Raw genomic sequence first — 49112 nt, forward strand, 5'->3', positions numbered from 1 at the left:
TCTTCCATTTGCGCCATGAGGCGCCGGGTGAGCGGCTTCAGGTTATCATAATCGATTCCGTCTTCAGGGGCGACGATGAAGCGGAACTGATGACGGTCACCGTTCGAGCGATCGAGAAAGGCCCTGCCGTCCGCGTCGTCATTGTCGGCAGCGTAGAGCTCGCCACGCTCGCCTTCCCGGGTGACGCCGTCGCGCTGGAGGTAGCGGAGGTGCGCACGAGCGCCGTCGACTCCCTTGCCGGCCAGCTTGACGATGCGTGCCTTGACGACTGCGCGCCGCTGCCGAAACGCCGCGTGGCGGTCGCGCGGTATAAGAACTGCGGCAGCAGCCCCGCCGCGCCCCACCCGGCTTCCGATGAAGCGGCTGCCGCGTCCGCTCCTGCCGCCTGCTCGGTTGACCGCGGCCTGCACCTGGCCAGCGTAGCGTTTGCCCGCCTTCGAGCCGCGCGAGCCAATTTTGCCGAGCTTCGGCGTGAATTCGTCATCCTGCATGCGGCCTCCGATGAACGAGCAGCAATTTCAGAGGCTTGCGCGCCAGACCCTCCTGGACCCGGAGGCAACCTCCTGGGAAAACGATGTGCAGACAAACACTTGGCCGCCTCCAGGAGGCGCTGCCTTTATCTTGCCTTCCGCGCACCTGCCCCCCTGGCCCCCGCCCGGACCACGGTAGCCGCTGCCCTCACCTGCGATCCGGCCGGCCTGATCTTGCTCGCTCCGATCCGAGCGGCACCAGGAGTTGGCCATTCGGGCCGGTCACGGAAACACCGTTTCGGAGAAAAAACAGCGACTGCCCGGACGGGATTCCCGGCGCGCTTTTGGAACGGGATTTGCCGGTGAGCGCGTCCATATCGGCGGCCGAAATGCCCGCCGCCTTGATCTCTTCCAGATACGAAACCGTCTCGCTGGGCAGCGGTCGCCCGCGCTGCAAATGCTGCTCGTAGCGCTCCGGCCCGGCGTTATAGGCTGCAAACAGGCCTGGAAATCCGAAGCGGTCATACATGGCGCGCAGATAGGCAGTGCCTGCCAGAATGTTGTCGCGAGGGTCGTGCGGGACGGCTCCCAGGCCAAGCTCTGCGCGCAACTCCTCGTAGGTGGCTGGCATCACCTGCATGAGGCCAATGGCGCCGGCGCTCGACGTGACCGGCCGCCCATTGAGCGTCGTCTGCCCCCGGCTTTCGGCATCCATGACGGCATAAATCCAGGTCTGTGGAATGCTGAAACGCCGGCTTGCTTCGGCTACGAAGGGCTGCCATCTTGCAAGCTGCGGACTATAGGAGATGACGACCGGCTTCGTGTTGGTCGCGGCGGAACAGGAGCATGGTGCGAGACACGCCATGCTCAGCATAAGGAGGGTCACTCGGTCCATAGCGGCACGAGCCTCCCGAGGATGTTTTCGGCCGGCACCGGCCCGAAATAGCGGCTGTCGAACGAGCGATCTTTATCGCTGCCGAGCAGGAAAACCTCGTCGGCGGCGAGTTTTCGGCATGCATTCCACCAAGGCAGCGGACGGTGCTGCGTGTCGGTTGCAAGCCGGCGCGCGGCTATCTCGCCGCCGATGATGATGGCGTCGCCGAAGGTGCAGACATGCTCGCCGGGCAGCGCCGCAAGGCGCTTGACCAGCGGCACGTTGCTGGGCAGATAGAAGCGTTCGGCGGCGAGATCGGCGACCGGTCTTGGTGGGCGGACGAGTACGAGATCACCACGAGCGGGCGATCTGGATGCGACGCGATAGAGGCCGACCGGCGCACTCGCCGAGGCGTTCCAGACCAGCCAGGGCGATGGTTTGCCGAAGGCGGCGAAGCCGATCAGGCCAAGGCCGATTGTGGCAACGACGATCGTCTTGCGGGCTCGAATGCGCCGCAGATGGCTGCCGATCAGACGGATGGTGGGACGCCGGCTCATGAGCGGCCTCCCTCACCGGCCGAGCCGGATTCGTGCGCGCCATCCTCGGGCGCGGTCTCCGGCGCGTGCCCCTTCGACCAGTCGTCGAGTTCGTCGATGTGATAGCGGACATAACGGCCGTGCTTGCGGAATTGTGGGCCACCGCCTTTGAGGCGCATCTTCTCCAGCGTGCGCTGGGACAGCCCGATATAGAAGGCCGCCTGCGCGGTGTTGAGAAACGGACTGCCCTTCTTGGCGCGGGCTGCGCGTTCGTTTTCGTCGTCCATGATGATCCTCGGTTCGTTACGGGCAAGCGAGGCGAGGATCGGCGAGCGAGATCGTTTTGGGGACGGGCGAAGAGTGGGGGGCGAGTTTTCGCCGCCCCTTCGGCGGCCTCACGGGTCCTGAGAGAGGCCCTGCGCCGGTTGGCGGCGCAGGGCTTTGCGGGTCGGCCGGTCAGTCGACCGGGTTCCAGATGATGGCGTAAGTGTCGTCGTCATCCTGGCCGGCGGCGCGGCCCAGATTGGCGTAGAGCTTGCGCGGGCCAAACTCGGGGGCCGCAATCGACAGGCTCACATAGTCCTTGCCGGAGGTCTCGCCGGTGCGGATCCAGGCCGCACCCACTTCGACCCCTTGCGTCAGCACCCGGTAGTCCGGATGGGTGTCGGCGCTCTTTGCCTGATTGGGCACGATGTCGATGTCGGCGCGGACGCTGAGCGTCTTGAGCTGGCCCTTGTAGCCGCCGTTTTCCTGTTTGGTGACGTATCCGATTGCGGTCATTTTCAGTCTCCTCTTGGTGCTCGCAGGGGACCATTCCCCTGCGATGGCGGACCGTGATGGGCGCGTCCGGACCGCCGGAACCGGCACGGCCGCAGCGATAGCGGAGGACCCGAGCGGGGAGTTTTTTTGAAGCGAAGCGGCGCGAGGAAGCCGCCGCAGGCGGCGGGGAAAAAAGCTGCCGGCGAGGGTTTCGGGCGGGCCGGATCCGCCCATAGGTCGTCAAGCCAGGCGCAGGGGAATGGTCCCTGAGACACAATGGAGACAGGTTGCGCGATCGGGGGCACAATAAGCAGGCGGCACTATGCAGGGGGCCGGCGGCGCAGGCTCTCTCGGCAACCGGATGTACAATTGGCCCCATGCGCCTGGCGCCTCAGCAAGCAATGCGGGCCGGTGCGGGCTGCCGAAATGGGGGCGAATTGGCGTTGGAATTTATCGCACGCGGCACTGGCTCGGCAAGACGATCAATCGGAGCCGGCGCGGCCCGGAGCGGCGCGCGCGTCCTCAGCGGCAGTACTCGAGAAAACGCCGCTCGGGCCGTGATCGACTATTCGCGCACGAACAGCGACTGCTTCCTTGCGCACAGATCGGCGATTAGGAAGGCCTCGCGGCTGGTGTAGCTTTCGGCCGGGAATTTCACCCAGCGCGGCAGCCAGGCCTCAAGCTGAGGCGGCTTCTCGATGTTCTTGCCGCCGATCTCGGTGAGCATCGAATCGGCGATTTCCTCGTCGCGCAAGCGATCGAAAGGCATCGTCCGGTTGCCACCATATGCCCACGACGCGCACGAGATTATCGTCGCCGAGCGCCCACCTTGCGCGCGAACATGCCGGCGGCAGCAAGGGGTCGCGATTGCCGCTGGCCACCACCGGGCAGGCCAACAGCTTGTGCCGCATTTGCCGAATGCGGCGTCAGCCTTGCAGCCGGCAAGGATGGCAGTCACCGTCTCGTTGGCTGCGCGCTGCGGCTCGGGGCGCACCTTGGCGATGCAGATCGGCATAGTTCTGCATCGGGGCGGGTGAGTCCCGGGCGCCGTCGGGAATGGGCATCTCCTCGCTATCCGGCGTCGGCTCGGTCGTGGCCAGTTGAGCATCGGGCATCGTCATGCCGCAGTCCCTTCTTGCGCCTCGCCTTCCGCATCGGCCTGAAGGCCAAGCAGGAAATCGGCGGCCCTCGAGGCGAGGCTGGCGGCACGGAAAATGGCGCGGTTGTCCCCGCGCAGCACCTTCAGCCATGAGCCGATGTAATTGGCGTGACGCACGGTCGGCTCGATGCCGAGATTGCTGCAGACGAAGGCGGCAGTGATTTCGGCGACCAATTCTTCACGCGCGTAAGCCTTGGAGCCGAACGAGCCGGAGAGGTCGCGAGCAAGCCGCGTCGGGTGGCCGGTCCAGTGGCCAAGCTCGTGAAAGCAGGTCCGGTAATAGTCGATCTGCTGATGGAACGCCGGCTGCGGCGGCACCTGAATGTGGTCGCTGCCCGGCATGTAGAAAGCGCGATCGCCGCCGACCCTGAAATCCGCACCACTGGCGCGAATCAGCGTTTCGGCCTGCGGCACGATCTCGCACTGAGGCAGCGGCTCGGCGGGGGCATGGAGGTGTTCCGGAAGATTGTCGCACTGCGCGACATTGAAGACGGTAAAGCGCTTCAGAAAAGGCACGGCCTGTGGTGCATCGCCCTCGTGGCGTGCGCGCTCCTTCTCGTCCTTGGGGACAAAGCGGTCGGCATGCACGATGGTCGTGCCGCGCTCGCCTTTCCTGACATTGCCACCCAGGGCAAGCGCCTGCCGGAAGGTCAGCCAATTCTGGCTGGGATAGCTGCGCTCGATGACGGCGCCCCACAGGATGAGGATATTGATGCCGGAATAGCTGCGCCCCGTGGACGCATTCCTCGGCAGGCCGAGGCCTGCTTTTGCGCTGCCCCATGGCTTGACCCATGGCACGGTACCGCGCTCCAGCTCGGCAATGATGCGGTCGGTGATCTCCTGATAGAGGCTGGCGCCCGGGCGCCTGCCCTTGCCTGCGCCAGCCTCTCCGCTGGTGGTACGCTTGCTGTTTGCACGCATGTGTTATCCTCCGCTCACCAATCGCCGCGCCTTTCCCCGGAAGCGGGGTGGGCGGCGAGTCGCGACCGGAAGGGCCCGCCCAGTAGGCGGACCGCATCCGAAGGACCGGAACGAAGAGGAGGACCCTGAGCGGCACGCGGAGGGTTGCGGGCTGCCGCAGCGGGTCTAGAAGGGAGTGCCGCCCGCCCCGCGCCACCGGGAAAGGCCAACAGACAAACCGCGCCGCCCGCAAGGGCGGCGGCCGTCACAGCCCGAAGGGCTGCCCACGCCAAGGGGCGAAGCCGAATGGCCGAGACCGCCTGAGCTTGCCGAAGAAAAGCGGGCTCGGTTCACGAGCACCTGGTGCGCGTCGTCAGGCGCGCGGGCGCGCGACAAGTTTTTTCGCACATGGTCAGGCGGCGCAGTTACGTCGAGAACCCAAAGGCACCGCACGTGCGCGCGGCTTCCTCCGAAAACCAGCGCTCGCCTTTCAACAAATTGAGGCATTGTCCTAGACAATATTCCTGTCCGGATCATGATAGATGCGGCGCGCCCGCTAGGACCGGAGGCTGGACAGAATCTCGCACGGATCAGCGTCAATGGCCGCAGTTATGTCGAGAAACTCGATGACGTCGAGACGCCGCTCTGCGCCCTCGTACTTGGCCACGAAGGATTGGGGACGACCGAGCTTGTCAGCCAGCTGCTCCTGGGTCAGGCCTTTGGCCTTGCGCAGCGAAACCAGCTGGGCCAAAAACCGCTGGTGGCGGGGCGATCGAAGGGATTTGGGCATGGAGGCGAACCGGTCGGGTAAAGACCGGATCAGCGACTAATCCCGGTTTCGGATTATCCCATTTTGGGATATACTGCGTGCGCTCACAGGCGAGGTTCGCAGGCATGAATGGACCAATGGGAACAGATGAGACTCGAAGCTCAACTTTGAGCGATGAAGTCCCCTGGTCGGAGAACCTCACGAGCTACGACAGGGAGCATTTCACGATCTACCTGCGGATCCTGGATGCCTGCGCCGACAATGCCAGCGAAAAGGAGATGGCCGAGCGCATTCTCGGCATCGACCCGTCCATTGACCCGGTCCGCGCCCGCAAAGCTCTTCGCAGCCATATCGACCGTGCGAACTGGATGGTGACGATCGGCTACAAGGAACTGTTCGCCGGCTGATGCACAACGCCCACTGCCACGTGTTTCGAGCAGGCAAGTCTCTGTAGCCAAATTCGGCAGCGCACGGCCGCGACAGCCGGCGCGGCGGGAGCGGTCACAACTGGTTCGCGTGCTGTTTGACTGCCATTTCCAGTGCTTGCATCAAAGGCACAGCCTTGGAGAAGAGGAAGCCCTGAGCGGTTCGGCAGCCAAGCTTGTGCAGGGTTTGCCGATCCGCCTCTGTTTCGACGCCCTCGGCCATGACCTCGATCCCGAGCATGTCACCGAGTTCGATGACCGATTTGACAAGCAGTCGGTCCTCTCGGGACTTGGCCAAGCCGCGAATGAAGCCCTGGTCTATTTTCACCTTGCGTATCCGACGGTCCTTGAGAGATGCCAAGGTAGAAAAGCCGGTGCCGAAGTCATCGAGCGCGATGGAAACACCGGCATGTGAAAGCCGTCCGAGCTTTTCATCCACTCTGTCCGGGTCCACCGGCGATTCTTCGGTAATCTCGATTTCGAACATCGTCGCAGGCAGGCCTCTTGCCGCCAGACCCTCCAGAACCATGTCGTCGATATCGCCGGCTTCCAGTTCGCGAGGGGAAACATTCATCGCCACACGAATGTCACGACAGTCAGCTTTCACCAAGCCGTCGATAAAAGCACAACAGTCGGCGAATACGGTTTGCGTCAGCAGCTGAAGCATTCCGGTTTCGCGTGCGGCCGTGATGATTTCGGGTGGAGAGATGGCACCATGCGTCGGATGGGACCATCTCAGCAAGGCTTCAAAACCGACCACGGTCTCGGTTTCGAGTTTCACGATCGGCTGGAACCAAGGTTGCAATCTTCCCGTCTTTATCGCCGAATGAAGATCCCGTTCGATCGACTGGCGACGTTGCAGTTCCCTGTCGAGTTCGGCATCGAAAAGGCAAAATTCGTTCCTGCCATGGCGCTTGGCCGTATACAGGGCGATATCCGCCCGCAACAACATTTCAGTCAGGCTCGGCGTCTGCGCCAAGTATATCCCTATCGATGCCCCGACCCGAACGGACGCGACCTCGATATAGGGGCGAGCAATTTTGGCTATGATATTGGAGGCGAGATCACTGGCAGAAAGCGAAGCTCTCGTTGAGGGAAAAACCAGCACGAATTCATCGCCGCCGATACGAGCGAGCGTTGAGCCTTCGGGTGCTTCCTGCTCTATGCGGCGGGCGATCATGACAAGCAGTTCATCACCGGTCCTGTGACCGTAGGTGTCGTTGACAGATTTGAAGCCGTCCAGATCAATCAGCATTGCCACGAAGGGGCCATCCGCGGTCTTGAACCGACCGATGGCGTGTTCAAGGCCCCGCCTGTTGAGAAGGGCGGTCAGATGGTCCTCCCTGGAGTTGCGCTCCATTTCCGACGCAAATCGCTCTGCCTCATGTCTCAGGCGGCTTGCTTCGCGGAAGCGCGCCTGCCCAACAAACGAAGCTCGGACCAAGCCGCCCATGAAGAGCAGAACGGTGAAAGCCAGAATGTAGCGTTCAAAATTGCCTTTCGCCAAAAGGCACGCCACCGTGATGAGGAGTGGAGGTGTGATGAAGCTGGTCGCCGCCGCGGCATACGAACTGCCATATGTAACCGCACCAGCTGAAATGCCCGCCAGTATGACCAGATGCATCGGTGCTTGTGGTGTTGTGTATCCAACAGTCAGCACGGCCGGGAAGGACCAGGCAAACCCTGCCAGAAGGGCAAGGACGCCAAACATGCGAAGGCGCGGCAAAACGCCAAGCAAATCCTGATGGCGCCCCGTTTCCTTTAGCTGAAAACGGGCGAGTGCAAGCCGGGCGGCATTTAGCGCATTGACGACCAGGAACCAGCTTGCAGCGGCAAACCCGCCGCCAGAAAGGGCCTGCACCGCGCAAATCAGGCCTGACAGGATCGCGCTTATCGGCATCGACACGAAGAGCCCGGCCCTCAGGTCAGCAAGCTGATCCTGACGGATTTTGGCCTCCAGCGATTCTTCTTCCTTTTGGGGTGCCATGAATGGACCAGCTTGCTTGCGTCGTTGTTCGCGAGGACCAAACCTATGCAAGCCCACTGAAGGACGGGTTAACTACCCAGCGAGGGTAACCAGTGCGCTCACCATGCTTCGGGTCACACCTTTGGCTTAGCATTGCCGAATCATCAAGGCTTCGCCCGCGCGCGTGCCTTGATCCGAATCATGCCATGATCGGCAACGTCACCAGGAGACAGCCTTGCCCCTCGACGACGCGCGCCAGCAAGACAAGGAAGCCTCGCCGAGACAGCGTTCCAGAGCGGCAGCGCTCTGTGCGATTCACCGCCTGAGCATGGCCGAAATGCCATGGCGGACAAAGGGAAGATGTTGGGCAAAGCGGAGCCCAGCATGTCTTGCAAGCCGTGCCGCCGAGTGCTCGCTTGAGTAGAGACCGACAAGCATGTTGGTGGCATGATAGAGCGGCCCCGCCGACAGCCGCAGCCGGCTTTCGTATCTGCCGAGCATGTCGGGATCGGCAATGTCGCGGCGGGCGCGACATGCTGTCAGTATTTTATGAGCGAGTTGCTTCTGGCCGCTGAGGCCGATGTTGAAGCCATGCGCGGTCACCGGGTGCATGCCGATGGCAGCATCGCCGATCAGTGCCGCACTCGGAGCCGAGAACTTGTGCGCCCAGGTCGTGACCAGCGGATAGGCATGGCGGGTGCTTGCCAGGGTCATCTGTCCGAGGCGTCCTCGACACCGGTTCATCAATTCCATGCGGAACAATTCGTCGTCGAGAGCAGACAGTCTGTCGGCCTCGCTTGAGCGCAAAGTCAGAAGCAGCGACGACACGCCTTCCATGAGCGGCAACATCGCTATGGTCTGATGGTGGTCGAACCATTCGACCGCGATCTGGTGATGGACGCGCTCGTGCCTCACTCGGCAAATCAGCATGGAGTGGCCAAGCGGATGGATGTTGGCGCCAATGCCGAGCAGGTCGCGCATCGCGGACAAACGCGAATCCGCTGCTACGAGCAGCCGAGCGGCCAATTGCCTGCCATCAGAAAGCGTTATGACCGCCTCGTCTTCGCTATTTGTTGCATTGACGACCGAGTTGCCGCACAGCAGCCGGGCATGATCCTGGAAGTGGACAATTTTGAACAGGGCATCGCGGATCCGACAATTTGGGACCAGAAATCCGAGTGGTTCCCCAGATCCGCTGGGAGCATCGAAGCTCAGGGCGAAAGGGCTGGATCCGTTGAGCACGCGCGCGCCATGAAGCGGTGATTTGTCCGATGCGGGGATGGCATCCCAGGCGCCGAGCTCGCGAAGGATTCTCACTGATGCGTGGGTCAGCGCGACCTCGCGACCGTCGAAAGCCGGATTCGCCAGGCTGTCGAGCGACTGCCGTTCAACCACTGCCACCTTGAGTCGGCTCCAGGCGAGCGATGCTGCGAAGGCAAGTCCGACCGGCCCAGCTCCGACGACAATGATGTCGAATGTGTCGACATAGCCGGCCATCAGCGTGCCGCCATAGCGGCTATCTTCGATACGAAGCGCTCTTGAAGCATCGCAATCACCCACGGTTTGTCGCTCATCTCCCCAACTCGATAGACATGCGTTCTCCGTTGGAAGCCTGGTCAATGAAACCATGCCGATGAAGAGATAACGCTGATCTGGATCAACCAGGCTCGACAAACCCGGCAGCGGCGGGTTCACGGTCGAGTGGTCGATTGCCGTGAAAACGTCTGCATGTCTGGGCATTCTGAATGGTCGGCTTCCCAATCGCGTGCCCCTCCTGGCCAAAGGCTCGGCAACGCATTGTGGCTGATCCGTTCTTCGCACGCGCGCCGATATCGTCATGACGCGGGCAATCGCCAGCAAAGATTCGGTCGACTGACGACCAGCATCCGCACAGTCGTTGGCGCCGCCAACCGGTTCAGCCTCGCGGCTCTTCCCGATCGATAAGGACCCGCTCGGCGGAGCCGGAGAGATCTTCGTATTGGCCGCTCTTCAAGATCCACAGGAAGCCCCGGTCCAAGCCCCACCAAAACAGGCAGCGGCCACCGCATTTCCGTCAGGACGGGCGTCTTGCTGCCGACAGCGTGCTCTCCGACCATAACGCGCTAGACGCCGAAGGAACTCGCCGACGGCCTCATGTCCAAGTGATGTGGGAAGGGAGCAGAACCAAAGGGACTCTGCTTGGCGTCCCCGCTTTTTTCGCAGCTATGAAACCATCACTGAGAACGGATCCGTACTGAGGAGGAGGCGGTCCTTGACTTGCCCGACGCGGCAACCTTCTCAGCCGCAACGATCGCTGCCTTCCGCTGACGCTCGTCGACAATCGCCCCCTTCAGTTCGACAAGGCCGTCGCTGACCCTCACATCGATCAAGTCACCACCGCTCCAGGTTTGTGGCTGCAGTTCGGCAAGGATAGCCTTGCGGATCAGTTCGTCATCGGGTGGCGTGGTTCCCTGTTTCGGCATGGCGGATCAGGACAAGCAGCAAATCAGTTCGCGTGATGATGCCGACGACCCTTTCCCGATCGACAATCGGGACATTGTTGATGCGGTGTTGCATCATGAGGTCGACAGGAGGCGCCGAGATGACGTGTGTGGTCATCACCTGATGGATGATCCGTCCATTCGAGCGCACACATAGTCATTGGCGGTTGTGCCCGGGCCAAGATCAAGCTCCAGCCAGCGCGGACGCACACGCTGGGTTCCGAGTTCCTCTCGGCGCAAGAAGTCGCTTTTGCTTACAATGCCAACCAAGGTGCCGTCGCTGGTCGTTACCGGCAGGCAGCTGACTTTGCTTGAAAGCATGACCGCTTCGGCGATCGTCGCGTTCGCATGCGTCGTGATGACTGGCTTTGTCATTAAGGATTCGGCTTGCATCCTCACCCTCCTGATCTTTCGTCGGACGACGATAGGACATCCCGACCCGCGGCGCGTTGATCTGAGTCACTTGGAACGAGTGGCATTCTCCGCGCCGTCGTCGCTGTCGATGAGAATGCGCTCCGCCGCGCCATCGAGATCCTCGTACTGGCCGCTTCTCAACGCCCAAAGGAAGCCGGACAGGCCGAGTGCGCCAAGGAATAGCGCTACGGGGATGAGGTAGACGAGCGTCGTCATGACGATTGAGCCAAGGCGCCGGCCCGCGCGGGCCTGTCTTGCCGCGCAAATACGGACGACGCACCCGTTGCGAAGCCTTGCAGACGCATGGCATTTCCAACCACGAGCAATGACGAGGCTGACATCGCGACCGCGGCGATAAGAGGCGTAACATCGCCCAGAATGGCGATCGGAACGGCAACAGCATTATAAACGATCGCAATTGTTATGTTCTGTCGGATCAGGCTTCCCGCCTTGCGCGAGACATCCAGCGCGAGAGGCACTGCCAGAAGGCTTTCGCGCAGGAATACGAAATCGGCCGCGTTGCGGCCAATGTCGGCGGCGGTGGCAGGAGCGATCGAGACATGCGCAGCGCTCAGCGCAGGCGTGTCGTTGAGACCGTCGCCAACCATCAGAACCCTGTGTCCGTCTTTCGCCGCCGTCTCAATGCGTTCGACCTTGCCGGACGGCAGCAGGCACGGAATAAAATTGTCGATACCCAGCATTTTTGCAACTTCGCCGCAGGCGCCCGCGGTATCGCCCGACAGCATTTCCACCGACACCCCAGCATGGGTCAATTGCCCGATCGCCGCCCTGACGTCGGCGCGCAGCGCGTCCTCAAAATCGAAGGTCGCGACAATGAACCCGTCTTTTGTCAACACCGTTCCGCCATAGCCATGTTTGCCTTCGCCGCCGGTCCGGGCCTTCCATCCAGCCCATCCGCGCCGGCCCAGCCGCCAGGTGCTACCGGTCGCTGTGGCTTCGATCCCGAAACCCGGGTGCTCGGTGACGCCATCGAATTTGTGCTGCCCGCCAAGGCGGGCAAAACCGGCTATGGCCTTTGAAAACGGGTGACGCGAGTGCGCAGCCATGTCTCCCGCGATTGCCAGCATGGCCGGATCAATCGAGTCCGCATTGACCAGCCGGGGCTGGCCGAGGGTGAGCGTTCCGGTCTTGTCGAACACCGCTCTATCAATCGTCGCCAGGCGCTCCATGGCCGAACCGTCCTTGACCATGATGCCGCTCTCGAACAGGCGCCGCGCCGCGACCACCTGAACGATCGGTACGGCGAGGCCGAGCGCGCACGGGCATGTGATGATCAGAACGGCAATGGCGATGGTTATCGCCCGGTGCCAGTCACCGGTCGCCGCCATCCAGCCAAGGAACGTCGCGAAGGCGGTCAAATGAACCACCGGGGCATAGAGCGCCGAAACACGATCGGCGATCCGGCGATAATGCGCGCGGCCGCCCTCTGCGGACTCCATCAGCCGAACCATTTCCGCCAGAAACGAATCTTTCGCGGCGGCGGTCGCCTCAATCGTCAGCGGGCCGGTTAGGTTGAGGACACCGGCCTGCACGGCTTCGCCTGCCGCTACGTTTCGAGGGGTGCCCTCGCCGGAAACCAACGAGCAGTCCAGATCCGAGGCCCCTTGAATGATCTTGCCGTCGACGGGGATTCTCTCGCCGGCAGCGATCAACAGCAGCATGCCAAGTTCGATCTCGCCAACCGGCAGATAGTCGCGTGCACCATCGCCGCGCAGCACCATGGCACCACGTGCGGCCAGCTGCGACAGGCCTTTCACGGCGGTCCGGGCACGTTCGCGCATGACATGATCCAACGTGCGGCCGATCAACAGGAAGAACAGCAGTGACACCGATGCATCGAAATAAGCGTGGTCGCCATGGGTGATCGTCTCGTAAAGGCTCATGGCGTAGGCAAGCGACACGCCGACCGCGATCGGCACGTCCATGTTCATGCGACCGTGACGCAAGGCATTCCAGGCCGAGCGGAAGAAGATGCCGCCGGCGAAGGCGAGCGCGGGGATGGCGATCAGTGCCGAGACCCAGTGGAACAGGTCGCGTGTCGCGCCTTCGGCACCGGACCAGACCGAGACCGAAAGCAGCATGATGTTGCCCGCCGCAAAGCCCGCAACCGCGACGGCACGGATCAACTCCGAAAGCGTCTTGTCCTTGTCGTCGATCTCCGGGTCGAACAGATGCGCCTGGTAGCCCAGCTGCCCTAACGCGGCGACGAATGGTGGAACGTCGTCGCCTCGCCAGCGGACCGATACCCGCTTCGTTGACAGGTTGACGCGAACGGCCTCGACGTGATCGAGTTTTCCCAACGCCGTCTCGATGGTCTGGATGCAGGCACCGCAGCGAACGGCCGGTATCGAAAGGTCGGTCTGACGAAGATCATCGCCAAGCGATCGGCTCGCCAGCCTGATTTCCTGGCTGGATGGCAGGACCGAGGTGGCGCTGACCAAATCCAGCGCCATTTCGGCGCCCGGCGCGCAGCAGCTCACTTCAGCGCTCCATGGGAAATCATGATCCTGCGGACGTCGCGATACGGTTTGTCCAGACCGGCGTCGGCGTCGACTTCGACAATCCAGACGCCGTCCTTCGGCATGTGCTGGGCTGCGAATTCCTGGCCCGAGGCGGGTGCGAGGGTGACCGACTTGTCCTCCTTCTCGTATGCGGGATGGCGAAACAGCGCCTTCACGCCATGCAAGGGAACCGGTTTGCCGGCGGCGTCGATGAGGCCGTAGCGGACTTCACCCGATGCGATGGTCAGCTTGCCGGTCCAGCCGAGGGCTGCCTGCGCCCGCCCTTCCTCGGCCTTCCTGTTGAACTGCTGGCTCGCCACATAGGTGTTTTCGACGACCAGGCCGGTCCAGCTCGTGTTGGCAAGCGTCGCCATGGTCAGATTGACCGCGATGACCACACCGAAAAAGGCCAGGATGATGGCCAACATGTGCCTGCCGGTGAATTCGCGGGTTTTTTGTGTTCTGGCGCTCATCTGGCAGTCTCCGGCGCGTTGAAGGTGGCGGTGTACTCGTTCGACTCGAAGCTGGCTCTGTCCTCGACGCGGAACTTGAAGGTCTGTGCCGGAGCGCGGATCTGGTCCGCCGGCTGGCGAACGAAGACCCTCAGCATTTTCAGGCGATCGGGTTCGACCGGGATGGCGAAGGAGCGGCCTGCGGGGATGTCGTCGCCGACGACGACCATGTCAGCGCCTTCAAGGCCCTGCATGGTTACGACGATCGTCCTCGGCTCGGGGATCATGTTGAGCAGCTTGACGGTGTAGCCGTTGCGGATCGAGCCGTCGGAGAGCGTCACGAATTGTGGATTGCGGTCGTGCAGGACATTGATTTCGAGCCGGTCGCGCGTCAGCAGCGAGTAGAGGAGGCCCAGGCCGATCAGCGACCACATAGCCATGTAGACATAGGTGCGTGGCCGAAAGATCTTGCGGATGTGGAAATGCGCCACTCTGTCCGAAAACAGGCCGTCATCCGTCCTGACCAGCGCCGGATTGACTGAGCTGGACCCGCCTGCAGTCGCCAGCATCATGTTGGCGTTGTAGTCGGAGAGCGTCGCATAGGCGATCAGCCCACGCTCCTTGCCGAGCTTGTCCATGACGCCGTCACAGGCGTCGATGCAGAGCGCGCAAGTGATGCATTCGAGCTGCTGGCCATCGCGAATGTCGATCCCCACCGGGCAGACCGCGACACAGGCATTGCAGTCGACGCAGTCGCCCACGAGCTGGCCTGCGGCCAGCACCTTCTTGGCATGACGCGTGCGCGGTTCGCCGCGCCAGTCATTGTAGGTGACGGTGAGCGAACTTTCATCGAGCATGGCTGCCTGGATGCGCGGCCATGGGCACATATAGGTGCAGACCTGCTCGCGCATCAGCCCGCCGAACGTGTAGGTCGTCGCCGTCAGCACGGCGACGGTGATGTAGGCGACGGGGGCTGCGGTGCCGGTGAAGAGTTCGCCGAGCAGCGCTGGCGCGTCGGCGAAATAAAAGATCCAGGCGCCGCCCGTCAGCGCGCCTATGATCAGCCAGATGGCGTGTTTCGATACCCGCAGCACGAGTTTGCGGGGGGTCCAGAGACCGGCATCAAGCTTGATACGAGCGTTGCGGTCGCCCTCTATCGCGCGCTCGACGACCAGGAACAGGTCGACCCATACGGTCTGCGGGCATGTGTAGCCACACCAGGCACGGCCGACAGTCGACGTGATCAGGAAAAGACCGACGCCGGCCATGACCAGAAGGCCGGCGACATAGTAGAATTCCTGCGGCCATATCTCGATGAAGAAGAAATAGAAACGCCGGTTGGCGACATCGAGCAGCACGGCCTGGTCCGGGCTAAACGAGCCCCGATCGCAGCGCAGCCACGGCGTCAGATAGTAGATGCCGAGCGTGACCGCCATCACCAGCCATTTGAACTGGCGAAAGCTGCCCGAGGCCCGCTTCGGGAAGATCTTCTTGCGCGCAGCGTACATTGGCTGACGCACCTTGGCGGAGTTGACCGGCGTGGGTTCGATCCTTTCTATTTGCGTGTTATCAAGCACGAGAAGCTCCAGTCACCAGCGACGATTTCGCCGGAAACCGACTCATCGGTTCTGGATGATGCCGAGGCCCGGCTTGCGCCGGGCCTCGTCGCTTGGCGGGAGGGGGAGGACGAGAATAGGCTTCTGCTCCTATTCTCCGCCGCCAAGCGAATGGATGTAGACCGCCAGTTCCTTGACCTTGGTCTCGCCGAGGCGCGCGCCCCAGGCCGGCATCACGCCCTGTTTCGGCGCGGTGACCTGGGCGGCGATGGCCGCTTCGCCTGACCCGTAGAGCCAGATGGCGTCGGTCAGATCTGGAGCGCCGAGTTCCTTGTTGCCTTTTGCATTGTCGCCGTGACAGGCCACGCAATTTTCGGCGAAGACCTTGGCGCCGGGCGCGACCAACGATTGATCGCCGACAGTGCCGGACAGGCTGGCAACGTAGGTGCTGACCTGTTTGATCTGATCGGCGGTGATGATGTCGCCAAAGGCCGGCATTTCCGACAGGCGCGTAGCCGGGTCGGAGGCGAAGCGGATGCCATGAGCGATCGTCTGCTGGATCTGGTCCACCTCGCCGCCCCACAGCCAGTCGTCGTCATTTAGGTTCGGAAAGCCCTTGGACCCCTGGGCGCCGGAACCGTGGCACTGCACGCAATTGACCTTGAACGCGGCGGCGCCGGCAGCGACGGCGAATTCGCGCAGCGTGTCATCCGCAGCAATCTCCGAAACACTTTTCGACTCTATTGCGGCGACATATTTGCCCTTTGCCGCTTCGGCCGCGGACAACTCGTTCTTGACTTCGTTGCGGCTGGAATAGCCAAGTACGCCCTTTGTCGCGGAGTGCAACAGCGGCCATGCCGGGTAGGCAATTGTGTAACCGATCGCCCAGACTATGGTCATGTAGAAGGTGATGACCCACCAGCGCGGGAGCGGGTTGTTGAGCTCGCGAATGCCGTCCCACTCATGACCGGTCGTCGAGATGCCGGAAACCTCGTCAATGTGATCGCTGCTCATGATCAGTCCTCCTTCAGAGGAATTTGAGCTGCTTCGCCGGCTTGCCTGCGGCTGCCGGGGCGAAGTGCAAAGGCAACGGATCCGATGAAGAAAAGAGCGATGGCAAGCAGGCCCCAGCTGTCAGCAAACTCCCGCATGAAATTGTACGTCATCGCAATTGTCCTCAGCGGTAGCCGGCGGTCTCATCGTAGTTCTTGAAATCGACAAGCGTGCCGAGCATCTGGAGATAAGAAACCAGGGCGTCCATTTCGGTGACTTGCTGCGGATCACCGTCGAAATCGCCGATCCTGGCCTTGGGGTAGCGGGCCTCGAGGCCGGACGTGTCGGCATTGGGATCAGCCTGCGCCATCAAATCAGCATTGGCGTTAGCGACCATGTCGTCGGAGTAGGGAACGCCGACGCGCCTGTTGGCAACCAGATGCGTCGAGAAATCCTTCACCGCGATCGGCGTATCCTTCAGAAAGCCATAGCTCGGCATGATGGATTCCGGCACCACGGAACGAGGGTCCGTGAGGTGCTCGACATGCCAAAGATTTGAGTAGCGATCGCCAACCCGAGCGAGGTCCGGTCCGGTGCGCTTCGATCCCCACTGGAAGGGATGATCATACATCGACTCGGCCGCCAGGCTGTAATGCCCATAGCGCTCGACCTCGTCACGGAACGGGCGGATCATCTGGCTATGGCAGAGATAGCATCCCTCACGCACATAGATGTTGCGCCCGACGAGTTCGAGCGGCGAGTAGGGCCGCATGCCTTCGACCTTCTCGATCGTGTTGTCGAGATAGAAGAGCGGCGCGATCTCGACGATGCCGCCGATTGTCACGACCAGCAGCGACCCGAGGAGAAGAAGTGTAGCGTTCTTCTCGATGACCGCGTGTCTGTTCATCAACCTCATTTTCTGTCTCATCATCGCGCAAGCTGGAGGGCGGGAACGGAGCCGGGCATCGGATCCTCCTCGCGCCGGTAGCCAAGGATGGTCATGGCGATGTTCCACGCCATGATCAGGGCGCCGGAAAGGTACATGGCTCCGCCGATGGCGCGCATGATGTAGTAGGGGTGCATGGCGGCCACGGTTTCCGCGAAGGAGTAGACCAGGAAGCCCTGCTCGTCGTATTCGCGCCACATCAGGCCCTGCATGATGCCGGACACCCACATGACCGACGCGTAGACAACGATGCCAAGCGTCGCCAGCCAGAAGTGCCAGGTAACGAGGCGCAGCGAGTAGAGCCGTTCACGGTTCCACAGCTTCGGCACCATGTAATAAAGCGCGCCGAACGAGATCATGCCGACCCAGCCGAGTGCGCCCGAATGGACGTGTCCGATGGTCCAGTCGGTATAGTGCGACAGCGAGTTGACCGTCTTGATCGACATCATCGGGCCCTCGAAGGTGGACATGCCGTAGAAGGCGATGGCCATCACCATCATGCGGATGATCGGATCGGTGCGGAGCTTGTCCCAGGCGCCCGACAGCGTCATCAGGCCATTGATCATGCCGCCCCATGACGGCATCCACAGCATGATCGAGAACACCATGCCGAGCGTCTGCGCCCAATCGGGCAAGGCGGTGTAGTGCAAATGATGGGGTCCAGCCCAGATGTAGAGAAAGATGATTGCCCAGAAATGGACGATCGACAGCCGGTAGGAATAGACCGGCCGGTTCGCCTGCTTGGGCACGAAATAATACATCATGCCGAGAAAGCCGGCGGTCAGGAAGAAGCCGACGGCGTTGTGGCCATACCACCATTGCGTCAGAGCGTCCTGGACCCCGGAGAAAGCCGAATAGCTCTTCGAGCCCAGGAAGGAGGCGGGCATGGAGAGGTTGTTGACCACATGCAGCATCGCGATGGTGACGATGAAGGACAGGTAGAACCAGTTAGCGACGTAGATGTGGGGTTCCTTGCGCTTCAGGATCGTGCCGAGGAACAGGATGAGATAGGCGACCCAGACAATGGTCAGCCAGATGTCCACATACCATTCGGGCTCGGCGTATTCGCGGCTCTCGGTGATGCCGAGCAGGTAGCCAGTCGCTGCCATGACGATGAAGAGCTGGTAGCCCCAGAACACGAACCAGCCGAGATCGCCGCCGAACAGCCGGGCGCGGCAGGTGCGTTGCACGACATAGAGAGACGTGCAAAGCAGCGCGTTGCCGCCGAAGGCGAAGACGACTCCCGACGTATGCAGTGGCCGCAAACGGCCAAAGTTGAACCAGGGCTGGATGTTGAGATCGGGATAGGCAAGCTGCAGCGCGATGACCACGCCGACAAGCATGCCGATGACACCCCAGAACATGGTGGCGATGGCGCCATAGCGGATTGGCCCGTCCATGTAAGCGGACGGGTCGATCGGCGCGGCAGGCTTGAACTCAGTGTTGCGCAACAGGATCGCAGTGAAGCCAGCCAAGGCGAAGAACAAGACCCACATATGCTGGCGAAAGGGTTCATCCACCCCAGCGCCAGCGGCCACCAAAGCCGCGAATGCGAACAGGCTTAGAAGCACGATTTCTTTGCCGAATTTCATCGCAAGCCCCGATTTCCAATTCCGGCGGATGCCAAACCGCGGTGCCTTATTGCGCAGCCGTCGCCTGCTCGCCCTGATCCATGTCAGAGCCGCACCATTTTGCTTCGAGCAGCATCGAGTTCGGTGCGATCAGACTGTGTCGAATGTGGAAGTGCAGCACCGGCCGCCGGTTTATGGACAGGCCCGGCGTCCCCAGTCGGGGCCCGGGTAGGAGGCGACCGCGGGCGTGTGAGCGCACCTTCTGTTACGCTGGTAAGCAGGCCGATGCCTTACCGAACGTCGATCGTTTCAATGCCTTGGAACAGCCAGCGCCAGCGTTGCGCTGCCTTCGCGACATTTATAGTTTGGGGAGACGGCGATTTTCGCCTGCGTATGAGGCATATTGACTTCGGCCAAGTGTGGATGCTTCGCCGACGAGCCGAAACGCAACTGGCGTATACGATCGGAATTAGAACGGGCTGTCGCTACGCGATGTCTTCTGAGCCCAACGCGAGCATGCCCTGCCCCGAATGAAGTAAGTGGCGTGGGCCATGCAGCTCCGTGTCATTCAAACGGCTATTGCGCCTCGGCCGCCGCAGCGCCGTTCCAGCCGGCTCATGCTGTCCACGGTGACGCGGCGGTTGTTCTCGATCCGAATCACGCCGTCCATTCTCAGGCTGGTCAGCTGACGGCTCACGGTCTCGTTTGTGATGCCAAGGAAATCAGATATGTCGGCACGCGTCATCGGCAGCTCGAAGCATGCCGACCTAGCCGCCGGGTCAACATTGGAGTCGATGTTCCGGGCAATCATGAGGAGAAAGCTCGCCACCTTCTCTGGTGCGGTCTTGCGCCCCAGAGTCACCATCCATTCGCGGGCCTCGTCAAGTTCGTTCAGCGCCTGCTTGAGCAGGCGATGCACAAATTCGGGTGACTGCTTCATCATCCGTTCGATGGCCGCTCTCGGAAACGAGCACAGCGAGACAGCTGTTGCCGCTTCCGCATTGATCGCACTTTTCATCTTGAAGGGCCGTCCCAGAAAATCCGGCGCGAACTGGAGACCGACGATCTGCTGGCGGCCGTCCGAAAGGCTCTTCGTGAGCTTCACCACGCCTGAAAGCACGTTTGAATAACAGTCCACCGCCTCGGCGTCGCCGATCAGTTCGACCCCCGGCTCGATATTGTGCCGCGACGACGTTTTGGCGAGCTGAGCCAAATCGTCTGGCTCGAGCGCGCCACAGACACCGCGGCGCCGTGCCTCGCAAGGCAGGCAAAGAACGGGAATGCCGGAACTGTGAATATCCTGCCGTAATGTCATTCGATCGCTCTACCGGTCCAGTGCGGGCAGGATAGCAATCCACGGTAGAAAAATCCTTGCGGCAGTTTGTCCGTGCTGAAGGTTGATCGAAATCAGGGCTTAGGCTCATCCAAGCATCCACAGTTCGGGCGACGCAAACACGGTGGACCACGACATGCGACAAAAGCTAGCTGCCAGATTTGGCGAGAACGTCCCGCGCTATACCAGTTATCCGACTGCGCCCCATTTCCATGCGGGCGTCGATGCCGTCGTTTACCGAGGCTGGTTGGAGGCGCTCGAAGGTGGTGACGAGATATCGCTTTACCTGCATATTCCCTATTGCGACAGGCTCTGCTGGTTCTGCGCGTGCCATACCAAACAGACCCGCCACTACGAGCCGGTGGCCGCTTATCTGCGCTCGCTGTATGCGGAGATCGCCACGGTTGGCGGCCTTGTTACCGGCAAGGGCCGAGTTCGCGCGGTTCATTTCGGCGGCGGTTCCCCGACGATGCTGGAACCTGAGGATATTGTGGCGCTGGGAAGCGTCCTGCGCAACAGCTTCGCCTTTCTTCCCGGCGCCAAGATCAGCGTTGAAATCGAACCCAATGATATGGACGATGCCCGCCTCGATGCGCTTGCCGAAATCGGCACGACCCGTGCGAGCCTCGGCGTCCAGGACTTCGATCCGAAGGTTCAGAAGGCAATCAACCGCGAGCAGAGCTTTTTGCAGACCAAAGCGGTAGTCGACGGTGTTCGTTCGCGCGGCGTCGAATCGGTCAATCTAGACCTGCTCTACGGCTTGCCGCACCAGACGAGGGAGAGCGTCTCCTCCACCGTCGCGCAGGCGCTGACCTTGGAACCCGACAGGATAGTGCTTTTTGGCTACGCCCATGTGCCGTGGTTCAAGAAACATCAGACCATGATAGACGAGGCATGGCTGCCCGGTCCCGCGGAGAGATTTGCTCAATTGCAACTGGCGGCGCGGGCGATCGTGGACCAGGGGTACGAAGCAATCGGCCTCGACCATTTCGCCAAACCCGGCGATGCCCTGGCCCTTGCCGCCCGCGCCGGAACACTGCACCGGAACTTTCAGGGTTACACCGACGATTGCTGCGAAACCTTGATTGGGCTAGGCCCATCGTCCATCAGCCAGTTTCGGCAGGGCTATGCGCAGAACATGCCTTCGACCAGCGAATATCGATGCACGGTTGATGACGGCGGGCTGGCCGCTGTTCGGGGTATCGCACTTTCCAACGACGACCGCGTTCGCGGCTGGATCATCGAACGTTTGATGTGCGACTTCGCCTTCTCGGCCATCGATCTGGTGGAACGCTTCGGCGAGGCCGGCCAGAGGCTCCTCCTTCAGTCAAGTTCCATGGCCCTCCACGATCCGGTTCGATTGCTTGAACTTGATGGCGACAGATTCGTTGTGCCGGCTGAAAGTCGCCCTTTCGTCCGAAGCATCGCGGCCAGGTTCGACAAATATTTCGAAACTGGAACGGCCAGGCACTCGGCGGCAGTCTGAGCACCGCAGAGGAACGGTCATGGCTCTCACTCGATCGTGAACCGATTGCGATCGTTTTCCACTGTTGACCGGCGACCGTCGGCCGAGACGGTTCGAAGCGGACCAGACGCGTCTTGGCATGGCGACGATGTCGCCCGCTCATGCCCTGCCTGTGAGATCATGGTTGTCGGCGACAGCTCCCTTCGACCTTGCAAGGAGAATGCAAGGTGCCGTGCAAGCGGCTGACAACACTTGGGCCGGTGGCAGAAGTCCGCAAGCACCCCGGCAGCGCGGTCAACGTTGAACCACCCGTTCACCCGAATATGCCGGTGCAGTTCCGGTGGAAAGGGCTTGGCCTAGACGGCTCTCTTGTTACCCCAGAGCATAACGTGCAGCTGCGGTAGCACGCGGGCTTCGAACCATTTGTCGCGGGTCACGCTGTCAACCAGCCACTCCATGCGCTTCAATATTCCGTCAAGGTCGACGGGCGCGTCATCATTTGCCGGGTGTGGCGGCGTGTGATTGCCGGGTTGCAGATAGATCGGAAGTTGCGGAAATTGCGCAGCGGCGTCTTTCGCGTAGGCGTAGTCCCTTTCGTCGAAAACAATGAGCTTGAGCACGATTTGGGGCTTGCCTTGTGCCGCCTGGAGGCACGCCTCGACAGCGGCCCAATCTGTCGTCATTTGGCTTGACGGCGGCTTTGGGCTGAGGATCAGCACGTCAAGGTGCGCAAACCAGTCCCTGGCAAGCGAACCTTGGGTTTCCAGCGCAAAACGGTAACCGTCACCATGGCCTCGGTCGATGAGCGCGCCGAGCGGCTGGATGGCCGGATTGCCGCCTGACAGTGACACCATAAGCGGGCGGCCACCGGAAAGCGCAAGCACATTTTTCCACACCGCGCCGACGGACATCATCTCCCATTCATGGCGGAATTGATTGTCCACAGCATGCAGGCTGTCGCACCAGGAACAGCGAAAGTCACACCCGCCGGTTCTGACGAAGATCGTCGGCAAACCTATGAGCACGCCCTCGCCCTGGATCGTCGGCCCGAAAATCTCGCTAACGCGGATTGCGGGATGCGTATTGGTCATGGCCGGTATTCCGCCCAGGTTTTCGGCGTTTCGCTCACCCGCACGGCCGCGGTTTCGCTCAGGCGTGCCTTGCACCAGTCGTAGAAATGTCTGGCCAGATATTCCGCCGTGACTTGCTCGTGTCCCAGCACGTCGTTGAGATGTCGGTGGTCGAAGCTCTCGTCGATGTAGCGTTTGAATGGCGCCAAATCGTGGTAGTCGCGCACGAAGCCGTGATCGTCCAGTCCATCCGCTGAAAGCTCCACTTCGACGATGTAGTTATGTCCGTGCAGGCGCGCGCATTGGTGATCGGGTGGCAATGAGGTGAGCTGATGCGAGGCTGAGAAGTGGAATTCCTTGGTGATGCGGAACATTACGCGGTGGTCCTTCGCAGCGCTCCGAGCCAGAAGTCGGAGTCCTCGTACTCGGTTGGGTCCGGGTGCCCAGCGATGTGGAACGCCTCACGCCGCTCGACGCAGGTCCCGCACCTCCCGCAATGACGCTCGGCGCCCTTGTAACAGGACCAGGTCTGCGCAAAGGGCGTGCCGTATGTGGCTCCATCCCTAACAATGTCCGCCTTCGTCAGGTTCACATAGGGTGCATAAAGGCGAATCTGCGCGTAGCCGTCGAGCGCGTGGTCCTGCATCATCTGGAAAGCATCGATGAAGGCCGGACGGCAATCGGGATAGACAATATGATCCCCACCATGCACGGCCGTCGCCACCGCGTCAGCGTCTTGCGCTGCGGCGAGGCCGAAGGCAATGGCCAACATGATGGCGTTCCGGTTGGGCACCACCGTTACCTTCATCATATCTTCGGCATAGTGCCCATCGGGCACGTCCACATTGTCGGTCAGCGCGGAGCCGGAAAGGCCGCCGCCGATCTCGTGGATATCAATGATTCGCTGCGGGACGCCCAGGCGCTCCGCGCAAAGGGTGGCGAAGCCCAATTCCTTCCTATGCCGTTGGCCGTAATCGAACGATAGCAGGCCGGTAAGCTGGTGCTCCGCTGCCACCTTGTGAGCAAGAGTAACGGAATCCAATCCGCCGGAGCAGACGACGAGAGTCTTCATCGTTGGGTCCTTGTTTTAACCGGGTAGGCTGCGACCGGAGATTTCTCTGCGCTCCAGTACTTCAGGAAAACCATTTTGTGAAGTGAACGGAGACCAGTTTCGTGCGCTTGCGTGCGGTGCGCAAAACGCCCTCGCGGTGAGCTGGAAGGACACGGACTGGTGAGACGTCACGCTTCAGCGGAATGCTCAAGCGAACGCTGCTCGCGGACAAAGTTCTCGACGAGCAGAGCCTGGCGGTTCCGAGCGCCGAGGGACGCCACTGCAACGGTTGCAGGGTACAAGGAGCCCGGATGGCTTGCCGCAAAGATGACCGGCAAACCCTGAATAACCGGTGATGAGCCGACATCTGTGAACAAGCGGTGTGGTCGATTGCAATCACCCATGTCTTGCGCACAGGTACCTTATGTCAGTGGATGAACTGAACTTGATGGTTTTACAGATGGCAGTCGAAAGCGTCCGCTCGCTCTCGTTGAGCTTCGCTGAAAAAGCCGCCGAGATAGCCACCAGGAGCCGCGGCATCCTGCTTTTCGACGTGCGGATCGACGGTGACGCGCAGGTCCAGCGGGTCGCAGCCATCCGATATCACGGCGGCCAATTCGGCGTGCTGGCGTTGGATGTACACGGCCTAGTTACCCACTATTGCATCGTTAACGGTATGTTCTCACATTACATTGCGTCCTTGGAGAGCTGGCACAGGATGCCCCTGTCGATGCAGGCCAAGATGGATGCCAACGGCAATACCCGTCTCTTCGTAGCCGCGTTGCGGGATGCCGGACATATGCTGGGCACCTAGCATTGGGCGAGAATGCATCTGTGAATTTTGCATGTGCGTCACTGCGATGGCGCCGGCATGATCGTCATGCTCCAAAACGGCTGCGGCCCCCGCGAAGCGGTCGCCGCGATGATGGTGATCAACGGCGTTGCATCGATGCGAGCGTAGACAGAGGTCTCCTCCTGGCATCGAGCGCATGCAAGGAGCTACGCAAGCGCAGCTGCATCAAGTATTTTGAAGGGACGACCTCATGCATGGAGCTTGCGCTGCATACGGGCGGCGCGAGCCGCGTTGCCATCCAGCAGAGAGGGTGCTTGCGGTACTCTCAATGACCCGAGATCGCAAATGGACGTGGGTAAGCACCAGAACTGCAACACCCATGGTGGTCCGCTGGACTCGCTGGAGGAAGCACAAGGTGTCGGCGGGCAGAGCGCAGCGAGTGCCTACCTCGATCTTTCTAGAAGCGCGCCGGCAGCCTGGGCGGGGGGCTTGGGGTTAGACTGCCGGCGCACGCCACTCACGAAGAGCGGCCCCTTTTCGTGGTTCGAACACCCATAGTCAACCCGGAAACGTCAGGATGCCCGCCATGTTATTTTCAGAGCGGCGCGATGCCGGCCAGTTGGCCGATTCAGCCTAGGAGTAGCCACTCTCGTAGGCCGAGTTGATGCTCAAGCGCCAGCATCGCCTCGCCGAACTACCAAGAGTTCGCCGTTACAATCCTTCGTCGCGAGCCGATGCCCTCGTGCACGTTTCGTAGCACTCCGGGCGGCTATATCGCGTTGTTGTTCGCGAGCCCATGTGAAGGGTTCCTGCATCGGAAAGTTGACGAGATTCTCTTGGCGGTACTGCGCCAGAGGCATCCCAACGGAATCAGCGTCTACAATCAGCCGCAAGCTTCACATCACAAGAGCGGTAGTCCACCCATTGCGGATCATCCGACTGATCAGGCGGCGTCCGAAATGTGCGACTCTGCCTCAAGGATTCCCACAGGTATGGAAAGCGATCTCGCTATCCGATCCCGATATCCCTTGTTGTACCTCAGACCTCGCTCGATGTTTTGAATTTCCTCAGCGGCAAGCCCGCTCGCGACCGTCAGGTCCTCGATCGAATACCCAAGGTGCTCACGATAAGCGCGGACGATGTGGGTCCCCTGCGACATAGCCGTCAAGACTGGTTCGGGAATGCGCGAATCGTTCATAAACATCTCCAAGAACATGGGAGCTCCCTCGGGAGATACCCCCCGGCGGCGCAGACCAAGCAAATCAAAAAATGGACGTCCATTCAGCCGGACCGGCCTCATCCATGGAATGGGCCGCCTGAATTAGGAGCTGGGTCGGAATATGGCGGCTCACCTCCTTCTAATCAAGAAAGCCAACGGCGAGAATTATTCGCGAAGGATCGCAGGTCGGATGCGCTACAGCCGATCAGGCCATCTCAGGAGGGGGCCCTGGAACTCTGAACACCAACTCGAACTCCCGGTACGGACACTGCTTCCTTCGGCCAATCTCCACCGGCGGGGGAGCGAAAGACCCACTCTTGAAAGCCCCCGGCTGCGTGCTGACGTCGGCTCTAGGAAGCTCGATCGCCCTGTGCCCCGATCGACCGGCCGAAAAAAGGGATTCCAAATTCCAGCAAACACTGGTCATCTGGTTTTCATCCGGATCCAGACAAAGGGTAGCTTTCCATCGAGAGCTTCGCCATCTGTACAGGTTCACAATCATTCGACCGTGACCGATTTTGCGAGATTGCGCGGCTGGTCTACATCTGTCCCCATGAAGAGCGCCGTGTGGTAGGCAAGAAGCTGTATCGGCAGCGAGAAGATCATTGGCGCGATAATCTCGTCGACTACCGGCAGCACGAGCGTGTGCATGGTGTCGAGTTTCGATGCGGCTGCCCCATTTTTATCGGTGATGAGTATAATCCGCCCTCCACGGGCAGCCACTTCCTGCATGTTGGAGACGGTCTTGTCGAAAAAGCGGTCATGGGGCGCGATGACGATCACCGGCATGTTCTCATCTATCAATGCGATTGGCCCGTGCTTCAATTCACCCGCTGCATAGCCTTCGGCATGGATGTAGGAAATCTCCTTGAGCTTCAGCGCTCCTTCCATCGCTAGCGGGAAACTGGTGCCACGGCCGAGATACAGGACGTCACGACACTTTGACAGTTCGCGCGACAAGAACTCGATCTCCGGCTGGATGCTGTTGAGTACCTGGCCCATGACGCGCGGCAATTCGGCGAGGCTCCTGACGAGTGCCCGCAGCTCGCCTTCGGGGACGGTCCCGCGGGCTCTGGCGGCGCTGATGGCGAGTGCGGCTAGAACGGCAAGCTGGCAGGTAAAAGCCTTGGTAGAGGCGACGCCGATCTCCGGTCCGGCAAGGATCGGGAAGACCGTATCGGCCTCCCGAGCGATGGTCGATTCGCAGGCATTGACGATAGCGCCAATTTTCAGCCCACGCTCCTTGCAGTACCTCAACGATGCAAGCGTATCGGCGGTTTCGCCGGATTGCGAAATGAAAAGAGCCGCGGACTGCGGCGGCAAAGGGATCTCGCGGTAACGGAATTCAGACGCAACGTCGATTTCAACCGTCAGGCGCGCATAGCGCTCGAACCAGTATTTTCCGATCAGTCCGGCGAGATAGGCGGTCCCGCAGGCAGAGATCGCCAAGCTCGGAACCTTGGCGAAATCGATGCCAGGAACCATGTCGCGACCCTCTATGATTTTGATGTAATGACGAAGAGCATGGGCGATGACCTCGGGCTGCTCGTATATTTCCTTCTCCATGAAGTGGCGATGGCTGCCCTTGTTGGCCAGATCGGCCGCGGCCGTGGAGATATGGCACGGACGCTCGACGGGATGGCCGTCGATATCGAAGATATGGGCGCCCGAATTGCCGACAATGGCCCAGTCGCCGTCCATGAGATAGGTAATTTCATTGGTGAAGGGCGCAAGAGCGATCGCGTCGGAGCCCAGGAACATCTCGCCGTCGCCGTGACCGATCGCCAGCGGTGGTCCGTTGCGCGCCGCCGTGATGGTCGACGGTTCATCTTCGAAGAGGATGGCAAGCGCATAGGCGCCCCTGACGCGTTTCAGCATGGCACGCGTGGCCTCTTGCGGCCTCATGCCCTCGCGGCGGTATCTTGCCAAGAGATGCCCAACGACCTCGGTGTCAGTGTCGGTCTGGAACTCGGCGCCATCCGCCGCCAATTCCTCCTTCAGCTCGGTGAAATTCTCGATGATGCCGTTATGGACGACGGCGACACCGTCGGTAAAGTGCGGGTGCGCATTGCGTTCCGTCGAGGCCCCGTGGGTTGCCCAACGCGTGTGGCCGATGCCGACTTTGCCGCTCAGCGGCTCTTCCTTCAGTCGCCTCTCGAGATTGACGAGCTTGCCCTCGGCGCGCCGGCGGTGCAAGGCACCGTCGATGATCGTCGCAACGCCGGCGGAATCATAGCCGCGATATTCCAAACCCTTCAACGCGCCGATCAACCGATCCGACACCGGCTGTTGCCCAACGATGCCAACAATCCCGCACATGTTCGTCTCCGCATTTTTGCGGGCAGCATCCGCCCACGCGAGACGGATACCCATCCGGCCGCTTTAAGTGGCGGCCTTGTAGTAGTATTCCATGATATTGGTACAATTGATTGTAGTGATCACTACCATCCGCCCCATGGATAGGTCGGCTGCTGTGGGGACCTAAAGTTCTATTCGCGCCTGACGCTCTTATGACAATCGCAGACTCACCCGCGGCAGGATCACGGCCTCAGAAACGGCCAGCAGGCCTTGGACAGTGGACGGACGACCGGCCTGCGAGCCCTAGTCAGGCAGTCCGGCATGTAGAAGCATTGTGCCGCCGACTTCGGCATCGGCGATGGTCTGTCTCGGCGACAGCCTGAGTTCGCTTCGCGGGCCGCGCGGCTCGCCCAGGACCGTCGTCGTCTGCGCGGCGCCGGTGTCAGTTGACGATGGCATAATGCCCGCCGGGGGCGAGCGCCTCGCGCACGGCACGTGCCAGCCGCGGTCGGTCCGGGACGCCATGGAAAGCGTTGGCCATGAAGACGAGGTCGACGGGGCGTGACACCAGAGTAGCGAGTTCATAGGCGTCGCCGGCGACGAATTCGCAATTGGTCACGCCGGCGCCGGTAGCGGCGCTGCGTGGCCTCCAGCTGGTCGGCGTCGATGTCTATGGCGACGACATGGCGGGCGACCGTGGCGATCGGCACAGCCGTCGCCGCAGCAGAGGTCGACCACCTCCATGCCCGGCTTCAGCCCGGTTGCCGCCAGCGCCATCTTCGCTGCGGTCCGGTTTGTCAGTGCTCTTTCCTGGCCTTGGCAAGAACACGAACTTCGGCTTCGGTCCGGAATGGCAATGTACCCCGATGGCGAAGGGCGACCCGATCTGCGTCAAGCTCATCGCCAGGGAAGAGACGAAGTGATGGGCACCCCCCTACCGCTGATTACCACCGGCGGCCGCCTCGCGTTCCAAGGTGGGCATGTCGTGCTCCTCGCAGGCTAGCCGAGGCAGAAATAACCGATCAGCGTCCACTCGGGCGGCGTGTCGAGAATCTCGGCCATCTCGGTCACATCGAGGATCGACACCCAGCCCATGCCGATGCCTTCCGCCCGCGCCGCTAGCCACAGTGTGTGCACCGCCATGACGGCCGAATAGTCGATGGTCGCCGGCATGGTTATGCGACCGAGCCCAAGGCCTTGTCCGGTCGTGCGGTCGGCGAAAACCGCGAACTGACAGGGCGCCTCGTTGAGACCGGCAAGCTTCAGCCGGGCATAGAGTGCAGCGCGCTCTCCCGAAAAGCACGTGAGCGCCTCGGCATTGCAGCGTTCGAAGCAGTCTCTCACCGGCGGTGCGCCGCTCGAGGCTGTCGACCACTACGAAGCGCAAGGGCTGGCTGAGGCCAACGCAGGGCGCAATGCTGGCGAGCTCGAGCAGCCGTTCCAGCTTGCCCTCCGGCAGAGCCGTCGGCTCGAAGCGCCGCACATCCCTGCGCCAGCGCAGCAGCGTGATCAGCCCGGCCCGAAAATCGTCGGCGAAATCGGGAGGTGACGGCATGGCGGTCTCGTTCGGGGCTAGGGATTGCAGTAGGGAGTACGGTGTGGATTGCCAGCTGCCTATTGCCCAAGCTGGCTTGTTGCGTCCGACAAGCGCGCCATGCGGCCCTAACCGCAAACGATAGAAAAATGTTTCCTGGTGGGCGGCGCTATTACGATGCAATCCAGCAAACCAGTTTCGATCAGCTCGCACGGCGGTGAATCATGTGCCAGGGCCTTTGCTAAATGCGCCATTGACACTCAGGCGCACCCGTATCGCTCACCAGGCCTCGGAATGCGGAGAACGTCGGCCTAGAACGCGGCGACGGCGACAGGCGTCTCAGCTTGCATATACTCGTTCCTGCCGCACCGCCTGTAACTCATTTTGCTTCCGACCACGTCGGCCTCGACGTCCCCGAAGGTTCCCCAGGTCATTCGGCAGATACCATCGTCTGACGTCATAGCGCCGGACCAGCACCAGCTGCCCAATTTCATGGGCATTGCTGAGCTTCCAGTCGCCCGCAGTTTCGCCTTCCACCAGTGTCAGGCATCACCCAATGGGGACTCATCCCTCTCACAGTCAATTCGCGGTTGACTTATTTGTCTCCGGCGAAGTGCGACAGCTGCTCGTATCCAGCAGCGTGAGCGATAGTTGATCAAATGCTGCCAATGAGTTTTGATACTGCAATCTTTAGACAGCCGCCTACCATGAATGTGCCATCGCGTTTCGGCGATCGAAGGAGCGAAGCCGGTGTCCAGTCGTCACTACATATTCCCGGAGAACAGCGAACCTCTGCGGCTATCGCGGCGGCTTGTAGAGGGAATGATCTTCGGAAAGGACGCTCTCCCGCAATACGCCGGCACACGCCAGCGGGTCGTCTCGGTGATAGTTGAGAACGAAGGCACCGCGCCGAATCGGATTCTAGATGCCCAAGGAGCCTATTGGGTTTTCGATGCTGCGGGCGATATCCGAAAAGGCCTCACACGGTCGACTAGCGACATTATGAGCGCCACCTTCAATGATTCCGACAACAAGGGAACGGTGGTGGCACTTCAGCCAAAGCTCTCCAAGAAGAGGGCTGAGGAGGAGCACCGCTGGGTAGTGGGCAAGGCCGAACTCGACAGGATTGCCGCAGACATCTGGCCGAAGGTGAAGTCGGACAAGATGAGATCCGCGCAGGGGGTTTCGGTGAAGCGACCGCCGCTTACCTATGATGCTCGGCACGCACTCGACGAGGCTACCGCAAATCTGTGGAAGATTTCGCACGCAGTAGCTCAACTTAAGGAGCCTAGCCTGAAGGGCTTTGCCCATGAGGCTCGTTCGAGAGGTGCCGACCGCCCGGAGCACGAACTTCTCTACCAAGCCATCGCCCAGTTGGCAGATCAGCGACTCGAAATTCTGCGACGTCGCAGGACCGGGAAAGGCGTCTGGTATGCCATAGTGGGCGTAATAAAATGGAACGGCGACCACGTAGGCCAGAGCGTAGCCAGGTTCCACGAGAAGTGCGAAGGAAAGCGTTCAGCGGTCGTCGCGGCGAGAAAGCTTCTCGCCGAACATGCCGGTGAATTCGCGGAAAATATGACTGTGGAGGCCGAAGTGCTGACTGACCTTGAATGGCAGGGCAGGCTCCCTGAAGTGGAAGATTGAGGGTCGCGCCATGGCGGGCTACTTGATTTCGGTGTCGCAGATGCGTGGCCAAAGACCGACACATGCTGCCAGGCATATGCATCTGCGGACTGGTTTGACTTTTGATATTGGGATAGGCAGGAAGGCCGCTTGCTGTACAGACGAGCTTATCGGCGAGGTCGAGAATCCTAGTACCGGTCAATGGTGGTGCATCCACAGCAGTCTGATTTCGACAGCCGTCGTCGAGCCGGAGTGCGCACCGCCCTGTGCGGTGAGGCCTCCGTAAGGTCTGGGTATCTGAATGCCGTGTTAGCGCGGGCGCGCCAAACCTTGGCTCGCGCCGGTCAAGGCAGTTAATCAAAAAAATGGGACATCCGGGGTTCGCAGGCATACAGTGTGCCATCGACGGCAACTCTAAGGGCGTCCGTCGGCTGTGAGCGATCAACATGCTTCCGCCCCAATAGGGAGAGGGAGCTATGACAGACTCCAGTTCACAAACTCACACTGCCGCGCAACGCGACACCCGCCAAAATTCCATCTATCGCAATTCGCTGCTGCTTCGAATGTGCTCGGCAGATTTGGCATTGCTGCAACCTCACTTGGAAAGCGTCTCCCTTGGACTGAAGACGCATCTCGAAGTGGCGGGGTCACCAATCAGAACCGTGTACTTCTTCGAGAGCGGTCTCGGGTCAGTGGTGGGCGAACTGCGGCCTGGTATTGAAGCTGAGATCGGAATCATTGGTTGTGAGGGCATGACCGGCTCAGCGCTTATCATGGGCGATGACCGATCAACGCACGATTGTTACGTGCAATTAGAAGCCCGCGCCTTTGTTATCGACGCGGGCCTCTTCACCAAGGCGCTTTTGACAAGCCCAACCCTGCGAACTTTTCTGCTCCGCTACGTTCACTACTTTCACCTCCAGGCAAGCTTCACCGCGCTCAGCAATGCCCGGATGAACATCGTCGATAGGCTCTCAAGATGGCTGGTGATGTGTGATGATCGCGTCGACGGAAACCGCTTGGCGATTACGCACGAGTTCTTATCAGTCATGCTCGGTGTCAGGCGGCCCGGCGTCACCATAGCGCTGCAAATGTTAGAGGGGCAAGGTCTGATACGATCGATGCGAGGAGAGGTCGTTATCCTTGATCGCACGCGTCTGATTGCGCTGGCTGACGGGTCGTATGGCAGGGCTGAAGCCGAATACGCTCGGCTAATCAGCCAACTGCCTTGGCCGCAGGCGCCTGATCGCCAATGAATGTGCTCGAACAGGGAGATGGCCGATCTCCTGCATTGAGGCCATGTCCGGGTAAGCCGCCTAAACAGAGCCTTCACCGCCGACGTTGTCGAGCATCAGATCCAAGACGAAGCTGTCATGCCGGCACCGCTGCATGCGCCGCCCCAGGGAAACCGCCCCTCGCATCCATTCAGGATTCCGAAGCACGATACGGCTGTGCACCACCTTCCGGCCACTGCAAAGGGGACCCGAGATGACTCGGTCCGTAAAGGCGGTTTTCGAAGAGCATCTGAGGCGATATCGAGGAGGATCTTGGGGCGCACTGCCGTCTAACCTCGATTAAGCAGGCATTCATGCGCTGGTTGGAGCAATGGCGAGACTCATTGCACCAGCCCAGTTCAAGGCATGTGCGGACAACCGCTTTGGGCGCCGAACAGATCGATTGGCGGCATAGCCTTATCTTGCCTCACAAGACTTGTGGTCCGGGAAGGCTGTTTCGGGACTTTTCGAAATCAGCGGATCACAGGCTCGCCATGGAAGCGGCGGCGTGATGGAGGAGAAACCCCGAAGCCAACTTCCATCATCAGCCGTGGCCTGTGCGCCGGCACGGTGCCCATATGGAACCCGAACGGATCCTCGACGAAACCGAAACCGGCCTCGCCGGTCAGCGTGACCGGGCTCTGCTTGCCGTACACGTCCAGAATCTCTTGCGCGGGATGGCCGACGACAAGCGTAAGTTGGTGCTTGAGGGCGCGGCGATCATGGCTGCCGCGGACATAGACATGCGGGCCGGTCCCCTCGTCGACGGGCACCAGATAGAAAAAGAACTTCAGCATCCGCCAGTCGTCCAGATCGAAGTGGTATTTGCCGAGCGAAGCCAGGTTCTTGTCGGCGTCCGACGCCTGGCCGGTCGGGAAGCTCCACCAGACGCGCGTTGTGATCAGCGTCGCCTGGCCGCCGAGATAGTGCGCGGCAATATCCATGAGCAGCGGATCGTTTTGGATGGCAACGGCCAAGTTACAGCCCAGAATGCGCTCGAAATAATGAATGACCGCTGAGCAACGGACGGCCAAACCGCGCCTCAGCCTCCGCATGCTCCGCCGGCATGAATTCGTGCCGAAACAAGGTGTGCACCTGGCGAACGCGGCTACATCTTCAGCCACCATTGTTGGCAGGACGAGGCCGGGAAAAAGCCCATCCATCCGCAGCGCGTCGACAACGTCCTGGCAATTGATACCGGCAAACATCGTGTCCTGGGCTCTTTGCGACCTTCGGACCGGCTTTGCACCACGCCAGTGCATTCTCCGTGCCGGCATGGTGCGCGCCAACATGAACATGGGCAGCCACGCCGGGTTCTCGCGAATATCCGACAGGTAGGTCGGAATGCGTACGGCTATGCGACGCAGCATGCTGCCGTTTCGCGCGATCGTCTCAAGGCTTGCCGCGCCGGCTTTGTCGGGGTTCATAACGGTCATCGGGATCCTCAAGGCATGAATGCACTCATCGACGAAGGTTGGGTCCCAGTGCTTCGCCGCGGAAGAACTGGGCGCTTGCCACGTTTTGTGCAACGCACAATTGCACTCAGAAATGGAGGTTGCGCGTTCGAATAAGACAATCGCAACCGCCCCAATTACCTCAGGAACTGTCTGTAGCCGCCGCCCATCAGGTAGCGGCCACGTTGGATGGCGCGACGTACCTGATCGCGAAGATGGCCACCTGGATGACGCCAATCTTCTTCGACGCGGCGTGTCCCGAACAAGGCAATGGCGACCTCCTGATGAGATGCTCCGGCAAGCGAGCCATCCAAAGCCTGGAGTACGATACGCAGACGCGCTCCGCGGTGTTCCGGCGGAAAGCAAGCAGCTGACAGGCGGGCGCAACCATTGACGTGGTTCAAGAACTGAAGGGCAGCGACATGGAACTTGAGGTGCTGCGGCTGAACGATCGCGTCGACATATAGCCGCAACGGGCGGAGGACGGACGCACCGGAAACGGCGATCTGCAGACTCCGGCAGTTCTCCCTCAGCAGCACGTGCTGCACGCCCGCAGCTGTCAGCAGGATGTCCTTGCAGCATGAGAGCGAAGAAAGGTGAAGCGGTTCAAAATCGTGGTCGAGCCCAAGCGGCTCCGCGGCCGCTCGTAGAATACAGGCGCAATCGCGCGGATCCCAAAAGACCCTCGCCGATGTAGCGTCCGAAAGTGGCGCGTCGGCGAAAAAGAAGGCTCCATTGTCTTAGGAGAGCTGATCCTGTCGTCAACTCGATTATCTGCATGTCGCCTTGGGGTCCGACAATGCAGGCGGACGGTGCCATTTTGGCGTGGTCGCGCTGGAATTGTGGATTGCGCCGAAGAAACTCCCAGGCCCAGCCAGTGCGTGGCAATCGTCTGGCATAGTGGTAAGCGTCGTGGCGACGCCAGTCCGGCCAGCATACAAGGCCGACCGTCGCTTCCTTGGACAGACCAGCATCCTTCATGGCTCAGGTGTCCACTATAGCGCTATGCCGACGGGCCTAGAACCGGTTGCCACAGTACCGGTCCAATCAGACGTCCCCTGCTGCGGATGCGCAAAAGGCTCGCGTGGGAAATCTCGAGAAACCCAGCCACCGCCTCCGTTTTGCCGACGCATTTGGGTTCTCCGATGCGCGACAATGGCCACGTAGCCAGGCGGAGGATCCGCTCCATGCGCGTATCCGTCACCGTTACTATCCGGGTCAGATCCTTGGCCAAGCCGAACTCGATCATGCCCGCGAAGAGCTCGTAGGTCGCCTGGGCCAGCCCGCCCGCAGCCTTGGGCGCCGACGGAGGAAGATCGAGCGCGAAACGACTGCTCTCCCATATGTCGGTGGTCGAGGGCACGACGTCAGCACCCAGCAGCACCGGGAAGGTGTCGCGCAACATTGTGGGTCCGGTGCTGGGCAGAAGACGCACGCAACCGCGAATTCGCCAGTCGGATCCTTTGAGGAGCAGATAGACGGGCTTCAGAGCATCAAACGAATCGGATTCCATCTGGTCTTCGGTATCAACTTCCCAATCGAGCCTTTCCTTGAACACCCGAAACCTGAGCCCGTGCATCTCTTTGAGTTCGCCTGCAAACTCGTTGTAAAAGTCTGGTGTTATCAGTTGCATCATGGTCGCCTCCATGTGGGATGTGTTCCCGCCATCGAAGGGCAAAGCTGACAGCGATGCAGCCTGTAGAGGTTTACAGGTATCGTGGCTGAAGAATCAGGATCTCGTCTGGCCGGAGGCAGCCATGCGTGCAACGGCCTGGTTGATCGTTCGAACGCCAAACTTTGCCTTGGCGTTTTCCAAGTGAAAAGTCACGGTGCGCTTTGAGACGCCGAGAAGCTGGCTGATATCCCAAGCCGACTTGCCGCGCGCCGCCCATTTCAGGCACTCGAACTCCCGCGGGGTGAGCGTTACACCATCCACCACGCGATCATCGGCGAGCCTGCGCCGGACGTGGATATGAAAGTTGATGGCCACCAGCTGCAATGCTTTTTCGTAACGTGCCAGTGACCGCAACAGAAGCGGACGGGACTCGTCGGAAGCAAAGGTCAGGGCAGCAAACCGGCCGAGATGATCATGCATGGACATCGTCAGGCCGCCGCAGATGCCAAACTCAGCCGCACTCTCCAGAATTTGTTGCTGCGAATTCGGCAGACAGTGTCGAGCGCGGTCCACACCCCAATCGAATGTATCCCAGCCTTGCAGCCCGCGCAGGATGACCGGATCAAACCTGTGGTACCGCTGTTGCAGATAACGTGATGTCCAGGATGAAGGATAGTTTGAAATCAATTGGGGGGCGTCGCCGGAGGCCGACGGGTAAGTGAAATAGGCGAATAGCGGGAAGTCGAAGCCGGCTGCAGCGGAGGCCATTGCCTCACAGAGATCGGCAGCATCAACACTTGCAGACAGTTGCTCGACGAAGTTCTCAAACACGCGATGCATTTGCCCTGTGCGTAACCTCCGTTCGCTCAATGCCAGGCAGAGACCTTGTTTTAAACGATCCCGGACGGATACAGCGCGTGCCGAGAACGTGGCTAATCTGTTGAACCAATCCGAAATAGTCTGACGTTGTCTATGAGACGTGTGCCGCCGAGCCAGGCCGCGGCAAGCAACCGTGCCGGTCGATCAAGGCTTGGCATCGGGTGCAGATCTGCCTCTTCGCGAAGTTCCAGGTATTCGACCTCGCGATAGCCTGCAGCCAGAATTGCTGCGCGAGATTCTGCAAGCGTTGGCAGGACGGGTGAGCCGCGCCCAAGCCGCTCAGCCGTCTTGAGCAGGACCGATGATAGCTTGGGAGCAACAGCGCGTTGCGCTGGCGAGAGCCGCACATTGCGCGATGATAGCGCAAGACCGTCGGCTTCACGGACTGTCGGACAGGCAACAATGGTGATTGGAATATCCAAATCCCGGGCCATGCGCCTGACCAGGTGAATTTGCTGAAAGTCCTTTTCGCCAAAGAAGCCGAAGTCAGCGCTGGTCTGCAGGAAGAGCTTGGTGACGACGGTCGCCACGCCATCGAAATGTCCCGGCCGGAAGGCACCGCACAGGCCCTCGCTGACACCGGACACCGAAACGGTGGTGGCGAAGCCCGCCGGATACATCTCCTCTGCATCTGGCGCATAAAGCAGGTGCGCGCCAAGCGGTGCCAGTTTGGCGGCATCCTCGTCCTCGGTGCGCGGATACGCGGCAAGATCGGCCTGGCTGTTGAATTGCTTCGGGTTTACGAAGAGCGTCACGATCACACGGTCTGCCTTCTCGAGTGCAGCGCGCACCAGGCTGAGATGGCCCTCATGCAGGACGCCCATCGTTGGCACCACGGCAATCCTCACGCCCTCGCGGCGCCATGCGGCGACGATTTCGCGAAGCTGGTCAGCGCTCCTGACGATCGGCACGCTCACGCTGCTTCTCCGCTTTTGGTGGCTTGCGTGTCGGCGGGCGTGGGCGCATCGGCAAACACGTGCTCGGCGGCCGGAAACTGGCGCTCCTTCACCTCGTGCGCATAGGAAGCGATCGCAGCCGCAGCCGCCTCCCCCAGTTCAGCATAGCGCTTGACGAATTTGGGTCGGAAGTCGCCGAAGAGGCCCAGCATGTCGTCGACGACGAGAATCTGGCCGTCACAGGCTGCCGAGGCACCGATGCCAATGGTCGGGGCCGCCACCTCCCCCGTGATCCGGCGGGCGAGCGCCTCAGGAACCTTCTCCAGGACGATCGCAAAGGCGCCCGCTTCGCTCACGGCAAGTGCGTCGCGCCTGATGCGCTCGGCATCCCCGCCCCTGCCCTGCACGCGGTAGCCACCGATGGTGTTGATGGCCTGCGGCGTCAAGCCGACATGAGCCATGACCGGCACGCCGCGTGCGGCGAGGAAGCCGATCGTCTCTGCCATCGTTTCGCCGCCTTCGAGCTTGACGGCCGTGCAGCCGGTCTCCGCCATGACGCGCGCAGCATTTCGGAAAGCCTGCTCTGGGCTTTCTTCGAAGGAACCGAACGGCAGGTCGACGACCATCAGCGCCTGCTTGATGCCACGGCGAACCGCCTGGCCATGCGTGATCATCATCTCCAGCGTGACACCGAGCGTCGAGGGCAGACCGTGGAGAACCATGCCGACGCTGTCGCCGACGAGCACCACATCACAATGGGGATCGACAAGCCGCGCGACTGGGGTGGTATAGGCGGTAAGGCAGACGAGCGGCGTCCCACCTTTGCGCGAACGAATATCCGGCGGTGTGATCGCCTTGGTATCACCAAACGCGCTCAATGGATCCTCCTTCCCCTACGTTACCAACCGCGGGTGTCGCCTTTCGCACATTTTTGTGCAGGTGCGAAGAGCAAAAAAATGGCCGTGCAGCTGTGGGGTGTTGACGTGCCGACAGGCGCGCTTACACTAAATCGATTAAGTGCCCCCCCGAGCTGGCAAACCAATTCGCGAACATGGACGATCAGGCAATACGACTCAGGAAAGACAGAGCCGCCGTGAATGCCGACGACGTCAAAGTGGACCTGATCGCCTTTGTGGTCGCCGTAAACGACAGTGAACCCTGTGTCCTCACCATCGGCCAGGCGGACACCTTGCCCTCCGGTCCCTTTGCGCTTGAGCACCGATCGCTGCAATCCGGCTTGAGGGGGTGGGTCGAGCAGCAGACCGGCCATCGGCTGGGGTACATTGAGCAACTCTACACGTTCGCTGATCGGGATCGCATCGGCGCCGAGCGCCAGCAGCGCGTCATCTCCATCAGCTATCTTGCATTGACCCGCAAGGAACAGGCAGCGGGCCCGCCCAAGTGCGGATGGCAGAGTTGGTATGAGTATTTTCCATGGGAGGACCATCGCTCCGGCACGCCTCCGGTCGTGCTGGATGTTCTGCGACCACGCCTGATTGAATGGGCAAACGGCGTCCGCGATGCGGCCACGCGACGTGAACGCTGGCAGCGGGCGACGATAGCCTTTGGCTTCGACGACCGCCTTTGGAACGAGGAACTCACGCTGCAACGCTATGAGTTAGTTTACGAAGCAGGCTTGGTCCAAGAGGCCGTAAGAGGGCGGGACGGGGCGCCCCCTCCGCTGGTGCCCAGCAAGTCCATGGTCGCCGATCATCGCCGCATCGTGGCGACCGGCATTGCGCGGCTGCGCTCCAAGATCAAATACCGGCCGGTCGTCTTTGAGCTGATGCCGACGGTCTTCACGCTTTTGCAGCTGCAGCGAACCGTGGAGGCGCTCGCCGGCAGGCTCATCCACAAGCCGAACTTTCGCCGACTGATCGAACAGCAGGAACTGGTCGAGGAGACCGGAGAGGCCACTACTGAAACCGGCGGCCGGCCAGCGAAGCTTTTCCGTTTCCGCCACGCCGTTCTCGACGATAGGCTCATCGCCGGGACAAAATTGCCGCTGGCGCGGGGTTGACATCCCTTATACTCACAGCAAGTATATGCTGGTTATTTTCAATTAGAGTATAAGCGGGAGAGGGTTGATGAGCGCCATGCTGCCTGCGGCCGCGTTGCTCTACGAGCGCGTCCGGCGAGTGATCCCGCCGATCGAATGGCCGGCTTTCGTCGACGATATCGAGGCGATCCTTGCACTGAAGCGCGAGCGCAACGCCATCATCCTGGCGCACAACTATCAGACGCCCGAGATTTTCCATTGCGTGGCCGACATCGTCGGCGACAGCTTGGCATTAGCCCGCACGGCTGCGACGATCGAGGCGCAAGTCATCGTGCTGGCCGGCGTCCATTTCATGGCCGAAACGGCCAAGCTCCTTAATCCGGACAAGACCGTGCTCATTCCGGATCTCAGCGCCGGTTGCTCGTTGGCGGAATCAATCACGGCAGAAGACGTGCGCTTGATGCGCCAGCGTTATCCCGGCGTTCCGATCATTACTTATGTAAACACGTCGGCCGAAGTGAAAGCCGAGTCGGATATCTGCTGTACATCCGGCAACGCCAAGGCGGTCGTCGAATCCCTTGGGGTTCTCCGGGTGATCATGCTGCCGGACGAATATCTGGCCCAGAATATCGCCGCCCAGACCGATGTACAGATCATCGCCTGGAAAGGGCATTGCGAGGTGCATGAGCGCTTTACACCGGCCGACATCCGCGAGTTGCGCGAAAGCCATCCCGGCGTGGTCGTGCTCGCCCATCCCGAATGCCCGCCCGACGTCGTGGCTGAAGCAGATTTTTCCGGCTCGACGGCTGCCATGTCCGACTATGTCGAAAGGCAAAGGCCGCCACGTGTCGTGCTGATGACGGAATGCTCGATGAGCGACAACGTCGCGTTAGCGCACCCAGAGGTCGAGTTCATCCGGCCCTGCAATTTGTGCCCGCACATGAAGCGGATCACGCTTGCCAACATCCGCACGGCGCTCGAGCAGAACCAACATGTCGTAACCATCGAACCCGGGATCGCCGGGCGCGCGCGGCTTGCGGTCGGACGGATGCTGGCAGTTTGAGCGCCGACCTCCGCAGCTTCTTCGGGCGTCCCATCATCATCGGCGGCGGCATCGCCGGACTGATGACCGCGCTTCAACTGTCGCCGGAGCCGGTGCTTCTTCTGTCAAGGTCGCTGCTGGGAGCTGACAATTCGAGCACCTGGGCACAGGGGGGTCTGGCTGCAAGTTTCGGCGAAGACGACGATCCGGCAATGCACCTGGCCGATACGCTTGCTGCCGGGGATGGTCTCTGCGACAGAGACGTGGCGAGCCGCATCCTCCAAGCCGCGCCCAAGGCGATAGAGGGGCTTGCGGCCTTTGGGGTTCCCTTTGACCGCACGCCGAAAGGATCACTGTGCCTCGGATTGGAGGCCGCACACAGCCGACGTCGCATCGTTCATGCGCATGGGGACGGCACCGGGCGTGAGATCATGCGTGCCCTGATCGCGGCTGTGCGTTCCACTCCGTCGATAGTTGTCGTGGAGGGCGTGGAAGCGCGCCGGCTGGCCGTGCGAGAGAATGCGATCCGGGGCGTCTGGGCGAGCTGTTCGATCGGACCTTTCTTCTTCGGCTCACGGCGGGTCGTCCTCGCCACCGGTGGCATCGGGGGACTGTTTCTCGACACCACGAACCCTTGGGGAAGTTGCGGACAAGGCCTTGCACTTGCGGCCCGCGCTGGAGCTGTCCTAGCCGACCTCGAATTCATCCAGTTCCACCCGACCGCGCTTGACGGCCCGGAACGCCCTATGGCGCTGGTCAGCGAGGCTGTCCGAGGCGAAGGTGCTGCCCTGATCGATGAAACCGGCCAGGCTTTTCTCCAGAGCGTGCCAGGGGCGGAACTTGCGCCTCGCGATGTCTTGGCCCGGGCCGTGTGGAACCATCTTGCGGACGGCCACCGTGTTTTTCTCGACGTCCGACAACGGCCTGGCCCGGCATTCGCTCGACATTTCCCGACAATCGCATCAGCCTGTCGTGGAGCGGGCATCAATCCCGCCCGCGATCTCATCCCCATTCGGCCGGCCCAACACTACCACATGGGTGGCGTTGCCGTGGACAGCTCCGGCAGAACCTCCGTCAAGGGGCTGTGGGCCTGCGGTGAAGTCGCTTCGACAGGACTGCATGGCGCCAACAGGCTCGCCAGCAATTCCTTGACAGAAGCCATCGTGTGCGCCCGCTGGGTCGCTGAAAGTGTCGCCGGGGCGCCTGCGCGCAGAACAAGGCCTGCGTTTGCCAACGTTTACCCACCGCCCGCTCCGATACCCGTGCGTGTTTTCCTGTCGCGCGCACTCGGCATCGTCCGGGATGGTGAAGGTTTGAAAGCAGCCACACGTGCCTTATTGCCGCTCGCCGAAAGCAAGGACGCGGCCTCGGATCCGGCGGCTGTCGGGCTAATGATCGCGGTTGCCGCCTTGTTGCGCGAAGAAAGCCGCGGCGCTCATTACCGGACAGATTTTCCTCATCATGCGACTGCCGCCCGACGGTCCGAAATCACCCTCGAAGCCGCCTTGGCTACAGCGCGGGGACTCGGACACTCGCCAAGTCTCGAAGGGCCGAAGTGATGACACTTTCACCGCTACCCACGGTCGTGCTTGAGCCGCTTGTACGGGCAGCTCTTCTTGAAGATCTTGGCAGAGCCGGCGACTTGACCACGCAGGCCATCGTCCCGAAGGAATACCAAGCGGGAACCGTGTTGGTGGCGCGACAGTCCGGAGTTGTCGCCGGCCTCGATCTGGCGATGCTCGCTTTCGGCTTGATTGATCCTGCTGTCGAAATCTCGGTGGAGCGCGCAGACGGCTGCAATGTCGTGGATGGAGAGATCATTGCATCAGTGGTTGGCCCGGCCCGGGCCATTCTCACAGCCGAAAGGACGGCACTCAATTTTTTGTGCCATCTGAGCGGCATCGCCACGGCAACGGCATCGATCGTCGCTGCGGTTCGTGGGTATGGCGCGAAGATCGTCTGCACCCGCAAGACGACGCCCGGATTGCGGGCAGTCGAAAAGTATGCCGTGCGCGCAGGTGGCGGGTCCAATCACCGCTTCGGTCTGGACGACGCAATCTTGATCAAGGACAACCACATCGCCATCGCAGGCGGCGTCCGCCCAGCGCTCGAGCGAGCACGAAGAGCGGCCGGTCATCTCGTCAAGATCGAAGTCGAAGTCGATACTCTGGCCCAGTTGGAGGAGGTACTTGGCTTCGCTCCCGATGCGGTTCTGCTCGACAACATGTCCCTCCCCGATCTTCGCCGCGCCGTCGCAATGGTCGGTGGCCGCGCTATCACCGAGGCTTCTGGCGGGATCACGTCCCATACAGCGCGGGCGGTTGCCGCGACCGGCGTTGATCTGATTTCGGTCGGCCGACTCATCCACAGCGCGCCGATCCTGGATATCGGCCTCGACCATCGGGGCTCATGATTGTCTGAGTCAGGATTGGGTCAACTGTCCTCTCCGATCGTCAACAGTCAGATAGCAAAGACCCCGCAAGACGGACCGGAGGAACAGCATGGACATGCAAACGGCAAGTTCAACGCAGACATCTTCACAGGCTCAATCCCCTGACCCCGGAGCGTGGACCCTGGAGAAGGCTCAGGCACTTTACCATGCCCCCTTCAACAATCTCCTCTTCCTGGCGCAAACGGTGCACCGCCAGAATTTCGATCCAAACAAGGTCCAGCTCAGCCGGCTGCTCAGCATCAAGACGGGAGGATGCCCGGAGGATTGTGGCTATTGCAGCCAGTCGGCGCGTCACGAAACCGGCCTGAAGGCGTCGAAGCTGATGGAGGTCCGGCGCGTCATCGCCGAGGCGACCAAGGCGCGTGATGCCGGCGCCACGCGTTATTGCATGGGCGCGGCCTGGCGAAACCCCAGGGCGCGCGACATGGATGCGATGGTGGCGATGGTCGAGGGCGTCAAGGCGCTGGGCATGGAGACCTGCATGACGCTCGGCATGCTCGATCTTGAGCAAGCCGCTCGACTGAAGCAAGCGGGCCTCGACTACTACAACCACAACATCGATACGTCGGAACGCTACTACAGCGAGATCATCAGCACGCGCGGCTATGCCGAGCGGCTCGACACGCTTGAGCAGGTTCGTCGATCCGGCATCAAGGTCTGCTGCGGCGGTATTGTCGGCATGGGCGAAGATCCGGTGGACCGGATCGACATGCTGGTGACGCTGGCGAACCTACCCGAGCCGCCGGAAAGCGTCCCGATCAACATGCTGATCCCGATCGCCGGCACCCCGCTTGCCGAAGCCAAGCCCATCGAGCCGATCGAATTCGTGCGCGTGATCGCCCTGGCGCGCATCATGATGCCGAAATCGCATGTGCGTCTTTCCGCCGGCCGCACCGCCATGACCGACGAGATGCAGGCGCTGTGCTTTTTTGCCGGTGCCAATTCAATCTTCGTCGGTGACACGCTGCTGACGGCGGACAATCCCGGTGAGGACAAGGATACCCTGCTGTTCCGGCGCCTTGGTATCGAGCCGATGGAACTCGAAGCGCAATGAACGGGGCGCCGCTTGCCAGTTATGATGCGACCTTGAAGAGGCTGGCGCGCAAGGACCGGCTGCGGACGCTTTCGCCCCGCGCCGGGCTGGACTTCTCGTCGAACGACTATCTCGGGCTGGCCTCGTCCAGGAGACTTGGCGATGCTGTTGTGGCGGCGATTGCGCGGGGCACGCCGGTTGGCGCCACCGGGTCGCGGCTGTTGCGCGGCAATGCACCGGAACACGAGCAGCTCGAGGCAGACGCGGCGGCATTCTTTGGAGCCGACCGCGCGCTGTTCTTCGGCAGCGGCTACATCGCCAACTTCGCTCTGCTGAGTGCCCTGCCGCAGAAGGGCGATCTTTTGGTTCTCGATGAGCTCGCCCATGCCAGCATGCATGAGGGTGCGCAGGCCGGGCGCGCACAGTTGGTGCTGGCCGCGCACAACGATGCCACCGCTGTCGAGGATGCGATCACGCGTTGGCGCGCCGCAGGCGGCATGGGGCGCGTCTGGATCGCGGTGGAGAGCCTTTACAGCATGGATGGCGACCGCGCGCCTTTGGAAAGCCTGGTCGCGCTTGCTGATCGGCACGAGGCATTCATCGTCATTGACGAGGCGCATTCGACCGGCGTCTGGGGACCGGACGGCCGGGGGCTTGCCGCCGCTTTCGAGGGCCGCGACAACATCGTCGCGCTCCATACCTGCGGCAAGGCGCTCGGCGCATCTGGTGGGCTCGTGACGGGGCCGAGGACACTGTGCGAGTATCTGATCAACCGTTGCCGGCCATTCATCTACGCGACCGCGCCATCGCCGCTGATGGCAGTGGCAGTGCGCGAAGCACTCGCAATGCTCGCCGACGAGCCTATGCGGCGTGTTCAGCTGCATGAACGCGTTGCCCTCGCCGGCCGCCAGCTGGCCGAGCGCTGCGGCGTGATACCCAGCGGCTCGCAGATCCAGCCCCTGGTAATCGGCGATGTCAGGCGCACCATGGCAGTGGCGGCGCGCCTGCAGGCCCGCGGCTTCGACATACGCGGTATTCGTCCTCCGACCGTGCCCGAGGGCACGTCGCGGCTGCGCATCTCACTGACGCTCAATATCGGCGAAGCCGACATTTCCGCCATGGTCGAGGCGCTGGTCGAGGTGTTGGCCCAAACATCACCGGAGGCGGTATGACCCAACGCATCGTCATCACCGGAACCGACACGGGAGTTGGCAAGACCGTGTTTGCGGCTGGGCTCGCCGGTTTGCTCGACGGCTTTTACTGGAAACCGGTGCAATCGGGCCTCGACGGCGAGACCGACAGCGAAGTGGTCGCGCGGCTTGCCGGCTTGCCCTCAGAGCGCGTGCTGCCGGAAGCCTACCGCTTGCGGAGCCCGCTGTCGCCGCATCGTTCGGCCGAGATCGACGGCGTGGCGATCAAGGCTGCCGATCTTGCTTTTCCCGTCCTACCGACGCCGCTCGTCATCGAAGGCTCCGGCGGCCTGATGGTGCCGCTTAACCGGCGCACAAGGCTCATCGACATCTTCGCTGAATGGCGGCTGCCCGTTATTCTGTGCGCCCGCACCACGCTTGGCACCATCAACCACACCTTGCTCTCGATCGAGGCGCTCCGCGCCCGATCCATCCCGTTGGCCGGCATCGCTTTCATCGGCGATGAGATGGCCGATACGCAACGGACCATCGTGGAATTCAGCGGTGCGCCGCAGCTCGGCAGGCTGCCGCACCTCGATCTGCTGACCGGCAAGACACTGAGGGACGCAATGATTGCCGGCTTCGCCTTCGCCTCGATTACTGGAGGTGACTGATGTCGCAGTCTCATGTGTGGCATCCCTTCACCCAGCACGCGCTCGAGCCTGCGATCCCAGAAATCGTCCGGACTGAAGGCGCCTATCTCCGCAAGGCCGACGGCGCCCGCATCCTGGACGCCATCTCCTCCTGGTGGGTCGTCACACATGGCCACCGCCATCCCCGCATCATGAAGGCAATCGAGACAACCGCGTCGAGCCTCGACCAGATTATCTTTGCGGGTTTCACGCACGAGCCGGCAGAGCGCTTGGCCAAGGCGCTTGTCGGCCTCGCTCCCGCTGGACTCGACTGGGTGTTCTATTCCGACAGTGGCTCGACCTCGGTCGAAGTAGCGCTGAAGATGGCACTCAGTTATTTCCGCAACATCGGCGCCCCACGCTCGCGCATCGTCGTCATGGATCACAGCTATCATGGCGACACGATTGGCACGATGAGCGTCGGTGCGCGTGGCGTTTTCAACGCCGCCTACGAACCCTTGCTGTTCGAGGTCGACACCATCCCCTTTCCGGCAGCGGGGCGCGAGCAGGAGACGCTGGATCGTTTAGAGGCTGTGACCCGCGATCGACGAGCCGCAGCCTTAATCGTCGAGCCCCTGGTGCTGGGCGCCGGCGGCATGCTGATGTATCCGGCTTCAGTTCTGGCCGAATTGAAGAAGATCACTGAGGCCTCCGGCACGCTGCTGATCGCCGACGAAGTGATGACCGGCTGGGGACGCACCGGAACCATGTTCGCCTGCGAGCAGGCATCGATCTCTCCAGATATCCTGTGCACCTCGAAAGGCCTGACCGGCGGCGCCATCCCGCTGGCCGTAACGCTTGCCACCGATGCCATCTTCCAGGCTCATTATTCCGAGGACCGGAAGAAGACGTTTTTCCATTCGAGCTCCTACACTGCCAACCCGATTGCCTGCGCGGCAGCACTTGCCAATGTCGAGATCTGGCGGGACGAGCCGGTGGCCGAGCGCATTGCGGCCTTGAGCGCAATGCAGGCCACCGGGCTTCGACGCTTTCGCGACAACAGCTTCTTCACCGACTGCCGGGCGACCGGCACGATCGCGGCGCTCGACCTGCGAACCGGTTCCGCAGGTTATCTCGCCGAGATCGGACCGAAACTGCGCGCTTTCTTCCTCGAGCGAGGGCTACTTGTGCGCCCGCTCGGCAATGTCCTCTACCTTCTGCCACCCTATTGCATCACCGGCGACGAGCTCGAGCGACTCTATGACGCCATTGAGGAGGCGGGCGAACGCTTCGGGTCCAGGCCATGAGCAAGTCGTCGCGCATTCTCGGGTTTGGCCATCATGCGCCTGGGCGAAAGGTGGCGAATGCCGAAATCGAGAGCAATCTCGGTCTTGATCCAGGCTGGATCGAAAGGCGTACGGGGATACGGTCGCGCTTCTGGGCAACCGACGAAGACACGCTGTCTGGTCTTGCTGCGCAGGCCGGCGACATGGCGCTGGCGAACGCCGGTATTGCGCGCCACGACATTGGTCTGCTGTTGCTTGCCACCTCGACGCCCGACCATCTTCTGCCGCCGAGCGCGCCGCTGGTCGCACACAAGCTTGGCCTTGGCCGCGCAGGCGCGGTGGATCTGACAGGCGCCTGCGCCGGCTTCATCTATGCGCTGATGTTTGCGGACGGATTTACCCGCCTGCACGGCAAAGCGAGCCTTGTTATCGCCGCCAATATCCTCAGCCGCCGCATCAATCCAGCCGAGCGCGCAAGCTCGGTCCTGTTTGCCGATGCCGCCGGCGCCCTGGTGATCGGTCAGTGCGATGATGCTGATCGGGGCATTCTCGGTGCCTCTGTGGCTTCGGACGGCTCGCGATACGGGCTGATCCAGATTCCCGCAGGAGGAAGCAACAAGCCGTTCCACGGTGACCTCGATCTCGCGCAAACCCGAATGAGGATGACGGACGGCCGCGAAGTGTTCGCAAAGGCCGTCGAGATGATGACCAATTGCTCGATAAGCGCGCTAGCCGCTGCCGGAGTGCGGCCACACGATCTCGGCCGGTTCGTGCCCCATCAGGCCAATACTCGGATTTTCGACGCGGTCGGGAGGAACCTCGGCATCGCGGACCAAGCAATTGTCAAGACGATTGCCGAATACGGCAACTCTTCGGCCGCGACGATCCCGCTGTCGCTCTCGCTCGCCAACCAGACGGAGCCATTCCAGCCTGGAGAGAAAATCCTTCTGTCGGCGGCGGGTGCGGGTCTCAGCGGCGGCGCTCTCGTGGTTGGAATCTAGCCGGCCGGCTCACGCGCGCAGGACTGGTCATGAATGGGAATAGGGCAACAGAACCAATGCCAAAATGGCTTTCTGAAGCTCGACATGACCGAGCTGACGCAGCACGACCCCGTGCGAGCCTCTGGATGAGATCAAATGCATCACCTGTTGCATCATTCGTGCCATCTGAATAAAGCTCAAATACAAAGGGGGAGCCGCCCCATATATGTCTGATACCCGACATTGTTCACATAAAAGGCTCGATGCTTACACGCTCTTTGCTCTCTTCTCTTTGCTGTCTGCTCTTTTCTCTTTGCTCTTTGCTCTTTCGTCTTGACTAGCAGGAGCATGCGGCTTATCTCATTGCCGCGTTAGCACTCGCTTCCGCTGAGTGCTAAGCACGCTCCGGCAACGGAGAACCGTTCAACATCCGCACCAAGGACATCCAAAAATGGCAAAGTCGAATTTCCGGCCGCTGCATGACCGCGTGGTCGTTCGCCGGGTCGAATCCGAATCCAAGACCGCCGGCGGGATCATCATCCCGGATACGGCGAAGGAAAAGCCGCAGGAAGGCGAGATCATCGCCGTCGGCTCCGGCGCTCGTGACGAAGCTGGCAAGCTGGTCCCGCTGGACGTCAAGGCCGGCGACCGCATCCTGTTCGGCAAGTGGTCGGGTACCGAAGTCAAGCTCAATGGCGAAGACCTTCTGATCATGAAGGAATCCGACATTATGGGCATCATCGGCTGATATCAGGCCTTTCCTTCGCACCATCAAATCTGAATTTCGGGCGAGATGCCCAGGAGTAAAAAAATGGCTGCCAAAGACGTAAAATTCTCCCGCGATGCCCGTGAGCGCATGCTTCACGGCATCAACATCCTCGCCGACGCGGTGAAGGTCACCCTCGGCCCCAAGGGCCGCAACGTCGTCATCGACAAGTCGTTCGGCGCACCGCGCATCACCAAGGACGGGGTCACCGTCGCCAAGGAAATCGAACTTTCCGACAAGTTCGAAAACATGGGCGCGCAGATGATCCGCGAAGTTGCTTCGAAGACCAACGACATCGCCGGTGACGGCACCACAACCGCGACCGTTCTGGCGCAGTCGATCGTCCAGGAAGGCAACAAGGCCGTTGCCGCCGGCATGAACCCGATGGACCTGAAGCGCGGCATCGATCTGGCCGTGACCGAAGTCGTCGCGGCGCTCGGCAAGGCTGCCAAGAAGATCAAGACCTCCGAGGAAGTTGCCCAGGTCGGCACGA

The 49112-nt window shown here is 61.3% G+C and carries 52 protein-coding genes and 2 pseudogenes (1 of these 54 only partly in view); 16 read left to right on the forward strand and 38 right to left on the reverse strand.

Annotated elements, in window-relative coordinates:
* The 8 genes from rlxS to NKH19_RS17255 all read right to left on the reverse strand — a co-directional run.
* Positions 1-491 carry the 5' portion of a relaxase/mobilization nuclease RlxS gene (gene rlxS, locus NKH19_RS17220; RefSeq protein WP_352982447.1) on the reverse strand. 1480 nt of this gene lie to the left of the window's left edge, so 491 of the gene's 1971 nt are visible here — the first part of the coding sequence; it begins with the start codon at positions 489-491; the stop codon falls past the left edge of the window.
* Between the two features lie 187 nt (positions 492-678).
* Positions 679-1365, reverse strand: coding sequence for a lytic transglycosylase domain-containing protein (locus NKH19_RS17225; protein WP_352546069.1), 687 nt, complete (start codon positions 1363-1365; stop codon positions 679-681).
* Positions 1353-1901, reverse strand: coding sequence for a S26 family signal peptidase (locus NKH19_RS17230; RefSeq protein WP_352982450.1), 549 nt, complete (start codon positions 1899-1901; stop codon positions 1353-1355). The genes NKH19_RS17225 and NKH19_RS17230 overlap by 13 nt, the downstream gene beginning before the upstream one ends.
* Positions 1898-2167, reverse strand: a complete 270-nt coding sequence (locus NKH19_RS17235) for a helix-turn-helix transcriptional regulator (protein WP_023740428.1) — start codon at positions 2165-2167, stop codon at positions 1898-1900. The genes NKH19_RS17230 and NKH19_RS17235 overlap by 4 nt, the downstream gene beginning before the upstream one ends.
* Before the next feature lie 169 nt (positions 2168-2336).
* Positions 2337-2660 carry a DUF736 domain-containing protein gene (locus NKH19_RS17240; protein ID WP_023735798.1) on the reverse strand — a complete coding sequence of 108 codons (324 nt, stop codon included), beginning with the start codon at positions 2658-2660 and terminating at the stop codon, positions 2337-2339.
* Positions 2661-3204: 544 nt separating this feature from the next.
* Positions 3205-3408: a hypothetical protein gene (locus tag NKH19_RS17245; protein ID WP_352982452.1), complete on the reverse strand. Its 204-nt coding sequence runs from the start codon at positions 3406-3408 to the stop codon at positions 3205-3207.
* A gap of 348 nt (positions 3409-3756) precedes the next feature.
* On the reverse strand, positions 3757-4719 hold the full coding sequence (locus NKH19_RS17250; RefSeq protein ID WP_352982453.1) for an ArdC family protein: 963 nt from the start codon (positions 4717-4719) through the stop codon (positions 3757-3759).
* 535 nt (positions 4720-5254) lie between these two features.
* Positions 5255-5488 (reverse strand): helix-turn-helix domain-containing protein, encoded by a 234-nt coding sequence (locus tag NKH19_RS17255; RefSeq protein ID WP_023735803.1) that lies wholly within the window; start codon positions 5486-5488, stop codon positions 5255-5257.
* A gap of 146 nt (positions 5489-5634) precedes the next feature.
* Between NKH19_RS17255 and NKH19_RS17260 the strand changes: the two genes are divergently transcribed.
* The gene (locus NKH19_RS17260) at positions 5635-5874 is read left to right on the forward strand and encodes a DNA -binding domain-containing protein (RefSeq protein WP_502910959.1); all 240 of its coding nucleotides are present in this window, start codon (positions 5635-5637) and stop codon (positions 5872-5874) included.
* 94 nt (positions 5875-5968) lie between these two features.
* Here NKH19_RS17260 and NKH19_RS17265 read toward each other — a convergent pair whose 3' ends face one another.
* The 15 genes from NKH19_RS17265 to NKH19_RS17335 all read right to left on the reverse strand — a co-directional run bounded on the left by NKH19_RS17265 (position 5969) and on the right by NKH19_RS17335 (position 20107).
* A complete protein-coding gene (locus tag NKH19_RS17265; protein ID WP_352982455.1) occupies positions 5969-7879 on the reverse strand; it encodes a putative bifunctional diguanylate cyclase/phosphodiesterase in 1911 nt (636 codons plus the stop codon).
* A gap of 294 nt (positions 7880-8173) precedes the next feature.
* On the reverse strand, positions 8174-9355 hold the full coding sequence (gene ubiM, locus NKH19_RS17270; RefSeq protein ID WP_352982479.1) for a 5-demethoxyubiquinol-8 5-hydroxylase UbiM: 1182 nt from the start codon (positions 9353-9355) through the stop codon (positions 8174-8176).
* A gap of 418 nt (positions 9356-9773) precedes the next feature.
* Positions 9774-9890 (reverse strand): cbb3-type cytochrome oxidase assembly protein CcoS, encoded by a 117-nt coding sequence (gene ccoS, locus NKH19_RS17275; protein WP_156937847.1) that lies wholly within the window; start codon positions 9888-9890, stop codon positions 9774-9776.
* A 181-nt stretch (positions 9891-10071) separates the two neighbouring features.
* Positions 10072-10320 (reverse strand): BON domain-containing protein, encoded by a 249-nt coding sequence (locus NKH19_RS17280; protein ID WP_023776427.1) that lies wholly within the window; start codon positions 10318-10320, stop codon positions 10072-10074.
* Positions 10289-10456, reverse strand: coding sequence for a CBS domain-containing protein (locus NKH19_RS17285; RefSeq protein ID WP_352982481.1), 168 nt, complete (start codon positions 10454-10456; stop codon positions 10289-10291). Before NKH19_RS17285 ends, NKH19_RS17280 begins: the two co-directional genes overlap by 32 nt.
* The gene (locus NKH19_RS17290; RefSeq protein WP_245272648.1) at positions 10456-10731 is read right to left on the reverse strand and encodes a CBS domain-containing protein; all 276 of its coding nucleotides are present in this window, start codon (positions 10729-10731) and stop codon (positions 10456-10458) included. The genes NKH19_RS17285 and NKH19_RS17290 overlap by 1 nt, the downstream gene beginning before the upstream one ends.
* Positions 10732-10797: 66 nt before the next feature.
* Positions 10798-10968, reverse strand: coding sequence for a cbb3-type cytochrome oxidase assembly protein CcoS (gene ccoS, locus NKH19_RS17295; protein WP_023762793.1), 171 nt, complete (start codon positions 10966-10968; stop codon positions 10798-10800).
* Positions 10965-13253, reverse strand: a complete 2289-nt coding sequence (locus tag NKH19_RS17300) for a cation-translocating P-type ATPase (protein WP_352982458.1) — start codon at positions 13251-13253, stop codon at positions 10965-10967. Before NKH19_RS17300 ends, ccoS (NKH19_RS17295) begins: the two co-directional genes overlap by 4 nt.
* Positions 13250-13747: a FixH family protein gene (locus NKH19_RS17305; protein ID WP_352982460.1), complete on the reverse strand. Its 498-nt coding sequence runs from the start codon at positions 13745-13747 to the stop codon at positions 13250-13252. Before NKH19_RS17305 ends, NKH19_RS17300 begins: the two co-directional genes overlap by 4 nt.
* On the reverse strand, positions 13744-15303 hold the full coding sequence (gene ccoG, locus NKH19_RS17310; RefSeq protein ID WP_352441138.1) for a cytochrome c oxidase accessory protein CcoG: 1560 nt from the start codon (positions 15301-15303) through the stop codon (positions 13744-13746). Before ccoG ends, NKH19_RS17305 begins: the two co-directional genes overlap by 4 nt.
* Positions 15304-15432: 129 nt before the next feature.
* Positions 15433-16296, reverse strand: coding sequence for a cytochrome-c oxidase, cbb3-type subunit III (ccoP, locus tag NKH19_RS17315; RefSeq protein ID WP_023809313.1), 864 nt, complete (start codon positions 16294-16296; stop codon positions 15433-15435).
* Positions 16297-16298: 2 nt separating this feature from the next.
* A complete protein-coding gene (locus tag NKH19_RS17320) occupies positions 16299-16448 on the reverse strand; it encodes a CcoQ/FixQ family Cbb3-type cytochrome c oxidase assembly chaperone (RefSeq protein ID WP_023735812.1) in 150 nt (49 codons plus the stop codon).
* Positions 16449-16459: 11 nt separating this feature from the next.
* A complete protein-coding gene (gene ccoO, locus NKH19_RS17325; RefSeq protein ID WP_023735813.1) occupies positions 16460-17191 on the reverse strand; it encodes a cytochrome-c oxidase, cbb3-type subunit II in 732 nt (243 codons plus the stop codon).
* Between the two features lie 11 nt (positions 17192-17202).
* Complete coding sequence (gene ccoN, locus NKH19_RS17330) at positions 17203-18813, reverse strand: cytochrome-c oxidase, cbb3-type subunit I (RefSeq protein ID WP_352441140.1); 1611 nt, start codon at positions 18811-18813, stop codon at positions 17203-17205.
* A gap of 547 nt (positions 18814-19360) precedes the next feature.
* On the reverse strand, positions 19361-20107 hold the full coding sequence (locus NKH19_RS17335; RefSeq protein ID WP_023766606.1) for a Crp/Fnr family transcriptional regulator: 747 nt from the start codon (positions 20105-20107) through the stop codon (positions 19361-19363).
* Between the two features lie 154 nt (positions 20108-20261).
* Between NKH19_RS17335 and hemN the strand changes: the two genes are divergently transcribed.
* The gene (hemN, locus tag NKH19_RS17340; RefSeq protein WP_352441141.1) at positions 20262-21611 is read left to right on the forward strand and encodes an oxygen-independent coproporphyrinogen III oxidase; all 1350 of its coding nucleotides are present in this window, start codon (positions 20262-20264) and stop codon (positions 21609-21611) included.
* 335 nt (positions 21612-21946) lie between these two features.
* Here hemN and queE read toward each other — a convergent pair whose 3' ends face one another.
* From queE to queC, 3 genes are read right to left on the reverse strand one after another with little or no spacing between them, the layout of a single operon-like run.
* The gene (gene queE, locus NKH19_RS17345) at positions 21947-22681 is read right to left on the reverse strand and encodes a 7-carboxy-7-deazaguanine synthase QueE (RefSeq protein WP_023735817.1); all 735 of its coding nucleotides are present in this window, start codon (positions 22679-22681) and stop codon (positions 21947-21949) included.
* A complete protein-coding gene (queD, locus tag NKH19_RS17350; protein WP_023673552.1) occupies positions 22678-23034 on the reverse strand; it encodes a 6-carboxytetrahydropterin synthase QueD in 357 nt (118 codons plus the stop codon). Before queD ends, queE begins: the two co-directional genes overlap by 4 nt.
* Positions 23034-23732 carry a 7-cyano-7-deazaguanine synthase QueC gene (gene queC / locus NKH19_RS17355; protein WP_352441142.1) on the reverse strand — a complete coding sequence of 233 codons (699 nt, stop codon included), beginning with the start codon at positions 23730-23732 and terminating at the stop codon, positions 23034-23036. Before queC ends, queD begins: the two co-directional genes overlap by 1 nt.
* Before the next feature lie 403 nt (positions 23733-24135).
* On the opposite strand from queC, the gene NKH19_RS17360 reads away from it, so the two are divergent.
* Complete coding sequence (locus NKH19_RS17360; RefSeq protein ID WP_352982463.1) at positions 24136-24525, forward strand: hypothetical protein; 390 nt, start codon at positions 24136-24138, stop codon at positions 24523-24525.
* Positions 24526-25447: 922 nt separating this feature from the next.
* Here NKH19_RS17360 and NKH19_RS17365 read toward each other — a convergent pair.
* The 5 genes and pseudogenes from NKH19_RS17365 to bluB all read right to left on the reverse strand — a co-directional run bounded on the left by NKH19_RS17365 (position 25448) and on the right by bluB (position 29576).
* Positions 25448-25702 (reverse strand): helix-turn-helix domain-containing protein, encoded by a 255-nt coding sequence (locus NKH19_RS17365; protein WP_023735822.1) that lies wholly within the window; start codon positions 25700-25702, stop codon positions 25448-25450.
* A 519-nt stretch (positions 25703-26221) separates the two neighbouring features.
* Complete coding sequence (gene glmS, locus NKH19_RS17370; RefSeq protein ID WP_352441143.1) at positions 26222-28042, reverse strand: glutamine--fructose-6-phosphate transaminase (isomerizing); 1821 nt, start codon at positions 28040-28042, stop codon at positions 26222-26224.
* Positions 28043-28324: 282 nt separating this feature from the next.
* Positions 28325-28480 carry a hypothetical protein gene (locus NKH19_RS17375; protein WP_023809321.1) on the reverse strand — a complete coding sequence of 52 codons (156 nt, stop codon included), beginning with the start codon at positions 28478-28480 and terminating at the stop codon, positions 28325-28327.
* The gene (locus NKH19_RS17380) at positions 28464-28640 is read right to left on the reverse strand and encodes a class I SAM-dependent methyltransferase (RefSeq protein ID WP_023762808.1); all 177 of its coding nucleotides are present in this window, start codon (positions 28638-28640) and stop codon (positions 28464-28466) included. Before NKH19_RS17380 ends, NKH19_RS17375 begins: the two co-directional genes overlap by 17 nt.
* Positions 28641-28955: 315 nt before the next feature.
* Positions 28956-29576: pseudogene (gene bluB, locus NKH19_RS33555) on the reverse strand (5,6-dimethylbenzimidazole synthase).
* Positions 29577-30305: 729 nt separating this feature from the next.
* On the opposite strand from bluB, the gene NKH19_RS17395 reads away from it, so the two are divergent.
* Positions 30306-31202: a hypothetical protein gene (locus NKH19_RS17395; RefSeq protein WP_352441144.1), complete on the forward strand. Its 897-nt coding sequence runs from the start codon at positions 30306-30308 to the stop codon at positions 31200-31202.
* 455 nt (positions 31203-31657) lie between these two features.
* Positions 31658-32437 (forward strand): Crp/Fnr family transcriptional regulator, encoded by a 780-nt coding sequence (locus NKH19_RS17400; protein WP_023766597.1) that lies wholly within the window; start codon positions 31658-31660, stop codon positions 32435-32437.
* A 491-nt stretch (positions 32438-32928) separates the two neighbouring features.
* Here NKH19_RS17400 and NKH19_RS17405 read toward each other — a convergent pair.
* The 7 genes and pseudogenes from NKH19_RS17405 to panB form a co-directional block, all read right to left on the reverse strand.
* Positions 32929-33891: pseudogene (locus NKH19_RS17405) on the reverse strand (hypothetical protein).
* A gap of 155 nt (positions 33892-34046) precedes the next feature.
* Complete coding sequence (locus tag NKH19_RS17410; RefSeq protein ID WP_023766596.1) at positions 34047-34457, reverse strand: DUF2285 domain-containing protein; 411 nt, start codon at positions 34455-34457, stop codon at positions 34047-34049.
* 58 nt (positions 34458-34515) lie between these two features.
* Complete coding sequence (locus NKH19_RS17415) at positions 34516-34890, reverse strand: transcriptional regulator domain-containing protein (protein ID WP_350314065.1); 375 nt, start codon at positions 34888-34890, stop codon at positions 34516-34518.
* 22 nt (positions 34891-34912) lie between these two features.
* Positions 34913-35545 (reverse strand): acyl-homoserine-lactone synthase, encoded by a 633-nt coding sequence (locus NKH19_RS17420; protein ID WP_023766595.1) that lies wholly within the window; start codon positions 35543-35545, stop codon positions 34913-34915.
* A gap of 93 nt (positions 35546-35638) precedes the next feature.
* On the reverse strand, positions 35639-36364 hold the full coding sequence (locus tag NKH19_RS17425; protein ID WP_023766594.1) for a LuxR family transcriptional regulator: 726 nt from the start codon (positions 36362-36364) through the stop codon (positions 35639-35641).
* 92 nt (positions 36365-36456) lie between these two features.
* Positions 36457-37320, reverse strand: coding sequence for a pantoate--beta-alanine ligase (gene panC, locus NKH19_RS17430; protein ID WP_023814409.1), 864 nt, complete (start codon positions 37318-37320; stop codon positions 36457-36459).
* Complete coding sequence (gene panB, locus NKH19_RS17435) at positions 37317-38177, reverse strand: 3-methyl-2-oxobutanoate hydroxymethyltransferase (protein ID WP_023766592.1); 861 nt, start codon at positions 38175-38177, stop codon at positions 37317-37319. Before panB ends, panC begins: the two co-directional genes overlap by 4 nt.
* 173 nt (positions 38178-38350) lie before the next feature.
* On the opposite strand from panB, the gene NKH19_RS17440 reads away from it, so the two are divergent.
* The 11 genes from NKH19_RS17440 to NKH19_RS17490 form a co-directional block, all read left to right on the forward strand.
* Positions 38351-39319: an NUDIX hydrolase gene (locus NKH19_RS17440; RefSeq protein WP_023735838.1), complete on the forward strand. Its 969-nt coding sequence runs from the start codon at positions 38351-38353 to the stop codon at positions 39317-39319.
* Between the two features lie 67 nt (positions 39320-39386).
* Positions 39387-40361 (forward strand): quinolinate synthase NadA, encoded by a 975-nt coding sequence (nadA, locus tag NKH19_RS17445; protein ID WP_352982468.1) that lies wholly within the window; start codon positions 39387-39389, stop codon positions 40359-40361.
* The gene (locus NKH19_RS17450) at positions 40358-41899 is read left to right on the forward strand and encodes an L-aspartate oxidase (protein WP_352982470.1); all 1542 of its coding nucleotides are present in this window, start codon (positions 40358-40360) and stop codon (positions 41897-41899) included. The genes nadA and NKH19_RS17450 overlap by 4 nt, the downstream gene beginning before the upstream one ends.
* Positions 41899-42753, forward strand: coding sequence for a carboxylating nicotinate-nucleotide diphosphorylase (nadC, locus tag NKH19_RS17455; protein ID WP_023766589.1), 855 nt, complete (start codon positions 41899-41901; stop codon positions 42751-42753). The genes NKH19_RS17450 and nadC overlap by 1 nt, the downstream gene beginning before the upstream one ends.
* Before the next feature lie 94 nt (positions 42754-42847).
* Positions 42848-43846, forward strand: a complete 999-nt coding sequence (gene bioB / locus NKH19_RS17460) for a biotin synthase BioB (protein WP_352982483.1) — start codon at positions 42848-42850, stop codon at positions 43844-43846.
* Entirely contained in the window at positions 43843-44997 is a 1155-nt protein-coding gene (locus tag NKH19_RS17465) for an 8-amino-7-oxononanoate synthase (protein ID WP_352982472.1), read from the forward strand. Before bioB ends, NKH19_RS17465 begins: the two co-directional genes overlap by 4 nt.
* The gene (gene bioD, locus NKH19_RS17470) at positions 44994-45629 is read left to right on the forward strand and encodes a dethiobiotin synthase (RefSeq protein WP_023735844.1); all 636 of its coding nucleotides are present in this window, start codon (positions 44994-44996) and stop codon (positions 45627-45629) included. The genes NKH19_RS17465 and bioD overlap by 4 nt, the downstream gene beginning before the upstream one ends.
* Positions 45629-46894 (forward strand): adenosylmethionine--8-amino-7-oxononanoate transaminase, encoded by a 1266-nt coding sequence (locus NKH19_RS17475; RefSeq protein WP_352982474.1) that lies wholly within the window; start codon positions 45629-45631, stop codon positions 46892-46894. The genes bioD and NKH19_RS17475 overlap by 1 nt, the downstream gene beginning before the upstream one ends.
* Positions 46891-47874 (forward strand): 3-oxopimeloyl-[acyl-carrier-protein] synthase BioZ, encoded by a 984-nt coding sequence (bioZ, locus tag NKH19_RS17480; RefSeq protein WP_352982476.1) that lies wholly within the window; start codon positions 46891-46893, stop codon positions 47872-47874. The genes NKH19_RS17475 and bioZ overlap by 4 nt, the downstream gene beginning before the upstream one ends.
* 430 nt (positions 47875-48304) lie before the next feature.
* Positions 48305-48601, forward strand: coding sequence for a co-chaperone GroES (gene groES, locus NKH19_RS17485; RefSeq protein WP_019863563.1), 297 nt, complete (start codon positions 48305-48307; stop codon positions 48599-48601).
* A 63-nt stretch (positions 48602-48664) separates the two neighbouring features.
* On the forward strand, positions 48665-49112 hold a 448-nt coding region (locus tag NKH19_RS17490), incomplete at its 3' end, for a TCP-1/cpn60 chaperonin family protein (protein ID WP_352881691.1).

The sequence above is a fragment of the Mesorhizobium sp. M1338 genome (assembly GCF_040318045.1).
Classification (GTDB): domain Bacteria; phylum Pseudomonadota; class Alphaproteobacteria; order Rhizobiales; family Rhizobiaceae; genus Mesorhizobium.

Excerpts from the sequence above, each read along its gene's own strand:
- ccoS (WP_023762793.1), bottom strand. The coding sequence starts at position 10,968 with ATGACGACGCTCGTCTACCTCATCCCCGTAGCGCTATTCCTTGGCGCA.
- NKH19_RS17415 (WP_350314065.1), bottom strand. The coding sequence starts at position 34,890 with ATGAAGGATGCTGGTCTGTCCAAGGAAGCGACGGTCGGCCTTGTATGC.
- NKH19_RS17375 (WP_023809321.1), bottom strand. The coding sequence starts at position 28,480 with ATGCCATCGTCAACTGACACCGGCGCCGCGCAGACGACGACGGTCCTG.
- queD (WP_023673552.1), bottom strand. The coding sequence starts at position 23,034 with ATGTTCCGCATCACCAAGGAATTCCACTTCTCAGCCTCGCATCAGCTC.
- ccoN (WP_352441140.1), bottom strand. The coding sequence starts at position 18,813 with ATGAAATTCGGCAAAGAAATCGTGCTTCTAAGCCTGTTCGCATTCGCG.
- NKH19_RS17225 (WP_352546069.1), bottom strand. The coding sequence starts at position 1,365 with ATGGACCGAGTGACCCTCCTTATGCTGAGCATGGCGTGTCTCGCACCA.
- NKH19_RS17335 (WP_023766606.1), bottom strand. The coding sequence starts at position 20,107 with ATGACATTACGGCAGGATATTCACAGTTCCGGCATTCCCGTTCTTTGC.
- NKH19_RS17475 (WP_352982474.1), top strand. The coding sequence starts at position 45,629 with ATGTCGCAGTCTCATGTGTGGCATCCCTTCACCCAGCACGCGCTCGAG.
- bioZ (WP_352982476.1), top strand. The coding sequence starts at position 46,891 with ATGAGCAAGTCGTCGCGCATTCTCGGGTTTGGCCATCATGCGCCTGGG.
- bioB (WP_352982483.1), top strand. The coding sequence starts at position 42,848 with ATGCAAACGGCAAGTTCAACGCAGACATCTTCACAGGCTCAATCCCCT.
- NKH19_RS17255 (WP_023735803.1), bottom strand. The coding sequence starts at position 5,488 with ATGCCCAAATCCCTTCGATCGCCCCGCCACCAGCGGTTTTTGGCCCAG.
- NKH19_RS17290 (WP_245272648.1), bottom strand. The coding sequence starts at position 10,731 with ATGCAAGCCGAATCCTTAATGACAAAGCCAGTCATCACGACGCATGCG.
- glmS (WP_352441143.1), bottom strand. The coding sequence starts at position 28,042 with ATGTGCGGGATTGTTGGCATCGTTGGGCAACAGCCGGTGTCGGATCGG.
- NKH19_RS17440 (WP_023735838.1), top strand. The coding sequence starts at position 38,351 with ATGGACGATCAGGCAATACGACTCAGGAAAGACAGAGCCGCCGTGAAT.
- ccoP (WP_023809313.1), bottom strand. The coding sequence starts at position 16,296 with ATGAGCAGCGATCACATTGACGAGGTTTCCGGCATCTCGACGACCGGT.
- NKH19_RS17400 (WP_023766597.1), top strand. The coding sequence starts at position 31,658 with ATGACAGACTCCAGTTCACAAACTCACACTGCCGCGCAACGCGACACC.
- NKH19_RS17320 (WP_023735812.1), bottom strand. The coding sequence starts at position 16,448 with ATGACGTACAATTTCATGCGGGAGTTTGCTGACAGCTGGGGCCTGCTT.
- ccoO (WP_023735813.1), bottom strand. The coding sequence starts at position 17,191 with ATGAGGTTGATGAACAGACACGCGGTCATCGAGAAGAACGCTACACTT.
- NKH19_RS17425 (WP_023766594.1), bottom strand. The coding sequence starts at position 36,364 with ATGCATCGCGTGTTTGAGAACTTCGTCGAGCAACTGTCTGCAAGTGTT.
- NKH19_RS17240 (WP_023735798.1), bottom strand. The coding sequence starts at position 2,660 with ATGACCGCAATCGGATACGTCACCAAACAGGAAAACGGCGGCTACAAG.
- NKH19_RS17245 (WP_352982452.1), bottom strand. The coding sequence starts at position 3,408 with ATGCCTTTCGATCGCTTGCGCGACGAGGAAATCGCCGATTCGATGCTC.
- NKH19_RS17235 (WP_023740428.1), bottom strand. The coding sequence starts at position 2,167 with ATGGACGACGAAAACGAACGCGCAGCCCGCGCCAAGAAGGGCAGTCCG.
- queC (WP_352441142.1), bottom strand. The coding sequence starts at position 23,732 with ATGAAGACTCTCGTCGTCTGCTCCGGCGGATTGGATTCCGTTACTCTT.
- ubiM (WP_352982479.1), bottom strand. The coding sequence starts at position 9,355 with ATGGCCGGCTATGTCGACACATTCGACATCATTGTCGTCGGAGCTGGG.
- NKH19_RS17360 (WP_352982463.1), top strand. The coding sequence starts at position 24,136 with ATGTCAGTGGATGAACTGAACTTGATGGTTTTACAGATGGCAGTCGAA.
- nadA (WP_352982468.1), top strand. The coding sequence starts at position 39,387 with ATGAGCGCCATGCTGCCTGCGGCCGCGTTGCTCTACGAGCGCGTCCGG.
- nadC (WP_023766589.1), top strand. The coding sequence starts at position 41,899 with ATGACACTTTCACCGCTACCCACGGTCGTGCTTGAGCCGCTTGTACGG.
- NKH19_RS17420 (WP_023766595.1), bottom strand. The coding sequence starts at position 35,545 with ATGATGCAACTGATAACACCAGACTTTTACAACGAGTTTGCAGGCGAA.
- bioD (WP_023735844.1), top strand. The coding sequence starts at position 44,994 with ATGACCCAACGCATCGTCATCACCGGAACCGACACGGGAGTTGGCAAG.
- NKH19_RS17250 (WP_352982453.1), bottom strand. The coding sequence starts at position 4,719 with ATGCGTGCAAACAGCAAGCGTACCACCAGCGGAGAGGCTGGCGCAGGC.
- NKH19_RS17465 (WP_352982472.1), top strand. The coding sequence starts at position 43,843 with ATGAACGGGGCGCCGCTTGCCAGTTATGATGCGACCTTGAAGAGGCTG.
- NKH19_RS17305 (WP_352982460.1), bottom strand. The coding sequence starts at position 13,747 with ATGAGCGCCAGAACACAAAAAACCCGCGAATTCACCGGCAGGCACATG.
- NKH19_RS17265 (WP_352982455.1), bottom strand. The coding sequence starts at position 7,879 with ATGGCACCCCAAAAGGAAGAAGAATCGCTGGAGGCCAAAATCCGTCAG.
- groES (WP_019863563.1), top strand. The coding sequence starts at position 48,305 with ATGGCAAAGTCGAATTTCCGGCCGCTGCATGACCGCGTGGTCGTTCGC.
- NKH19_RS17365 (WP_023735822.1), bottom strand. The coding sequence starts at position 25,702 with ATGAACGATTCGCGCATTCCCGAACCAGTCTTGACGGCTATGTCGCAG.
- NKH19_RS17280 (WP_023776427.1), bottom strand. The coding sequence starts at position 10,320 with ATGCCGAAACAGGGAACCACGCCACCCGATGACGAACTGATCCGCAAG.
- NKH19_RS17230 (WP_352982450.1), bottom strand. The coding sequence starts at position 1,901 with ATGAGCCGGCGTCCCACCATCCGTCTGATCGGCAGCCATCTGCGGCGC.
- queE (WP_023735817.1), bottom strand. The coding sequence starts at position 22,681 with ATGACCAATACGCATCCCGCAATCCGCGTTAGCGAGATTTTCGGGCCG.
- hemN (WP_352441141.1), top strand. The coding sequence starts at position 20,262 with ATGCGACAAAAGCTAGCTGCCAGATTTGGCGAGAACGTCCCGCGCTAT.
- NKH19_RS17285 (WP_352982481.1), bottom strand. The coding sequence starts at position 10,456 with ATGACCACACACGTCATCTCGGCGCCTCCTGTCGACCTCATGATGCAA.